Source organism: Lentzea sp. NPDC036949, from assembly GCF_055608075.1.
Window position 1 is genome coordinate 1 of sequence record NZ_JBVJRA010000026.1, and the last position, 50780, is coordinate 50780.

77 protein-coding genes and 1 tRNA gene (1 of these 78 running past the window's edge) are annotated in these 50780 nt (G+C 69.7%); 58 read left to right on the forward strand and 20 right to left on the reverse strand.

Annotated features, from left to right (window positions below; genetic code table 11):
* Window positions 1-138: 138 nt before the first annotated feature.
* The 44 genes from ACZ7CD_RS38270 to ACZ7CD_RS38485 all read left to right on the forward strand — a co-directional run bounded on the left by ACZ7CD_RS38270 (window position 139) and on the right by ACZ7CD_RS38485 (window position 30783).
* Complete coding sequence (locus ACZ7CD_RS38270) at window positions 139-1401, forward strand: site-specific integrase (protein ID WP_470380808.1); 1263 nt, start codon at window positions 139-141, stop codon at window positions 1399-1401.
* A gap of 268 nt (window positions 1402-1669) precedes the next feature.
* A complete protein-coding gene (locus tag ACZ7CD_RS38275) occupies window positions 1670-1888 on the forward strand; it encodes a hypothetical protein (RefSeq protein WP_470380809.1) in 219 nt (72 codons plus the stop codon).
* Entirely contained in the window at window positions 1872-2555 is a 684-nt protein-coding gene (locus ACZ7CD_RS38280) for a hypothetical protein (RefSeq protein WP_470380810.1), read from the forward strand. The genes ACZ7CD_RS38275 and ACZ7CD_RS38280 overlap by 17 nt, the downstream gene beginning before the upstream one ends.
* Window positions 2552-2800: a hypothetical protein gene (locus ACZ7CD_RS38285; RefSeq protein WP_470380811.1), complete on the forward strand. Its 249-nt coding sequence runs from the start codon at window positions 2552-2554 to the stop codon at window positions 2798-2800. Before ACZ7CD_RS38280 ends, ACZ7CD_RS38285 begins: the two co-directional genes overlap by 4 nt.
* A 12-nt stretch (window positions 2801-2812) precedes the next feature.
* The gene (locus ACZ7CD_RS38290; protein ID WP_470380812.1) at window positions 2813-3595 is read left to right on the forward strand and encodes a hypothetical protein; all 783 of its coding nucleotides are present in this window, start codon (window positions 2813-2815) and stop codon (window positions 3593-3595) included.
* The gene (locus ACZ7CD_RS38295) at window positions 3592-3942 is read left to right on the forward strand and encodes a hypothetical protein (protein ID WP_470380813.1); all 351 of its coding nucleotides are present in this window, start codon (window positions 3592-3594) and stop codon (window positions 3940-3942) included. Before ACZ7CD_RS38290 ends, ACZ7CD_RS38295 begins: the two co-directional genes overlap by 4 nt.
* On the forward strand, window positions 3939-4355 hold the full coding sequence (locus tag ACZ7CD_RS38300; protein ID WP_470380814.1) for a hypothetical protein: 417 nt from the start codon (window positions 3939-3941) through the stop codon (window positions 4353-4355). Before ACZ7CD_RS38295 ends, ACZ7CD_RS38300 begins: the two co-directional genes overlap by 4 nt.
* A gap of 4 nt (window positions 4356-4359) precedes the next feature.
* Window positions 4360-4755 (forward strand): hypothetical protein, encoded by a 396-nt coding sequence (locus ACZ7CD_RS38305; protein WP_470380815.1) that lies wholly within the window; start codon window positions 4360-4362, stop codon window positions 4753-4755.
* A gap of 141 nt (window positions 4756-4896) precedes the next feature.
* Window positions 4897-5112: a hypothetical protein gene (locus tag ACZ7CD_RS38310; RefSeq protein ID WP_470380816.1), complete on the forward strand. Its 216-nt coding sequence runs from the start codon at window positions 4897-4899 to the stop codon at window positions 5110-5112.
* A 150-nt stretch (window positions 5113-5262) separates the two neighbouring features.
* Window positions 5263-5336, forward strand: a tRNA-Met gene (locus ACZ7CD_RS38315).
* Window positions 5337-5498: 162 nt separating this feature from the next.
* Window positions 5499-7043, forward strand: a complete 1545-nt coding sequence (locus ACZ7CD_RS38320) for a hypothetical protein (protein ID WP_470380817.1) — start codon at window positions 5499-5501, stop codon at window positions 7041-7043.
* Window positions 7043-7342: a chitobiase/beta-hexosaminidase C-terminal domain-containing protein gene (locus tag ACZ7CD_RS38325; RefSeq protein ID WP_470380818.1), complete on the forward strand. Its 300-nt coding sequence runs from the start codon at window positions 7043-7045 to the stop codon at window positions 7340-7342. The genes ACZ7CD_RS38320 and ACZ7CD_RS38325 overlap by 1 nt, the downstream gene beginning before the upstream one ends.
* A 13-nt stretch (window positions 7343-7355) precedes the next feature.
* Window positions 7356-8561 (forward strand): hypothetical protein, encoded by a 1206-nt coding sequence (locus ACZ7CD_RS38330; protein ID WP_470380819.1) that lies wholly within the window; start codon window positions 7356-7358, stop codon window positions 8559-8561.
* 10 nt (window positions 8562-8571) lie between these two features.
* Entirely contained in the window at window positions 8572-8847 is a 276-nt protein-coding gene (locus ACZ7CD_RS38335) for a hypothetical protein (RefSeq protein ID WP_470380820.1), read from the forward strand.
* On the forward strand, window positions 8847-9080 hold the full coding sequence (locus tag ACZ7CD_RS38340; RefSeq protein ID WP_470380821.1) for a hypothetical protein: 234 nt from the start codon (window positions 8847-8849) through the stop codon (window positions 9078-9080). Before ACZ7CD_RS38335 ends, ACZ7CD_RS38340 begins: the two co-directional genes overlap by 1 nt.
* A 157-nt stretch (window positions 9081-9237) precedes the next feature.
* A complete protein-coding gene (locus ACZ7CD_RS38345) occupies window positions 9238-9588 on the forward strand; it encodes a hypothetical protein (protein WP_470380822.1) in 351 nt (116 codons plus the stop codon).
* 290 nt (window positions 9589-9878) lie between these two features.
* Window positions 9879-10082, forward strand: coding sequence for a hypothetical protein (locus ACZ7CD_RS38350; RefSeq protein WP_470380823.1), 204 nt, complete (start codon window positions 9879-9881; stop codon window positions 10080-10082).
* Window positions 10082-10702, forward strand: coding sequence for a hypothetical protein (locus tag ACZ7CD_RS38355; protein WP_470380824.1), 621 nt, complete (start codon window positions 10082-10084; stop codon window positions 10700-10702). Before ACZ7CD_RS38350 ends, ACZ7CD_RS38355 begins: the two co-directional genes overlap by 1 nt.
* Before the next feature lie 5 nt (window positions 10703-10707).
* Window positions 10708-12384, forward strand: a complete 1677-nt coding sequence (locus ACZ7CD_RS38360; protein ID WP_470380825.1) for a Terminase — start codon at window positions 10708-10710, stop codon at window positions 12382-12384.
* Between the two features lie 15 nt (window positions 12385-12399).
* Complete coding sequence (locus ACZ7CD_RS38365) at window positions 12400-13875, forward strand: phage portal protein (RefSeq protein ID WP_470380826.1); 1476 nt, start codon at window positions 12400-12402, stop codon at window positions 13873-13875.
* 47 nt (window positions 13876-13922) lie between these two features.
* Complete coding sequence (locus tag ACZ7CD_RS38370; protein ID WP_470380827.1) at window positions 13923-14678, forward strand: hypothetical protein; 756 nt, start codon at window positions 13923-13925, stop codon at window positions 14676-14678.
* A gap of 49 nt (window positions 14679-14727) precedes the next feature.
* On the forward strand, window positions 14728-15330 hold the full coding sequence (locus ACZ7CD_RS38375) for a hypothetical protein (protein ID WP_470380828.1): 603 nt from the start codon (window positions 14728-14730) through the stop codon (window positions 15328-15330).
* Between the two features lie 47 nt (window positions 15331-15377).
* A complete protein-coding gene (locus ACZ7CD_RS38380) occupies window positions 15378-16334 on the forward strand; it encodes a phage major capsid protein (RefSeq protein ID WP_470380829.1) in 957 nt (318 codons plus the stop codon).
* A gap of 19 nt (window positions 16335-16353) precedes the next feature.
* Window positions 16354-16755 carry a hypothetical protein gene (locus ACZ7CD_RS38385; RefSeq protein ID WP_470380830.1) on the forward strand — a complete coding sequence of 134 codons (402 nt, stop codon included), beginning with the start codon at window positions 16354-16356 and terminating at the stop codon, window positions 16753-16755.
* Between the two features lie 17 nt (window positions 16756-16772).
* A complete protein-coding gene (locus ACZ7CD_RS38390; RefSeq protein ID WP_470380831.1) occupies window positions 16773-17063 on the forward strand; it encodes a hypothetical protein in 291 nt (96 codons plus the stop codon).
* Between the two features lie 19 nt (window positions 17064-17082).
* On the forward strand, window positions 17083-17541 hold the full coding sequence (locus tag ACZ7CD_RS38395) for a Gp19/Gp15/Gp42 family protein (protein WP_470380832.1): 459 nt from the start codon (window positions 17083-17085) through the stop codon (window positions 17539-17541).
* Window positions 17538-17897 carry a hypothetical protein gene (locus ACZ7CD_RS38400; RefSeq protein ID WP_470380833.1) on the forward strand — a complete coding sequence of 120 codons (360 nt, stop codon included), beginning with the start codon at window positions 17538-17540 and terminating at the stop codon, window positions 17895-17897. Before ACZ7CD_RS38395 ends, ACZ7CD_RS38400 begins: the two co-directional genes overlap by 4 nt.
* Window positions 17897-18199 (forward strand): hypothetical protein, encoded by a 303-nt coding sequence (locus ACZ7CD_RS38405; RefSeq protein ID WP_470380834.1) that lies wholly within the window; start codon window positions 17897-17899, stop codon window positions 18197-18199. Before ACZ7CD_RS38400 ends, ACZ7CD_RS38405 begins: the two co-directional genes overlap by 1 nt.
* Window positions 18196-18609, forward strand: a complete 414-nt coding sequence (locus ACZ7CD_RS38410; protein WP_470380835.1) for a phage tail termination protein — start codon at window positions 18196-18198, stop codon at window positions 18607-18609. The genes ACZ7CD_RS38405 and ACZ7CD_RS38410 overlap by 4 nt, the downstream gene beginning before the upstream one ends.
* Window positions 18610-18678: 69 nt before the next feature.
* Window positions 18679-19341, forward strand: coding sequence for a phage tail tube protein (locus tag ACZ7CD_RS38415; protein WP_470380836.1), 663 nt, complete (start codon window positions 18679-18681; stop codon window positions 19339-19341).
* Between the two features lie 79 nt (window positions 19342-19420).
* Window positions 19421-19630, forward strand: coding sequence for a hypothetical protein (locus ACZ7CD_RS38420; protein ID WP_470380837.1), 210 nt, complete (start codon window positions 19421-19423; stop codon window positions 19628-19630).
* Window positions 19631-19675: 45 nt separating this feature from the next.
* Window positions 19676-19984: a hypothetical protein gene (locus tag ACZ7CD_RS38425; RefSeq protein ID WP_470380838.1), complete on the forward strand. Its 309-nt coding sequence runs from the start codon at window positions 19676-19678 to the stop codon at window positions 19982-19984.
* Window positions 19985-20091: 107 nt separating this feature from the next.
* Entirely contained in the window at window positions 20092-20415 is a 324-nt protein-coding gene (locus ACZ7CD_RS38430; protein ID WP_470380839.1) for a hypothetical protein, read from the forward strand.
* Window positions 20416-20421: 6 nt separating this feature from the next.
* A complete protein-coding gene (locus ACZ7CD_RS38435) occupies window positions 20422-24132 on the forward strand; it encodes a transglycosylase SLT domain-containing protein (RefSeq protein WP_470380840.1) in 3711 nt (1236 codons plus the stop codon).
* A 3-nt stretch (window positions 24133-24135) separates the two neighbouring features.
* Window positions 24136-24870 carry a hypothetical protein gene (locus tag ACZ7CD_RS38440; protein WP_470380841.1) on the forward strand — a complete coding sequence of 245 codons (735 nt, stop codon included), beginning with the start codon at window positions 24136-24138 and terminating at the stop codon, window positions 24868-24870.
* Between the two features lie 9 nt (window positions 24871-24879).
* Window positions 24880-26307, forward strand: coding sequence for a hypothetical protein (locus ACZ7CD_RS38445; RefSeq protein WP_470380842.1), 1428 nt, complete (start codon window positions 24880-24882; stop codon window positions 26305-26307).
* Window positions 26307-27413 (forward strand): DUF5047 domain-containing protein, encoded by a 1107-nt coding sequence (locus ACZ7CD_RS38450; RefSeq protein WP_470380843.1) that lies wholly within the window; start codon window positions 26307-26309, stop codon window positions 27411-27413. Before ACZ7CD_RS38445 ends, ACZ7CD_RS38450 begins: the two co-directional genes overlap by 1 nt.
* Before the next feature lie 10 nt (window positions 27414-27423).
* The gene (locus ACZ7CD_RS38455) at window positions 27424-27648 is read left to right on the forward strand and encodes a hypothetical protein (protein WP_470380844.1); all 225 of its coding nucleotides are present in this window, start codon (window positions 27424-27426) and stop codon (window positions 27646-27648) included.
* 12 nt (window positions 27649-27660) lie between these two features.
* A complete protein-coding gene (locus ACZ7CD_RS38460; protein WP_470380845.1) occupies window positions 27661-27963 on the forward strand; it encodes a hypothetical protein in 303 nt (100 codons plus the stop codon).
* Window positions 27964-28013: 50 nt separating this feature from the next.
* Window positions 28014-28445 (forward strand): hypothetical protein, encoded by a 432-nt coding sequence (locus ACZ7CD_RS38465; protein ID WP_470380846.1) that lies wholly within the window; start codon window positions 28014-28016, stop codon window positions 28443-28445.
* Window positions 28442-28735: a hypothetical protein gene (locus ACZ7CD_RS38470; RefSeq protein ID WP_470380847.1), complete on the forward strand. Its 294-nt coding sequence runs from the start codon at window positions 28442-28444 to the stop codon at window positions 28733-28735. The genes ACZ7CD_RS38465 and ACZ7CD_RS38470 overlap by 4 nt, the downstream gene beginning before the upstream one ends.
* A 15-nt stretch (window positions 28736-28750) precedes the next feature.
* Complete coding sequence (locus ACZ7CD_RS38475) at window positions 28751-29431, forward strand: GH25 family lysozyme (protein ID WP_470380848.1); 681 nt, start codon at window positions 28751-28753, stop codon at window positions 29429-29431.
* Between the two features lie 8 nt (window positions 29432-29439).
* Window positions 29440-30414 (forward strand): N-acetylmuramoyl-L-alanine amidase, encoded by a 975-nt coding sequence (locus tag ACZ7CD_RS38480; RefSeq protein WP_470380849.1) that lies wholly within the window; start codon window positions 29440-29442, stop codon window positions 30412-30414.
* Between the two features lie 3 nt (window positions 30415-30417).
* Entirely contained in the window at window positions 30418-30783 is a 366-nt protein-coding gene (locus tag ACZ7CD_RS38485; RefSeq protein ID WP_470380850.1) for a hypothetical protein, read from the forward strand.
* Window positions 30784-30873: 90 nt separating this feature from the next.
* On the opposite strand, the gene ACZ7CD_RS38490 is transcribed toward ACZ7CD_RS38485, so the two are convergent.
* From ACZ7CD_RS38490 to ACZ7CD_RS38505, 4 genes are all read right to left on the reverse strand, one after another.
* Window positions 30874-31434, reverse strand: a complete 561-nt coding sequence (locus tag ACZ7CD_RS38490; protein WP_470380851.1) for a hypothetical protein — start codon at window positions 31432-31434, stop codon at window positions 30874-30876.
* A gap of 147 nt (window positions 31435-31581) precedes the next feature.
* Window positions 31582-32187 carry a hypothetical protein gene (locus tag ACZ7CD_RS38495; protein WP_470380852.1) on the reverse strand — a complete coding sequence of 202 codons (606 nt, stop codon included), beginning with the start codon at window positions 32185-32187 and terminating at the stop codon, window positions 31582-31584.
* A gap of 32 nt (window positions 32188-32219) precedes the next feature.
* Window positions 32220-32627, reverse strand: coding sequence for a helix-turn-helix domain-containing protein (locus ACZ7CD_RS38500; RefSeq protein WP_470380853.1), 408 nt, complete (start codon window positions 32625-32627; stop codon window positions 32220-32222).
* 67 nt (window positions 32628-32694) lie between these two features.
* Window positions 32695-33531, reverse strand: coding sequence for a hypothetical protein (locus ACZ7CD_RS38505; protein ID WP_470380854.1), 837 nt, complete (start codon window positions 33529-33531; stop codon window positions 32695-32697).
* A gap of 272 nt (window positions 33532-33803) precedes the next feature.
* Here ACZ7CD_RS38505 and ACZ7CD_RS38510 point away from each other — a divergent pair, with 272 nt between their 5' ends.
* From ACZ7CD_RS38510 to ACZ7CD_RS38525, 4 genes are all read left to right on the forward strand, one after another.
* Entirely contained in the window at window positions 33804-34520 is a 717-nt protein-coding gene (locus tag ACZ7CD_RS38510) for a GntR family transcriptional regulator (protein WP_470380855.1), read from the forward strand.
* A 217-nt stretch (window positions 34521-34737) separates the two neighbouring features.
* A complete protein-coding gene (locus ACZ7CD_RS38515; RefSeq protein ID WP_470380856.1) occupies window positions 34738-34917 on the forward strand; it encodes a MerR family transcriptional regulator in 180 nt (59 codons plus the stop codon).
* Between the two features lie 118 nt (window positions 34918-35035).
* Entirely contained in the window at window positions 35036-35350 is a 315-nt protein-coding gene (locus ACZ7CD_RS38520; RefSeq protein ID WP_470380857.1) for a hypothetical protein, read from the forward strand.
* Window positions 35347-35919 carry a hypothetical protein gene (locus ACZ7CD_RS38525; RefSeq protein ID WP_470380858.1) on the forward strand — a complete coding sequence of 191 codons (573 nt, stop codon included), beginning with the start codon at window positions 35347-35349 and terminating at the stop codon, window positions 35917-35919. The genes ACZ7CD_RS38520 and ACZ7CD_RS38525 overlap by 4 nt, the downstream gene beginning before the upstream one ends.
* A 53-nt stretch (window positions 35920-35972) precedes the next feature.
* Here ACZ7CD_RS38525 and ACZ7CD_RS38530 read toward each other — a convergent pair whose 3' ends face one another.
* A complete protein-coding gene (locus ACZ7CD_RS38530) occupies window positions 35973-36239 on the reverse strand; it encodes a hypothetical protein (protein WP_470380859.1) in 267 nt (88 codons plus the stop codon).
* A gap of 46 nt (window positions 36240-36285) precedes the next feature.
* Here ACZ7CD_RS38530 and ACZ7CD_RS38535 point away from each other — a divergent pair, with 46 nt between their 5' ends.
* The 6 genes from ACZ7CD_RS38535 (at window position 36286) to ACZ7CD_RS38560 (ending at window position 42328) form a co-directional block, all read left to right on the forward strand.
* A complete protein-coding gene (locus tag ACZ7CD_RS38535; protein ID WP_470380860.1) occupies window positions 36286-36789 on the forward strand; it encodes a hypothetical protein in 504 nt (167 codons plus the stop codon).
* Between the two features lie 29 nt (window positions 36790-36818).
* A complete protein-coding gene (locus ACZ7CD_RS38540) occupies window positions 36819-37721 on the forward strand; it encodes a hypothetical protein (RefSeq protein ID WP_470380861.1) in 903 nt (300 codons plus the stop codon).
* Between the two features lie 128 nt (window positions 37722-37849).
* Window positions 37850-39376 (forward strand): hypothetical protein, encoded by a 1527-nt coding sequence (locus ACZ7CD_RS38545; RefSeq protein ID WP_470380862.1) that lies wholly within the window; start codon window positions 37850-37852, stop codon window positions 39374-39376.
* An 80-nt stretch (window positions 39377-39456) separates the two neighbouring features.
* Window positions 39457-41640, forward strand: coding sequence for a hypothetical protein (locus ACZ7CD_RS38550; RefSeq protein WP_470380863.1), 2184 nt, complete (start codon window positions 39457-39459; stop codon window positions 41638-41640).
* 119 nt (window positions 41641-41759) lie between these two features.
* Window positions 41760-42008, forward strand: a complete 249-nt coding sequence (locus tag ACZ7CD_RS38555; RefSeq protein WP_470380864.1) for a hypothetical protein — start codon at window positions 41760-41762, stop codon at window positions 42006-42008.
* Window positions 42005-42328 (forward strand): hypothetical protein, encoded by a 324-nt coding sequence (locus ACZ7CD_RS38560; protein WP_470380865.1) that lies wholly within the window; start codon window positions 42005-42007, stop codon window positions 42326-42328. The genes ACZ7CD_RS38555 and ACZ7CD_RS38560 overlap by 4 nt, the downstream gene beginning before the upstream one ends.
* 166 nt (window positions 42329-42494) lie before the next feature.
* Here the strand turns inward: ACZ7CD_RS38560 and ACZ7CD_RS38565 are convergent, their stop codons facing one another.
* A complete protein-coding gene (locus ACZ7CD_RS38565; RefSeq protein WP_470380866.1) occupies window positions 42495-42674 on the reverse strand; it encodes a hypothetical protein in 180 nt (59 codons plus the stop codon).
* Between the two features lie 116 nt (window positions 42675-42790).
* Between ACZ7CD_RS38565 and ACZ7CD_RS38570 the strand changes: the two genes are divergently transcribed.
* The 4 genes from ACZ7CD_RS38570 to ACZ7CD_RS38585 all read left to right on the forward strand — a co-directional run bounded on the left by ACZ7CD_RS38570 (window position 42791) and on the right by ACZ7CD_RS38585 (window position 45236).
* Window positions 42791-43066, forward strand: a complete 276-nt coding sequence (locus ACZ7CD_RS38570) for a hypothetical protein (RefSeq protein WP_470380867.1) — start codon at window positions 42791-42793, stop codon at window positions 43064-43066.
* Between the two features lie 228 nt (window positions 43067-43294).
* Window positions 43295-43507: a hypothetical protein gene (locus ACZ7CD_RS38575; RefSeq protein ID WP_470380868.1), complete on the forward strand. Its 213-nt coding sequence runs from the start codon at window positions 43295-43297 to the stop codon at window positions 43505-43507.
* 80 nt (window positions 43508-43587) lie between these two features.
* The gene (locus ACZ7CD_RS38580) at window positions 43588-44196 is read left to right on the forward strand and encodes a hypothetical protein (RefSeq protein ID WP_470380869.1); all 609 of its coding nucleotides are present in this window, start codon (window positions 43588-43590) and stop codon (window positions 44194-44196) included.
* Window positions 44193-45236 (forward strand): helix-turn-helix domain-containing protein, encoded by a 1044-nt coding sequence (locus ACZ7CD_RS38585; RefSeq protein WP_470380870.1) that lies wholly within the window; start codon window positions 44193-44195, stop codon window positions 45234-45236. Before ACZ7CD_RS38580 ends, ACZ7CD_RS38585 begins: the two co-directional genes overlap by 4 nt.
* 74 nt (window positions 45237-45310) lie before the next feature.
* On the opposite strand, the gene ACZ7CD_RS38590 is transcribed toward ACZ7CD_RS38585, so the two are convergent.
* The 14 genes from ACZ7CD_RS38590 to ACZ7CD_RS38655 form a co-directional block, all read right to left on the reverse strand.
* Window positions 45311-45484, reverse strand: a complete 174-nt coding sequence (locus tag ACZ7CD_RS38590) for a hypothetical protein (RefSeq protein ID WP_470380871.1) — start codon at window positions 45482-45484, stop codon at window positions 45311-45313.
* 49 nt (window positions 45485-45533) lie between these two features.
* Window positions 45534-45761, reverse strand: coding sequence for a hypothetical protein (locus ACZ7CD_RS38595; protein WP_470380872.1), 228 nt, complete (start codon window positions 45759-45761; stop codon window positions 45534-45536).
* 30 nt (window positions 45762-45791) lie between these two features.
* A complete protein-coding gene (locus tag ACZ7CD_RS38600; protein WP_470380873.1) occupies window positions 45792-46067 on the reverse strand; it encodes a hypothetical protein in 276 nt (91 codons plus the stop codon).
* Between the two features lie 170 nt (window positions 46068-46237).
* Window positions 46238-46435: a hypothetical protein gene (locus ACZ7CD_RS38605; protein WP_470380874.1), complete on the reverse strand. Its 198-nt coding sequence runs from the start codon at window positions 46433-46435 to the stop codon at window positions 46238-46240.
* On the reverse strand, window positions 46435-46800 hold the full coding sequence (locus ACZ7CD_RS38610; protein ID WP_470380875.1) for a DUF4326 domain-containing protein: 366 nt from the start codon (window positions 46798-46800) through the stop codon (window positions 46435-46437). Before ACZ7CD_RS38610 ends, ACZ7CD_RS38605 begins: the two co-directional genes overlap by 1 nt.
* Entirely contained in the window at window positions 46800-47276 is a 477-nt protein-coding gene (locus ACZ7CD_RS38615; RefSeq protein ID WP_470380876.1) for a hypothetical protein, read from the reverse strand. The genes ACZ7CD_RS38610 and ACZ7CD_RS38615 overlap by 1 nt, the downstream gene beginning before the upstream one ends.
* Window positions 47273-47572, reverse strand: a complete 300-nt coding sequence (locus tag ACZ7CD_RS38620) for a hypothetical protein (protein ID WP_470380877.1) — start codon at window positions 47570-47572, stop codon at window positions 47273-47275. Before ACZ7CD_RS38620 ends, ACZ7CD_RS38615 begins: the two co-directional genes overlap by 4 nt.
* On the reverse strand, window positions 47562-47786 hold the full coding sequence (locus tag ACZ7CD_RS38625; RefSeq protein ID WP_470380878.1) for a hypothetical protein: 225 nt from the start codon (window positions 47784-47786) through the stop codon (window positions 47562-47564). The genes ACZ7CD_RS38620 and ACZ7CD_RS38625 overlap by 11 nt, the downstream gene beginning before the upstream one ends.
* A complete protein-coding gene (locus ACZ7CD_RS38630) occupies window positions 47783-48508 on the reverse strand; it encodes a hypothetical protein (protein WP_470380879.1) in 726 nt (241 codons plus the stop codon). Before ACZ7CD_RS38630 ends, ACZ7CD_RS38625 begins: the two co-directional genes overlap by 4 nt.
* Window positions 48505-48732, reverse strand: a complete 228-nt coding sequence (locus ACZ7CD_RS38635; protein WP_470380880.1) for a hypothetical protein — start codon at window positions 48730-48732, stop codon at window positions 48505-48507. Before ACZ7CD_RS38635 ends, ACZ7CD_RS38630 begins: the two co-directional genes overlap by 4 nt.
* Window positions 48729-48998 (reverse strand): hypothetical protein, encoded by a 270-nt coding sequence (locus ACZ7CD_RS38640; RefSeq protein WP_470380881.1) that lies wholly within the window; start codon window positions 48996-48998, stop codon window positions 48729-48731. The genes ACZ7CD_RS38635 and ACZ7CD_RS38640 overlap by 4 nt, the downstream gene beginning before the upstream one ends.
* A complete protein-coding gene (locus ACZ7CD_RS38645; protein ID WP_470380882.1) occupies window positions 48995-49660 on the reverse strand; it encodes a hypothetical protein in 666 nt (221 codons plus the stop codon). Before ACZ7CD_RS38645 ends, ACZ7CD_RS38640 begins: the two co-directional genes overlap by 4 nt.
* 85 nt (window positions 49661-49745) lie before the next feature.
* Window positions 49746-50222 carry an HNH endonuclease gene (locus ACZ7CD_RS38650; protein ID WP_470380883.1) on the reverse strand — a complete coding sequence of 159 codons (477 nt, stop codon included), beginning with the start codon at window positions 50220-50222 and terminating at the stop codon, window positions 49746-49748.
* Window positions 50222-50780: the final stretch of a DNA cytosine methyltransferase gene (locus tag ACZ7CD_RS38655; RefSeq protein WP_470380884.1), read on the reverse strand. It continues 782 nt past the right edge of the window; only the last 559 of its 1341 coding nucleotides appear in the window; its start codon lies beyond the right edge, outside the window; its stop codon occupies window positions 50222-50224. The genes ACZ7CD_RS38650 and ACZ7CD_RS38655 overlap by 1 nt, the downstream gene beginning before the upstream one ends.

Sequence of the window (50780 nt, forward strand, 5' to 3'; positions counted from 1 at the left end):
ACCTGGGGGGTCTCCATGGACAAGTACCCAGCTGATCACTAATGCCCAGCTCAGAGGGCTACCTTCACCTCCCCCGAAGCGCTATGGTTGATCCAAACCGACGTTTTGCGCCGACGAAATCCCCAAAGGAGGCCCGCCATGGGACGGACCCCCCTTGAACCCGGCACCCACGGCAAGGTCGGGACCAAGCGACTCAGCCCGGACCTGTGGAAGGCGTGGGCCCGGTTCCGCGACCTCGACGGCGCCGCCCCCCGAGTGATCGAGCGCACCGCTCCGTCCGAGAGGGAAGCCGTCGCCGCGCTGGAAGCGGTCTTCCACCAGATGCGCGGCGGTGGCACCTCCGTCGCCACAATCACCGCCAACAGTCGTCTGCACGAGGCAGCGGAGGTCTTCCTCGAGCGCGCCCGACTCAAGCGCAAGCGCACGACCTACGACTGCTACCGCCGGCTGATCAGGAACGAGATCGTCCCCGCCATCGGCGGGCTGCGGGGCGTCGAGGCCACCGTGCCGCGGCTGCAGCTGTACATGGACTCCCTGGAGACGCAGCCCCGTCTCGGGATCGGCGAGCCGCTGTCCCCGAACTCGCGTCGCAACCTGCGTAAGTGCTTGCGCGGCATCATGCAGGTCTACGTCCGGTGCGGCGCGCTCGACCGGAACCCGTGCAGCGAGCTGGACCCCATCGAGGGCGGCACCAAGAAGCCGCCGCGCGCCTACGACGCCGCCGAGGTCCGCGAGTTCCTGCGTCGTGTCGACGCTGACGAGTTCGCCCGGCGATCGCTGCTCAACGTGCTAGTCCGGCTGCAGTTCTACGTCGGCTGCCGCATCGGCGAAGTGCTGGCAATCCGGTGGATCGACCTGAACCTCACTGCGGCGCCCGTGAAGGTCGTGGACCCGGTGCTCGGCGCGAAGGTGATCCCGCCGTACACGGTGTGGATCAACGGCAACATCGTCCGGTTCTTCGGCGAGGGCCTGCAGCGCAGCGACCTCAAGACGACAGGGTCTCAGGCGCTGGTCGGACTCCCACCGTCGCTGGTCACGCTGCTGCTGTTCATCGCCACACCGGACATGGACCCGTACGAGCCGGTGTTCATCTCGCGGCGCGCGGGCTGGCAGTGCCCGAACAACATCAGCAGCGCGATCCGGCGGCTGCGTGAGCGCATCAGCCGCGACTACGACTCCGATGCGCTGTCCGAGTTCGACTTCAGCGACTTCACCAGCCACATCGGCCGCAAGTCCTACGGCACCGCCCTGGACGCCTCCGGGCAGTCGGCCCGTCAGATCGCCGACGCCCTGCGCAAGGTCAGCGTCACCGACACCCTGAACACCTATATGGGCCGCAAGGTGGTGAACCCCGACGCCGCACTCCTGATCGAGAACTACTTCGCCTCCGTCGACGACTGAGCGAACGGCGGCACGTGAAGGCCTCCGTGTTCGGCTACGGCTGAACGCGGAGGCCTTTCGTCTGGGCGGGAGCTCCACAGCTCACCCTCCACTTCGAACTGTCGTTGCATCCAGTGCGCTTGTTTCGCATGCGGCAACAGGGTTTCGCGTCCACTGGCGCGTGCGGTAACGAACCACTATCGCCCCGCGGCGCGTGGAATGCGCACACATCCGAACCCGATCTACCCTGCGATCAACACCACGCCTCAACCGCCGCAGGAGGCCGCTCGTGTCATCGCTCGACCCCCAGTCGCCAGGACTGCGCAGAGCCGTCGCGCACCACATGGAAACCCGCCGCGCGGACATCCTCCGCAAGGCCGCCGACGAACTCGAACTCGAAGGCCACACCCGCAGACTCACCGGCGGCACACCCACCTGGGCCGACGCCGTCGAGTACCTCCGCGGGCTCGCCCTAGGCGAAGAAGGCTGCGATGACACCCACCGCTGACACGAACCGCGACTTCATCGCCCAGCTCGACGCCGCGATCGGCTGCCAGCAGTGCGGGGGACCACTCGGCGACAGCCCGTCAAGCGACTTCTGCAGCGAGGGCTGCCAGGAACGCTGGCACGCCGCCCACACCTCTGCGCTTGTGGGCTACGTCGAGCCATGGGACCTCGTCTTCGACGCGGTCGGAAGCAGGATCCGCCCGTTCGCTCCCGACCCTGCCGCGCTCGCCCGCTACCGCCGCCGCTACGCCCTTGGCGTTACCCCGGACGGCGAGGTCGTCGGGCAGCAAGGTCACGTTGTCGGCCACGTCGCCGCGCGTGCCCACGCCGACCGCTTCGATTGGATCGAGCGGCACCTGAACCTCAGGTTAGCTGGATGGCAGGCCGAGATCCTGCGCGGCCAGTACGAGGTCTGGACGGCTACCCTTCGCCGCCAGACCGAGCAGGTGGCCCGCGCGATGAACACGCTCGCTCCGATCATGGACGAGATGATCCGCATCGCCGCCAGGCCAGTGGCCGCGCTGCAGCCGCTGGCCGAGAACCTCGCGCCACCGAAGCCGCCAACCGACCCGCGCGAGCGCGCCCTGTGGCTGCGCCGCAACCGCAACACCGGCCCGGCCGCCTCGGCGCGTGCACCGCGCACGATCAACCCGAGGCGGGGCCGATGACCGAGCCCGTCACCGAGGTTCTCCCGCCCGAGCCCGACGAGGACGACGACGGCCCTGCGGGTGTCTACGTCTCGTCCAACGTCTCTGGTCGGGACGGCGCGACCTTCAACGCCAGCCTGGTCCTGCTCGATCCTGGCGCCGACGACATCGCAGACGCCCTGCTCAGGACCGCTCTGGCAGCAGCGCAGATGCACGGTCCAGACGCCTGGATCGCGCTGCAGCAACGCCTCAAGCACTCGCCGTAGGAGGGACGCACGATGAGCACACCCGACGACGTCAGCCTCCTGTGCCGGCGTGGCCGCCGCTGCACGGACGCCCGTCGCACCCGCACCACCGCAGAGGACGGCACCACCACGACCTCACGTGTCCCGGCGTGGGCAACCGCCCCGAACGGCCTGTGCCGCATGGACACCACCCTCGCGTACCGGGCGATCCAGCAGCTGCCCGCGGACTACTGGGAGCTGTCGGTGCTGCTGGGCAAGACCGCCCGCCCGCTCGGTACCTACGCCTCCAGCTCCCGCGAGCTCGCCGTGCCGATCCGCCTCAACGTCGAAGCGTTGCAGGCCGCGATCGTCGTCGAGCTCGACCTGTGGGCCGCCCCGGTCGCCGAGCACTCGGGCATGACCTACGCGGAGACCGGGCGCCCGTCGCACCGGGTGCGGTACGCGTCCGGGTGGATCACCGGCCGGTGGCCGCTGCTGCTCTCGGTGCCGGTAATCGACGTGCTGCGCGTGGACTCCACTGACGAACACCTCTCCGGCCGCGCCGGCTTCGCGTCCAGCGAGGAAGACGGTGTCGACGGGGCCCTGCACCTGCTGCACCTGCACGACCAGGTCACCGCCCTCGCTGGCCGCACCCACCGCGCGCACCGCATGTGGTCCCCATGCCCCCAGTGCTCCCGGCTCTCCCTCGAACGCCAGGAGGGCTCCGGGCACGTGGACTGCACGCTCTGCGGGCACCGCATGCCCCTCGACGAGTACGAGCAGCACGCCAGCGTGCTGGCAGCGGCGTACGGCGACGAAGCGGCAGCCGTCGCATGAACGCGCTCATGCGTCTCATCGAGGAGGCGATCGCGACCGAGGAGGCGATGGCAGACGGCCCGGAGTGGCGTCGGGGCCATCCGGATTCCTGCATGTGGCCAGGCGACATGCCCGGCTACTGCGACTGCGGCAGCGCCGATCGTGTGCACCGCCGCTGCGCGGCTGACCGGGTCGTGCTTCAGCAGCACCGCCCCGTTGAGGACACCGGGCTGGTCTGCGGCATCTGTGTCGAGCCCGGCTACATCGGCCTCGAACACCGCAACGACTGGCCCACCGTGCCGTGGCCCTGCCCGACTTTGACCGCTCTCGCTCACGCCTACGGCATCAAGACGGAGGGTCGCGGATGAGCAGCCGCTTCAGCTACCTGTGCCTCAGCCACGAACCGGCGATCGAGTCGGACCTCTACCACGAAGAACGGCACAGCGAACCGCGTGACCTTGACGCCGCGCTGGCGCTCCTGCCTGCGCGGCGCGCACATCACCCGGGGTGCGATCTCGTCTTCGCCCGCTACTCCGGTGGCCTGGTCGAGTTGATCTGCCCGCCGTCGAGGACGCCCGATGATCACGGCACGCGACACCCGTACCACCCAAACGGTCCGACCAAGACCGCGGCTGCGTGGCTGCGCCTGCTCTGGGCAGCGAACGCGCAGCCCGAACCACGCGACCCGGCCCTGGAGAGCGCCATCGACGCTCTCGCCCGTACCTGTTGGCCGCCGAGCCGCGTAGCCCGCATCGGTCGCATCCTGGGCATCCAGGACTGAACCCATGATCAAACCCCGCCGTCGCCCGTGGCCGTTCCCTGGCGACACCGCGCTCGACCGTGCTCGCCGCTGCGCCTACGAGTACCGCAGCGCCTTGATCAAGGTCGCCCCGCAGCTAGTCGCCCAGATCGACGAGAAGCTCACGGAGCTCGGCGAGCCGTGGGTTGCGCCGCAGGTCGAGCAGATCGAACTGGACGCCGAGCACCGCCTGCGGGACCTCAGCGAGAAGCTCGGTGGCATCCCCACCGAGAGCGTGATCCGCCAGTGGCGCACACGCGGACATCTGCCGGACCGGCGCGATGACGCAGGACACCCGGTCAACACGGCCCGAGACGTGCTCAACTACCAAGCCCAGAAGCGCAAGAGCCGAGCCGAGCGCGCCGCCCACCGCAGCGCGTGACCTCGGCTTACCCTGGTCGAACCTGGCGGTGCTTGACACCGCAACCTGTGACAGTTCATGATCCGACCCAACCACACGTATGCCCAAAGCCCCGGACTCGCTGCCCGCGACCGGGGCTTTCGGCTGTCCGAGGGAGGCCGCATGGTCACCGCGAAGGTCAAGTGCACGGCCGCCGAACCGCAGCCCGACGGCCAGGTCGCGGTCACGATCGGCCCGGACTACGACGACGGCCGCAACAAGGAGTGGGCGAAGTACACGCCCGGCCTCAACCTGACCATGACCGTGAAGGAAGAGGTGGCCGGCCACTTCGAGGTCGGCCGCACCTACACGCTGCAGTTCGTGCCGAGCGAGGACTGACAGCCGCAGATTTCCACTAGGACCGCCGCCGCCCTCCGGGGCTGGTCAGGAGTGCCGTACGACGAGGCAGGTAAGCGCGGTCCAGCTCGACCCCACAGAGCGACCAGGGGTCGAGTGGCGGCGGGGATAAGGGGCCCGCGGCTGCCGCATCGCGCCGTAGAGCAGTTCGGTAGCTCGCTGGGCTCATATCCCAGAGGTCGCGGGTTCGACTCCCGCCGGCGCCACTACGACCCGCCCAAGACTCCCGACGTGCGGACGCCCCCAGGCTCCGGCGCGCCACGTCGGGCCCATCCTCCTTCGGTGGAGGGACGGGGACGCTGCGGTCCCGCTCAGCGGCGGCAACGCGGGACCGCAGCAACACCACACCAGCACGAGGGGAGCAGTACGTGCCTCTCCCTCCTGGTGTCACGACCCGCACCTACTCGGGCACGATCGTCGGCCTGGACGGCACGAATGCCACGGGCACGCTGGACTTCCGGCACGCGACGCCGATCTACGACACGGCGAACAACACCGTGGTCGGCCCGAAGAAACCGATCACCGCCCAGGTGACCAACGGGACGTTCACCACCGAACTGCCAGTCACGACCGGTGCCTACGTGGTCACCATCGACACCGACGCCCTGCGCGACGTCTACGTCCTGCCCATCCCCGCCGGTGCTGGTCCGATCAAGTTCGCCGACACCTACCCGGCCGCCGCCGCACCCACCCTCGCGTCGGTGTACGTACTGCGCTCCACGTTCGACCTGCTCGTGGACCGGGTCGCCGACCTGGAGGACATCGGCGGCGGCGTGGCCGCACCCGACGCGACGACCATGACCAAGGGCCTGGTCCGGCTCGCCGGCGACTTCGGCGGCACTGCGGACGCGCCGACCGTGCCCGCGCTCGCCTCGAAGTACGTGAAACCCGGCGGTGGCATCCCGGCCACCGACCTCGCCGCCGCGGTGCAGGCCCTGCTCACCCTCGCGGGCACCGCCGTCCAGCCTGCCCAGCTCCCGGACTCCCCGGACGACATCGGCGCGGCCGCGCTCGTGCACATGCACACCGCCGCGCAGATCACCGACCTGATCGCCGCGGTCGACGCACGGGTGCAGCTCATCGTCGACGCCGCCCCCTCGGCGCTCGACACGCTCAACGAGCTCGCCGCGGCCCTGAACGACGACCCGGACTTCGCGGCCACGATGACCACGGCGCTGGCGGGCAAGCAGCCGCTGGACGCGGACCTCACTGCGTTCGCCGCACTCGCCCCCGCTGACGGTTCGCTGTTGCAGCGCATCGGCGGTACCTGGGCGGCCCGCACGCTGGCCGGCTTGAAGACAGACCTTGCGCTCAACCTAGTCGACAACACCAGCGACGCCACGAAGCCGGTCAGCACCGCCCAGCAGGCCGCCCTCGACCTCAAGGCCCCGCTGACCGCCACCAACGACCTCGACACCCGCGTGGATGCGCTCGAAGCCGCGGGCAGCGGTGCGCTGTTCCAGATCGTCGAGGCCCGCATCACCTCCGGCAACGTGACGTTCCCGAACACGGCGGCAGCATGGGCCAAACCCGGTGACGCGACCGGGCTACCGGTGGACTTCCGTCTGACCCTGCCGAACTGCCAGGCAGGCGACTGGGTGGAGATCGGCATCCGCGGCATGCGCTCCGACACCACCTCGGCGTTCGTTGACCTCGCCGTGCAGGTCGGCTCGTCGATCGTCCGCTACCTCACGACCGGCACCAGCAGCCCGCCGTTCGAGGGGGACCTCGCCTGGTACCCCGGCACCGGGTTCCGCCCCCAGAGCGCCCCAGCCGGGTTCGTCGTTACGCCCGCCGACCTCGACGGCAGCCAGGTCCGGTTCGTGCTTGCCAACCGCAGCGCCGGCGCAGGCACCTTGTACGCCAGCAGCCAGTACCCGTTCTGGTGGTCCGCCAAGAGGTGGAGGCAGTAGTGGCCACACACACGATCGCCGCCGATGAGCAGGGCGTCCACAACGTCGTGCTGACCGCGAACACGGTCGACATCGTCGAGTTCGCCGACGACGTCACCCAGGTCGCGATCACGAACATGACCGGCACAGCGGCCGTGTACTTCACCGTCGACGGCACCGACCCGACCGTGGCCGGCAAGAAGACCCGTCTGGTCCCGGCGGCGATCGCTCAGGTCGAGATCGAACCGACGACCAGCGGACCCACCGTCGTGAAGGTCATCAGCCCTGGCACGCCGACCGTGAGCGTTGCTCGCAGCTGAGAGGAGCCGCATCATGCGCTGCGTCGTCCTCGGAGCCCCGGTCGACCACGAAACCCGCGCGAAGGTCGACACGCTCATGACGAGCTTGCCGGCCAGTCAGGAGCAGACCGCCGCGGCACTGGCCGCTCAGCGGACCCTGCTCGACCAGAAGCTCGCCGAGGCCGGTGGGCAGATCACCCGCCTGCAGGACCTTGCCTCCTCGGTCACGAACGTCCGGCAGGTCGCCGACGAGGTCCACGCCGAACTCGCCCGCCGCATCACCGCGGTCAACGACGCCGTGACCAACGCCCGCCAGGAGCTCGACGCCATCGCGCAGCGGGCGCAGCAGGCACTCGACACGGCCCGTGTCGCGGAGGACACCGGCGCCTACGCGGCCGAACGAGCCGACACCGCGGTCACGGCCTCCGATCAGGCGCGACAGGCCGCGAACGCCACACAGGCGACCGTCCAGGAGGCCGCAGCAGCCGCCACAGGCGCAGCGACCCAGGCCGCGAACGCCGCCAGCGACGCATCGACCGCCCGTACCGCCTCCCACAACGCGCAGCAGGCCGCCGAGGCTGCCGCCGCGCTGGCGGACAGCGCGGCCACGAGCGCCGCGACCTCACGCACGCTCACGGACACCGCCGCCCAGCAAGCGGCCAGCGCCCGCACTGCCGCCGGCACCGCCCAGACGGCGGCTACGAGCGCCAGCACCGCCGCAACCACGGCCCAGGCCGCCGCCGAGCAGGCCCGGACAACCGCGGCGTCCGCGGTAACGACGGCGAACGACGCGAAGACCGCAGCCCAGGCCGCCACCACCACGGCCAACACGGCGGCCGCGACCGCCGGCAACGCGGTTACCGCGGCGAACACCGCGTCCAGCACCGCCACCACCGCGAAGACCACCGCGGACGACACCACGGCCGCTCTCACCGCGGCCCGTGATCGCATCACCGTGCTGGAGACCCGCAAGACCTACGTCGACTACCAGCAGGTCCCGGTGTCTGGGTCGCTGGCGCAGGGCGCGACGAAGGACTTCGTCGTCACCTGGCCGGTCGCGCTGCCGAACGTTACGTACGAGGTGGAGATCGTGTCGGCCACGGACAGCATCTACAACAAGATCGCCCTGGCCACGGTCGTCTCCCGCTCGGCCACGTCCGCGACGGTCCGTCTCCGCGCGATCAGCGCCGTCACGCTCACCGGCACCGTCACGTTCGCCGCCGCCATCACCACCGCCTGAGGGGAACCCCATGCCCGTCCGTGAAGTGCAGGCCACCTACGAGCACGTGCAGTGGACCGGCGACAACGCCGACGACGTCGCCAACAAGCTGAGCGCCTACTACGGCACCCCATTCGACACCGAGCAGCTCGACGACGGCGCCCTGCGCGTCACCAGCGGCGCCTACAGCGACGTCATCCCCGCCGACCACGTCTACCTCATGGGCCCCAACTACGGGCCCCTGCGCACCGGCCAGTCCGCAGTCGTCGACCCCGGCACCTTCGCCGCCAAGTACACCGACGCCTGATGGATCACGAGCTCGCAGGCATCACGGTCACCCAGTTCCGCCAGGCCCTGCGCGACGCCGCCGATCGCATCCTCGTCGTCCAGCCCGCATCACTGCGCGAGCCCACCGTGCTGTGGCTCCGCAGCATCGAGGCCCAGGCAGCAAGCTGGGCAAGCCTCCTGGGGCGACCGAGCGTCGCAGCCTGGAACGCAGCGCAGGCCATCCTCAACGAACACGCGCACCGCGCGGGGTGAGGCTGATGAGCGACTTCGTGGTCCCTCACGCCTCCGACGCGATGTGCAGGCGCTGCCACTCCCGATGGGTCAGAGGCAAGAGCATCAGGCGCAGGCCCTGCGCCAACGGACTGCAGGCGGCCATCAACATCAAGGTCCACGGGGCCGAACAGCGGCCATGAGCGGTGGATGGCAGGGCAGCAGCAGACGTGACCAGCTCCCCGCGAACTGGCGCACCGAGATCCGCCCCGCAGTCCTACAACGCGACGGCCACACCTGCACGTGGCTGGAGACCCACGACGACGGCGGCTTCCCGACCTACATGCTCGGCGCCTACCAGCCACGCGAACGCTGCAACGAGCGAGGCAACGACGTCGACCACGTCGGCGACCCACACGACCACCGCCCCGACAACGCCCGCACCCTGTGCTCCTGGCACCACAACCAGCGCAGCAGCAGACAGGGCAACGCAGCACAACGCCGGCCGAGTACACGCCGACCCCGCGACCCACACCCCGGACTACTCTGACCTGCGGAAACGCACATCGTGTCCGATGGATCGCGATAGAAACTCACTGCGGGTCAACGAATTTCGTTAGCAGCTAAGCGAATTCATTCTTTTTCGACGCGGCCAATGCCGGACGGGGGGATCCCCCCTCTCCCGCACCCCTTCCCTGCCGGGGAGTTGCTGGGCCTCGCGGTGTGTACGGGTTGGGGGTTTTGCCGCGTACACGCTAACGAGTCTATTTTCCCTGCTCAGAGGGCTTCTGAGCGAACTGCGGCAACCCGGAACGGGGCGTCGCGCATCCCGAAACGGGAGTGATCAAGATGGCTCGTGTCTACATCGTCGACACCAACAAGTTCGGGATCGAGCGCGGTCCGATCGTGGTCGTTGACTGCGACCCTGGCACCGGTGGCGTGTTCAACATCGCGCAGGCTGAGGAGCAGGCGAAGAAGCTGAAGGACCAGGCCGAGGCGGCTGCTGTGGTGGTGCAGCTCGGCGAAACGTTCTGGGTGTTCTGATGGGTATCCGGACGCAGATGTCGGGCCCGGCGCCGAAGGACGCGTCGCAGCGGATCCGGCGCAACAAGCAGCCTGGCGCGATCCAGCTTCCCGCAGCCGGCCGGTCTGGCGCGGCGCCAAAGTTTCCGCTCGGCCCGGACCTCAACACCAAGGCCGCGCTCCAGGTGGCGGAGTCCAAGTTGGACGAGCTGGAGTGGAAGCGCGAGGAGGGCAAGAAGGTCGCCGAGGCGGTGATGACCCGCGCCGAGGAGAAGGTCGCTCGTCTGCGAATGGTCGTTGCGGTGCAGCGGGAGTCCGAGCTGGAGCTGTGGACGAAGCTGTGGGCCACGCCGCAGGCGGTCGAATGGGAAGCGCTCGGCTGGCTGGACGAGGTCGCGCTGTACACCCGCTGGATGGTGCTGGCGGCCAGCGGTGACCTCGCGGCCGGCAAGGAGGCTCGGCAGTACGCGGACCGGCTCGGGTTGACGCCGTTGGCGATGGCCCGGTTGCGCTGGGAGATCGCGTTCGACGCTGGCCAGCAGCCCGGCACGCCGACGCCGCCGACCTCGCCGCCGCCGGGTAAGGGCAAGGCGACGGTGACGGCGATCGACGACCGTCGCTCCAGGGTCGCGGCCGGGTAGAACCGATGCCCCGCACGCTGGTGCGGGCACCGCAGCACGACCGCACCCGGTCTCTCGGGTGGCTCGCGGTCGCGTGGATGGAGCACTTCGTCGTCCACGGCCGCGGTGACGCCGCGGGCATGGCCGTCCGGCACGGCGACGAGCTGACCGGGTTCGTCGTCGACTGCTACGCCCTGGACGAGCCGGGGAAGCTGCTCTACGACTCGGCGTTCTACAGCCGGCCGAAGGGCTGCGACAAGTCCGGGCTCGGCGCCAGGTTCGCACTGTTCGAGGCGTTCGGCCCGTGCCGGTTCGCCGGGTACGCGCAGGGCGGCGAGGTCTACGAAGACCCGTGGGGACTCGGGTTCCGGTACGAGTACCAGCCCGGCGAGCCGATGGGCCGCCACGTCGTCCAGCCGATGATCCGCGTGCTGGCCACCGAAGAGGGCCAGACGGGCAACGTTTACGACTCGATCTACTACAACCTCACCGACGAGGACGCCCTGCTGTCGCAGGTCGGCGCAGACGCCGGTCTCACGAGGACGTTCCTGCCCGGCGGCGGTGAGATCCGGCCCTCGACCGCCAGTTCGGCGTCGAAGGACGGTGGCCTGGAGACCTTCGTGGTCTTCGACGAGACGCACCTGTACAACACGCCGGAGCTGCGACGGATGTACCGGACGGTCACCCGGAACCTGCGCAAGCGGAAGAAGACCGCGGGCACGTGGTTCCTTGAGACCACGACGATGTTCGCGCCCGGTGAGGAGTCGGTCGCCGAGGCCACCTACGAGCTCGCCGAGGCGATCACGCAGAAGCGGGCGCGGCGGCAGAAGCTGCTGTACGACCACCGCTGGGGCGAGTGCGAGGACCTGTCCCGCGAGGAGTCGCTCAAGGCGGCGATCCTCGAAGCGTTCGGTGAGGCGATCGAGTGGAACGACGTTGACAGCATCGTCGACGAGTTCTACGACCCACGGAACGAGCCCGAGGACAGCCGCCGGTACTTCCTCAACGCGCGCACCTCGGCGGGCGATGCGTGGATGGCCGCCGAGAAGTGGGCGGCGTGCGCGGCGCCCGGCACGGTAGTGCCGGACCGGACGCGCATCACGCTCGGGTTCGACGGCTCGATCCGTGACGACTCGACCGCCCTGGTCGGTTGCGTGGTTGCGACCGGGCACCTGTTCCTGCTGGAGCAGGCGGACGGGCTGCCGACGGTGTGGGAGAAGCCGTCGGGGCCGCAGGGCAAGGACTGGCAGGTCGACCGGGACGCTGTGGACGCCGCGGTGGCTGCGGCGATGTCCCGCTTCGAGGTCGTCGGGTGCTACGCGGACCCGGCGCACTGGCAGGACTACCTGGACCGGTGGCAGGCCGCTTACGGGGCGCGGATGCGGATCAAGGCGACCCGTGAGCGGCCGCTGGAGTGGTGGACGAACCGGCCGACGTTCATGGTGCGTGCGCTGGAGCGGCTGCACGAGGCGATCGCAGCCAAGGCGGCCACGCACGACGGCAGTTCGGTGCTGACTCAGCACGTGCTCAACGCACGCCGGCGGATCGCCGGGAAGGTCGGTGTGGTGATCGGCAAGGAGCACGCCAAGAGCAGCCGGAAGATCGATGCGGCGATGGCGGCGACGCTCGCCTACGAGTGCCGCGCGGACGCGGTGGCCAAGGGCCTGCACAAGCAACGGAAGCGCATGACGGGCGCGTTCTGACGAGGGGGTGGCCTGTTGGCCGAGGCCACCGATCTCACGCCGCTGGAGTGGTTGGCGCGGCTCGGGAAGAAGCTCATCGACCGGCAGGACGCGATCGCCTACTGGCGCCGCTATTACGAGGGCGACCACGACCTGCCCGCCGGGCCGAACCAGCACAAGGAGGCGTTCCGGCGCTTCCAGGAGATGTCACGCACGAACCTGTGTCGCCTGTGCGTGGAGTCATCGGTGCACCGCACGGTCGCGATCGGGTTCAGGGACCGAAAGTGGAACGGCGGCACCGACATCGACCCGGTGTGGAAGCTGTGGCAGCAAGCGAAGCTGGACGCCCGCCAGTTCGGGATCTGGCGCAAGGCCTACAGCCGCAGCGCCGCGTTCGTGATCGTCGGCGTCGATCCGCGCAACACGAAGAAGCCGCGGGTGACGATCGAGGGCCCGGAGAACGTGATCGTGGAGTGTGACCCGGCCGACCCTTCGCGCCGGATCGCGGCCTTGCGGCTGTGGCACGACAGCATCGCCAAACGGTGGATGGCAACCCTGTACCTGCGGGGCATCACCGACGAGGCGCCGGGAACCCGCTACCACTACCGGTCTCGGCGCGAGTCGAAGAACCCGCTGGGCGGGGTGTCGTGGAAGCCGGCGGCGTGGGAGGAGCGCGCCGAAGCAGGCAGGACCTTGCCCGGTGTGCCCGTGCTGCCGTTCCTCAACGGCGACGAAGGCGAAGAGCCAGTGGCCGAGCACGACTCAGGCATCGACGACCAGAACCGGCTCAACCTCACGCTGCTCAACCGTCTCTCCAGCGAGCGGTACGCCGCGTTCAGGCAGACGCTGCTGCTGAACTTCACCATCGACACCGACCCGGTGACCGGCGAGAAGATCGCGCCGTGGAAGCCGGGTGTGACCCAGATCGGCACCATCCCGCCGCCCGAGGCAGGAGATCCTGAGGTCAAGGTCGTGCAGCTGCAGCAGACCGCCACGTCGGACATGCTGCGCGGCGTCGAGTCCGACATGCGGGCGTTCGCCGCGGTCACCTTGACGCCGGTCTACTACCTGCCCGGCGACTTCTCCAACATCGGTGGTGACGCGGTCGCGGCGCTGGATGCGGGACACAACGCGAAGATCCGGCAGCGCATGGCCACCTGGGGTGAAGGACTCGAGGAGCTCAACCAGTACCTGGCGCTCGCGGTCGGCTTGGAGGGCTCGGACGGCAAGCCTCGTGACTTGTCGGAGTCGGAGATCGTCTGGGCGCGGCCGGAGAACTTCGTGCCGTCCCAGGTGGGCGACTACCTGGTGAAGATGAAGGATGCCGGGATTCCGCTGCCGATGTCGGTGGAGGAGGTCGGCTGGTCGCCGCAGCGTGTTTCGCAGTTGCGCAGCGAACGGGCCGCTGAGATGGCGCTGATGAGCCTCGCGGCACCCACCACGCAGGGCACGACCTCTGGGCGGCGGGTGCCAGCGGCTGAGTTTCAGGCGCCGGGCGAGCTGGTGGAGTAGTGGAGCCCGAGCGGTTCGCACAGCTACGGCGGGGGATGTCGAAGCGCGTGATCGCGACCCTGGTGAGGTTGTTCCTCGGCCTCGGATCGTGGCGGGACGCGGACGCTGACCGGTTCGTCGCGCAGGCGGTGCCTCTGGTGCAGGGCAGCCAGCGGGCACTCGCGGCGCTGACGGCGATCTTCATCGCCGAGCAGGCCAGCTCAGGACTTGGCCGAACCGTCGCACCTCCGGGCGTGCCGGACTCCGAAGTGCTTGACCTGCGCGTGGGCGTCGACACGGAGACGGTGTACCGCCGGCCATTCGTCGAGACATACACGGCGTTGTCGCAGGGCAAGACGATGACCGACGCTCTGCGGCTTGGACGCGTGCGGCTGGCCGAGATCGCCGAGATGGACCTGCAGCAGACGCACGCACGTGCGTCGCGCGCGGTGCTGAACGCCCTGTCGGATGCCGATCAGCCGCGGTTCTGGCGGCGAGTGCTGTCCGGCCTGGAGAACTGCGCGATGTGCGTGGTCGCCTCCACCCAGCGGTACCGGGTCAGTGACCTGAACCCGATCCACCCCGGCTGCGACTGCTTCGTCGAGGGCGTCTGGGGCGCCGATCCCGGTCAGGTGATCGCGCCTGAGCTGCTGGAGAACGTGCACGCCGCCGTGCTCGCGCTCACCGGCCAGGAAGACCGCGGCGCACGCGAGCCGGACTACCGGCAGCTGATGGTGCAGATGACGGCCGAGCACGGCGAGCTCGGCCCGCTGCTGGTGCGGCCCCGGGACCGCTTCACCGGTCCCGACGAGCTGACCACCTGAACCTCCGTGCCCGGAACGGGCGCGGCCCATCCCGAAACGGGAGAGATCCATGAGCACTGACGCTGGTACTGGCACGTCCGGAGACAGCGGGCCGCCCGGCAGCACCACGACCTCCGACACGGGACAGAGCGGTTCGGGAACCGGAACAGCCACCACCGCCACCGCGTCAACGGACGACTGGGGCGCCGCCGAGTGGAAGGCCTTCGTCGACGAGGTCGGCATGTCGCCGGCCGAGGTGAAGAAGAAGCTCGGCCACGCCAGGACCTGGGAGAAGCGCGCCACCGACAACGTCGAAGCGGCCAAGCAGCTCCCGACGCTGCAGCAGCAGCTCGACCAGATGCGGCAAGAGCTGTCCGAGCGGGATGTCCGCGACGTCGAGCGCAACGGCCGCATGGCCATGACCCAGGTCCGCTCCGCGCTCGCCGAGGCCGGCGTGCGCGCGGACGACGTGAAAGACCTGCTGGCCGAAATCGCCCCCGAGCGGCTGCTCAAGGACGGCGAACCGAACGACGAGGCGATCAACCGCGTCGTCGGCGCCCTGTGCCGCACCGCCGGCCGCCCCACCGCAGACCCCGACCAGGGGCATGGCGGTGCGAGCGGCGCAACCGACATGAACTCGCTGTTCCGGCAGAAGCTGCGGGACCGGCGCTGACACGGCTTCCCCGGTAGGGGATCTGCCGCAAAGAGAGGGTGAATCCCTTGCCGTACAACAACATCACTTCGCGCGCCGACAGTGAGGCCCTGATCCCCGAGGACGTGTCCCGGGAGATGCTGGGCAAGGCACGCGAGGACTCGGCGGTGCTGAACCTGTTCCGCCCCGTCAACGTGCCGCGCAAGTCCGTGCGGTTCCCGATCCTCTCGGCCCTGCCGGTCGCCTACTGGGTGAACGGCGACACCGGTCTCAAGCAGACCACCGAGATGGCCTGGGCGAACAAGTTCCTGACGGTCGAGGAGATCGCCACGATCCTCCCGATCCCGGAGAACGTCGCCGACGACATCGAGATCAACGTGTGGGACGAGGCCGAGCCCTACCTGCGTGAGGCGGTTGCCCGGCTGCTGGACCAGACGGTGTTCTTCGGCACCAACGCGCCGAGCTCGTTCCCCACGGCCGTGTTCCCCGCGGCGGTGGCGGCGGGCAACGTCGTCACCGAGGGCACCGCGACGGCCGCGCAGGGCGGCTACATGGGCGACCTGGACAACCTCCTCGCCACCGTCGAGGAGGACGGCTTCAACGTCACCGGCTTCGTCGCCGACCTCACCGCCAAGCGCAAGCTCCGCGCGGCCCGCGACACCCAGGGCCGCAAGCTCGACGTCGGCCGCGTCAGCGGTGACCTGGCGACCATCGACGGCGCCCCGGTCGAGTACGCGATGGCGAACCTGTGGCCGACCGGCGGCGGCGCGGGCACCAACGTGCGCATGCTCGCCGGCGACTGGCGCAACCAGTTCGTCGTCGGTGTGCGGCAGGACATCACGTTCAAGCTGCTCACCGAGGCGGTCATCCAGGACAACACGGGCGCGATCGTGTTCAACCTGGCGCAGCAGGACATGGTGGCCATGCGCCTGAAGTTCCGGGTGGGCTGGCAGGTCGCGAACACGATCAACAACCAGAACCCGAACTCGGCGACCCGGTACCCGGCCGCCGCGATGATCTACTGATCGGAAGGGCTGAACGATCATGAGCGCACCCCTGACCAGGATCATCGAGGCCGACGTCCCCGCGGTGTCCACGGCCGGCAACACCGAAGAGTCCGTGATCGGACAGGCGCCGTTCGACTGCACCGTCACGGCCGTCGAGTACGTGCCCGAGGCAGCGGTCACCGGCGCGGCCACCAATAACCGCGCGTTCTCGCTCGTCAACAAGGGCCAGGCCGGTTCCGCGTCCACCGTGGTCGCCTCGCTGGCCATGGACAACGGCGTGAACGCCACCGCCTACAACGAGCGCGCCGTCACGCTGTCGGGCACCGCCGCGAACCTCGACCTCACGGCCGGCGACACCCTGCAGTGGCGGTCGGTGCCCAACGGCACCGGCATCACCGACCCCGGCGGTGTCGTGCGCGTCACCGTGTCCCGTCGCTGAGAACGGAGCTGAAGCAGATGGTGACCAGGAAGAACGCTGAGACGTTCACGACCGAAGGCCGCGAGGCCGTCGAGGTCGAACACGTGGTGGTGCCGCCCGACCAGGGCCAGGAGCACGGGTTCATCGGCGCGGTGCGGGCCGACAAGGACCGCGACGCGCACACCGTGACCGGTGTGACGAGCGCCGCGGAGGCCACGGCGGCCGAGACCAAGTCGTCGTCCAGTCCGAAGACGGCCAGCGCCTCCCGGACGTCGACGAAGTCCTCCGACACGAAGTCGGGCAGCACGACCACCACGCCGAACAGCTGAGCAACACGCGGAGGTCATCGTGTCCACGTACGCGTCCGTCGATGATCTCCGCGCCAGCTACTTCGAAGGCGACATCCCGCAGGCGCTCGACCCGAAGCTCGAGGTGAAGCTCGCGGAAGCAGAGCGGCTCATCGCCACACGGCTGCCGGGTAAGGACATCGCCGCGCACATCGCCGCCGGCCGGGCCACGTTCGAGGATGTCCGGCAGGTGCTGTGCAACATGGTGCTGCGGATCGTGCGCAACCCGACCGGGGCGAGCACCCAGTCGGCGGGCCCGTTCAGCATGACGATGGACCGGCAGGTCGCCGCGGGCCGGCTGCTGCTGACCCGCGACGACCGGCAGTTGCTCGGTCTGCAGACCGGGGCGGCATCGGTCGAGATGGTCGACGATGCGCTGCCGCACCTCGCGCGCAGCCCGCATCGGCCATGGCCCGTGCCGCGATCCAACCGCGCGGACTGCGACGAGGACTACTGGTGACCGCCGGGTTCGCGCACGGCATCACCGTGCAGGTCAGCGACCCCGGCGAAGACGACTGGGGTGACAAGACCAGCGCGGGCACGCCACGCAGCATCTCCGGTTGCGTGTTCTACCCGCGGTCCTCGACCGAGTCCGAGGACAATCGCAACACCGTCATCGTCGGCGGGGTGCTGCTCGCCCCGTTCGGCACCCAGATCGACCCCAGTTCGGTCGTGACGCTCCCGGAACACCCGATGGTGCCTCCCAGCCTGTGGGGGACGCACTGGCGCGTAGAAGGCCAACCAGGAGGCTGGGCGTCGCCGTTCACGGGCTGGCGGCCGGGCGCCGAGGTTGCGCTGGAGAGGGTGACCGGCTGATGGAGTACCAACCTGACCGTAAGGGCCTGCTTCCGCTGCTGCGCTCGGACAGGATGCGCGACATCTGCCTGGCCAACGCCGAAGCAGGAGCAGCCTGGGTGCGTGCGAACGCACCGGCCGACACCGGTGCGTACATCAACGGCATCAAGGTGTCCGCAGGCACGTCCGACCGCGACGGTCGTGTGCTGGCCTACATCGAGGCGACCGACCCGAAGTCGGCGGCCATCGAGTGGGGCAACAAGCGTGCGCGGCCGTATCACCTGCTGCGGTCGGCCATCGATGTGATCGGCGGCGAGGGGTGACCGTCGAACTGGCGTCGTTCTCGGACGTCGAAGAGGTCGTCATGGCGCTGATCGAGCGGGAACCGGCGCTCGGCGACGCGGTGCAGACCACCCCGGCGAACATGACCGGAAAGGTCGTGATCCGGGTGCTGCGGGTCGGTGGCGGTGATGACGGTGTCACCGACCGGGCGCTCGTGGACGTCACCGTGTTCGCGCCTAGCTACGCGCAGGCGCGCGAGGTTGCCGAGCGGGTGCGGCAGCGGATGCTCGCCGCGGGCAACACCAGAGTTCCCACCGCGTCGCGGCCCGGCGGGGTGCTGATCGACCGGTGCGGCACCGCGACCGGCCCGCAGGAAATCCCCTACGACAACCCTGATCTGCGGCGGAAGCCCGCGACCTACCAGGTCGAGCTGCGTCGGCCGCGGTCTTAACCACCCAGCCACCTGTTCCTGTGGGCCCGTCGGGGCCTGCTTCCGCACGCCTCGACACGGAGGTTCCTGATGACCGCGACCACGTTCGACGCGCTCCGCGAGGCGCAGACCGCGCTGATCCGCAAGGCCCTCGCGGGCGCCCTGTTCCTGGCGCCGATGAGCTCCACCCTGCCGACGTCGCTCACCACCGGCGCCTCGTCCGCGCTCAACACGCTGCCTGCGGGCTACGGGGACGTCGGCCTGATCTCGAAGGAGAACTCGCTGTCCTGGAGCAGGGACATCGAGACCAACGAGACGACGTCCTGGGGCTTCGCGGACCCCACCCGCCGCGACATCGTCTCCGACGTCAGCGGCCTCGCGTTCACCGCGCAGGAGACCAAGCTCCAGACGTTGGAGCTGTACAACAACGTCGACCTGTCGGCGGTCACCCCGGACGCGACCACCGGTGAGGTGCAGTTCGCTCAGCCGCTGCGCCCGGCGACCCGGTACTACCGAGCGCTCGCGATCGGCGTGGACGGCGACGGCACCGACGCCATCTTCATCGCCCGGTCGATGCCGCGGGCCATGGTGTCCAACCGCGGTGAGCAGGTGTGGTCCGACGGCGCCGAGATCGCCTACCAGATGACCCTCACCGCCACCCCGGACACCACGGCGGGCTACTCGATCCGCCACTACTTCGGCGGGCCGGGCTGGAAGGCCCTGCTCGACGAGATGGGCTTCCCGACCTCGTGAGCCGCGGGGCGTGCCGGCGCGCCTGGGTGGTCGCCGGCACGCCCCGCACCTGACGTGACCACCCGGAACGGAGACCGTCATGGCCACCAGCAGCCCCGAGTTCGCCCCGGTCGAGCTCGCCGCCCCGAACGGTGCGAAGCACACCGCGACCACGGCAACCGAGTTCAACAACCTCGTCTACGGCCAGGGCTACAAGCCCGCGCAGCCGAAGAAGAACTCACCGGAAGCGGTCGCCGCACGCACCGCCGAAGCGTCCGGCGCCGACGACAAGGCCGCCGCGAAGAAGTAGCGGCCCAGCACCACCCACCACCCAGAAACCACCTAGGAGCAGCACGTGAAGACCTACCGCTACGACGAGTACTTGGCCGACGCGCAGGTGGAGCCGTTCCGGTTGCAGGTGAGCGACGAGGAGACCCTTGAGATCCCCGCGCCGTCCGGGAATACGGTGCTGGCGTTGGAGGAGGCTGACACCGCGCGGGAGCGGCTGATGCTGCTGTGCGGTGACCAGTACAAGCGGGTGATGGAACTGATCGGGGAGAAACCACCGCTGGTGCTGCGCCGCCTGTCACACGACATGGCCCGGCACTTCGCGGTCGACCCGAGCGCGGCACCGGTGGGGGGTACCGGGGCCTCGTCGAGCTGATCGATCGCTACGGCGAGGCCATCGAGTACGACCTGTTCGACGAACTGGGCCTAGACCTGCTGGACTGGTTCCGCGCCCAACGCCCGTGGTCGCAGCTGCTGCGGCTGGTGAAGCACCTGCCGAAGTACTCCCGGTACTGGGTCGCTCGCGCCGAGGACGATGAGCTCGCCGAGATGCTGCTGCGGCAGAAGGCACCGGCCGGCCCGCCGCGACTGGAGTCGTGGGGCCCGCACGACGAGCTGATCGCCGCCATCCGTGAAGAGGGCGCGCTCACCCGGTACACGATCAAGGCGACCACGCCCGGCATCAAGCCGCAGCCTCAGCAACCCCAGCCGCTCCCGCGTCCTGTCGCGGCGCTCCAGCGTGCCGAGCGGCGTGATGACCAGCGCAAGTATGACTTCATCGTGAACCAGGTGCTGCCCGGGAGGTGACCTCCCGTGACCTTTCCTGGCCGCTATCAGGCTGGCACCGCGTTCGTCCCGATCGTCCCGTCGTTGCGTGGTTTCCAGAAGGCGGTGAAGTCCGAGCTGGCGGCGTTCAACGCCAAGCTCGTCGTGCCGGTCGACCTCGACGTGGACTGGGCTCCGCTGAAGGCAGTTGAGGCTGACCTGCGGCGTCTGGCCGGTCAGTCCGCCGATGTGCGAGTAGACGCCAACACGGTGGCGGCTTCGTCGGAGCTGCGAGCGGTCTCCTCGGAAGTCGCGAGGCTGGACGGTCAAACCGCCCAGGTCAACGTCAACGCCGATGCCAACGGCGCGATCAGCGGCCTCAACGGCGTGTTCTCCGCTGGCATGAGGCTCGGTGCGCTCGTCCCGGTGATCACTGGTGTCGGTGCCGCACTGGCTGGCCTCGGCGGTGCGGCCGTCGTAGGCATCGGTGCGCTCGGTGTCGCCGCCCTTGCGCTCAACGGTGTCGGCGGCGCGTACAGCGCCCTCGGGGACGCCGAGAAGGCCGCCGGTGACGATGCGGTGGCCTCGGCGAAGCAGCAGGCGTCCGCCGCGGCTGCGGTGGCGTCGGCTACCCGGTCGCTGGCCAACACGCGTGCGCAGGCCGCGGACGCGCAGATCCGCGCCGAGCAGCGGGTCGCCCAGGCCGAGACGTCGCTGGTGCGCGCCCAGCGGGACGCGCTGCGCGCCCAGCAGGCCCTCAACGACGCCCGCCGCGAAGCCCAGCGGGCGCTGGAGGACCTGGCGTTCCGGGTGGAGGACGGGGCGCTGGCACAGCGGCAGGCCGTGCTCGATCTCGCCGACGCCGAACAGGCCCTCGCGGCGGTGCGGTCCGACCCGAGCTCGTCAGCGCGTCAGCAGGAAGAGGCGCTGATCGCCTACCAGCGGGCCGCGAACCAGCTGGAACGCCTCCGCGTGGACAACCGGCGACTGGCCACGGACAAGGCCGCCGCAGACGCCGCCGGTGTCGAGGGCTCCGAGCAGGTCGTGCGCGCGCAGGACCAGGTGCAGAACGCCACCGAACGCGTCGCTTCCGCCCAGCAGGGCCTCGCCGACGCGGTGCGTGAGCAGGCAGCCCAGCAGCGGCAGGCCGCGTACAGCATCGAGCAGGCCCAGTCCGCGTTGCAGCAGGCCCTGGCAGGCACCGCCGACGTCGGTTCGGCCAGCGCGCGGAAGGTCCGGGACGCGTTCGCCGAGCTGTCCCCGGTCCAGGCCGAGTTCACGCAGTTCCTGTTCAGCCTGCGGCCCCTGTTCGACGGGTTGAAGACCGCGGCGGCGGACGGGTTCCTGCGGCCGCTGCAGGCCGGGCTGCAGGCGCTCGTGCCGGTGATGCCGGTGATCGAGAAGGTCGTCGGCCAGCTCGCCGGCGCGCTGGGCGGGCTTGCTCAGCAGGCCCTCGAAGCCCTGGCGTCCCCGTACTGGGTCGAGTTCTTCACGATGCTCGGCGACACCGCGGGCCCGCTCATGCAGGACTTCGGGCAGACCCTCGGGCAAGTCGCCAGGCTGTTCGGGGACCTGACCAAAGCGATCCTGCCGGTCGCCCCGATCGCGCTCGACGTCATCGGCACGCTCGCCGAGGGGATCAGCATCCTCGCGCCGTCGCTGGGCGAGGTCGCCCGCGTGCTGACGCAGGGCCTGCTAACCGGGTTGCAGGCACTGCTGCCGGCGCTTGAACCGCTCGGGCAGGCACTGGTCGCGCTGGCGGCACCGGTCGGTGAGCTCGCCGACCAGTTGGGTCAGGTCCTCGCCGAGGCGTTGATCGCGCTCGTCCCGATCGTCACCGAGCTGGCACCCCCGCTGACCGACCTCATCGCCCTGGTCGGATCAGCACTGCTCGACGCGGTCAAGGCGCTCGCCCCGGTCATCGCCGACCTCGCGCCCGTGCTGGGTCAGGTCGCCGCGGTGCTCGTCGGCGCACTGGGCCGGGCGCTGGAGACCGTGCTGCCCTACCTCGACGACATCGCCCTCGTCGTCGGCAAGGCCGTGATCGGCGCCGTCGAGGCGCTGCTGCCGATCCTGCCCGACCTGACCACCGCGTGGCTGGAAGTGCTCGACGCGGTCGTGCCGCTGATCCCGTCGCTGCTGCGGCTCGCTGAGTCGCTGCTGCCGACGCTGCTCGATCTGCTGCCCGTGCTCGCGCCCGTGATCACGGCCATGGCGAGGGCGTTCGCCGAGATCATGCCGGAGTTGGTGCCGGTCGTGACCAAGCTGGCTGACGGCCTGCTGCCGGTGATCGAAGCGCTCTCGCCGTCCGTGGTGACGATGGCCGACATCTTCGCCCGCACCTTCGACGACCTGTTCATGGGCATCATCGTGCCGCTGCTGCGAGACGTGGTGCTGCCCACCATCCAAGGCTTCGCCGACGTGCTGACCTGGTTGTGGCGCAACGTCGCCGTTCCCGTGTTCGAAGGCATCGGCGCCGTCGTCACATGGGCGTGGGAGGACGTACTCAGGCCGACGTTCGACACCATGAAGGCCGGCCTGGACCAGCTGGCGGACGCCTTCGAGACGGCCGTCGACTACATCGGTCTCGTCTGGGACGAGCTGAAGAAGGCAGCAGCAGTCCCGATCAACTTCGTCATCGAGCAGGTCTACAACCAAGGCATCAAGCGCGTGTGGGACAACCTCGCCGAGTTGCTTCCCAACGTCGATCCGCTGCCAAAGGCGGAACGAATCGCGTTCGCAGGCGGCGGCGTCCTCGGCGGCTATGCGCCGGGTGTGGACATGATCCCGGCATTGCTGTCGCCCGGTGAGGCTGTGCTCGTTCCCGAGCTGGTGCGGGCGCTCGGGCCTGCGAACATCCTCGCAGCGAACGCCGCTGCCTCAGGTGGCCGGCCTGCCACCCTTGCTGGCTTTAACGACGGCGGCATGTCCCGCTTCGCTGGCGGCGGCCTGGTCGACACGGTGCTCGGATTCGTCGGTGGCCTCGGTGAAGATGTCGCGGCGTTGTTCCGAGATCCCATCGGCTGGATCAAGGCGCGCATCGGCTTCCCAGAGACGCCGTGGATCGACATGGCGGCCACGCTGCCGTCCAAGCTCATCAGCGAGGCAGTCGACTACTTGACCAGCCAGCTCAATCCGTTCACCTCAGGTGGCGGCGGGGCAGCAGGCGTACCCGCGTCCAGTGAGCAGCTCAACGCGTGGGTGCGGGCCGCGATGGCGTTCGCAGGTGTGGATGCCTCCTGGTTCCCCGGCCTCGTCACGCTGATCATGCGCGAGTCCGGCGGCAACCCGGCCGCCCGCAACGACTGGGACATCAACGCCCAGCGCGGCATCCCCTCGCAGGGCCTCATGCAGACGATCCCGCCCACGTTCCGCGCCTACCGGGACCCGCGGCTGCCCGACAACATCCTCGACCCGATCGCGAACATCGTCGCGGGCATCAACTACATCCGCGCCCGGTACGGGTCGATCTTCAACGTCCAGCAGGCCAACGCTTCCGCCCCGCCGATGGGCTACGACGAAGGCGGCTACCTGCCACCCGGCTACACGACGGTCTACAACGGCACCGGCAAGCCCGAGCCGGTCTTCACCGACGCCCAGTTCAAGGGCATCCAGCGCGCCGGCTCCTTGGCCGGGCTGTCCCTCGTCGGCGCTGTCGTCGAAGTGCGCGACGACGGCCTCATGCACTTCGTCGACGGCCGCATCGAAGCCGCTCACGACGCCTTGGGCTCAGCCCTCGAATACGGAAGAAGGGGTTAGCCCATGCCCTCAATTCGGGCCCCTCGCGACTACTTCTTCGGGTCGCTCTCGTCGGCTGCGGCCATCTCGGACACGACGCTGGTGTCCGCGAAGTTCGCCTCGCTGCCCGGCAGTCTGTACACAACGGACTACGTGCTTCCGTTGACGTTGCACGATCCGGCAGCCGATGTGGACGAGATCGTGTGGGTGGTGGGACACACCGCCGCGAGCACGTCGGTGACGGTGCAGCGCGCCAAGGAGGGCACCACGGCGCGCGGTTGGGCGGCCACCACGCCGATGCTGTGCGCGCCGACGCAACGCGACGGCCTGATCGTCAGCACCCGCGCTGCCCTGCCAGCAGACGCACACGGCGGGCAACGCGCGATCCTGACCGACGAGGCCGGGCTGGTGGTGCAGCGGACCCTCACACAGGGCTGGCAGGCCGACGTCGGTGTCGCCGCACCGTCCGACTTCGGGCGCACGTTCGCGGGCGGTGCGATCCCCGCCGGGGCGGTCATGCTGGCCCGCAGCGACCACCACACGCTCACCACCGACGGCGCAGGCCAGGTCACCGCCACCTACAAGGCCCCGTTCCCCAACGCCTCCGTGAGCGCGGTGGGCAACTCGGGGCAGGCCATCGTCTACCCGGCCGCGATGACCGCGAGCACCGTGACGTTCCAAGCCATCTCGGCCACGACCGGTGCGGCCGCACCGTCCGGCCTGTCGGTGAGCCTCTGGTACGTCGCCTTCGGCTACTAGGGGGTCGGCATGGGTTGGGCCAGGTCCCCGTACGCGGCAGCCCCATGGGCGGCCAGCGAGATCCCCGCACCGGCATCGAGCGTGCCGCTGCCTCCGCCGATCCCCGACGCCAGCACCAACTTCACCTACCGCGCCCAGCAAGGCGCAGGACCGTGGGCGCTGCGCTCGTGGGCCGGGGCGATGCCGCTGGTGGCGTTCCCCGGCGGCGGGATCTCCGTGGCCCCCGACCACGACGCCGGGGTGATGCGCGTGTGGGCGTGGTGGCCCGACGCACCGCAACTCCAGCTGATCCGGATCACCGCCGACGGCACACGCACGCCGGTGCGAGGCGGCTACCCGCTCAACGTGGCCAGCGCGACCCGCCGCAACCGAGCCACCAACCCCAGCCTCGAAGCCGGCTTGAACGGGTACGTGCCCGGCAGCGGGACACCGACGCTGACGCAGATCGCCCGTGCCGATGACCCGTCCGCCGGGGTGTTCGCGTTGCGCGCCACGGTCGCCGGTGCCGGAACCAACGAGGTGACCGTGCCGCACGCGCTGACCGTGGGGCAGGTGACCGTCGGTCTGGACCTGCGGCTGTCGGTCCTGGCCAGCGGGGTGACGATCAGCCTGGGCTGGAACACTTCGTCCGGCACTCCGCTGACCGCGACCTCGGTCGCGTTGACCGCCAGCCAGGTGTCCGCCTCGGTGAACCAGTACACCCGCCACACCGTCGTGCTGTCCCCGCCGGTGACCGCGGCGCAGGTCGGCAGCCTGAAGGTCACCGCGACGGGGATGCCCGCCGGCGGACAGCTGGACCTCGACCGGATCTCCGCCGAGACCGCGATCACCGACGGCTCCTACTTCGACGGCGCCACCCTGGGCGGTGCCTGGTCGGGGACCACACACCTGTCAGCGTCGCTGCTCGCCCCCGTGCAGGTCGTGACCGACGGCGAATGCCCGCTGGACGCCGACGTCATCTACCAGGTGTACAACCCCGGCCTGGCCAACGGTGGCAGCGTCAGCGCTCCCACCGCAGTGCTCGAATCGCAGGGCCGGACGTGGCTGACGCATCCGGGGTGGAGCGCCACGCCGATGATGGTGGACCTGCGGGCGAAGCCGGTGTTGAGCCGCCGCATCCAGCAGGGCGTGTTCCGGCCGATCGGACGCCGGTACGCGGTGACCGTGTCCGCCGCGCAACGCGACGCCCCCGCCGGCACGCTGGCGTTCAACGCGATTTCCTACGCCGAACGGGACGCGCTGCTGACCCTGTTCGACGACGCCTCACCGGTGCTGCTGCGCACCCCGCCCGATTACGGCTACACCCGCGAAGGCATGTGGGTGTCGCTGGGAGACCTCGACGAAGACCCCGAGGGTCGCAAGGCCTGGCAGGACGCGGTCCTGCTGACCGCGTCGTTCGTCGAAGTCGAAGCACCTGATCCGGCGCTGGTGGCGTGATGTGGCCGCTGTCCACACCGGCGCAGCTCGCGATCGTGCAGTCGTACACCATGCGTGTGCGGGCGACCGCGTACGGCCCGTACGGCACGGTGGAGATCCCGGTCGGTGGCGGCAGCGTCGTGTCCGACGCGAAGTCGCAGGTGCGGCGCACAGCCTCACTGACAACGGATCTGTCGCAGTGGCCGCGTGACCCGCGGGCGGTGCTGGGCCCGTACGGCACCGAGGTCCAGGTGGAGTACGGCATCGTGCTGCCCGGCGGCGGTGTGGAGTGGGTGCCGTTGATCCGCGGGCTGCTGACCGAAGCGACACGGCAACTGCCGGTGAACACCGACGCGACGATGACGCTGGCGCTGGTGGACCGGTCGGTGCGGGTGGCTGAGGACCGTTTCCTGGCGCCGACGCAGACGGTCACCGGAGCGCTGGTGACCACGGAGATCCGGCGGCTGGTCCAGGAAACCCTGGGCACCTCTGTGGCCGTGGTCGACCGGACCGGTAGCAGCCAGGTGGCACCGGTGATGGACATCGAACGCGAACGATGGGCTGACGGTGTCGAGCGGCTCGCGGACTCCATCGCCGCCGAGGTGTTCTTCGACCCGGTCGGGGCCGGGGTGATCCGGTCACAGCCGACGTTGTCGGACACGGTGGCGTGGGTGGTGTCCAGCGGTGACGCCGGAACTCTGCTGACTCGCGGCGACAAGCTGGTCCGGTCCGGGTTCTACAACGGCGTGGTGGCCTCCGGCCAGCGCACCGACGGCACAGCACCGGTGAGCGCGACCGTGTGGGACACCGACCCGGCCAGCCCGACCTACTACCTGGGCCCGTTCGGTCGCCGGCCGCGTTTCTACACGTCGTCGCAGCTCACGACCGTGCCGCAGTGCACGGCGGCAGCGACCGCGCTGCTGGCGCGGGTGAAGGGCGCGAACGCGCAGATCACCCTCACCACGCTGGTGAACCCCGCGCTGGAAGCCGGGGACGTGGTCCTGCTGCGGGATCGAGTCGACGGCTCCACGCAGCTGCACATCCTCGACCGGGTGGCGGTGCCGCTGTCGCCGACCGAGGCGCAGCCCTTGGAGACCCGGTCACTGGACCTGCCCGCCGAGTCGTAGGAGGTGGCGCATGGGTCGCCCCGAAGACGCGCTCAACGACCGGTTCATGCGGCTGGTGGCATCGCTGCGCCGGGTCGGCACGGTCGAAGGCACGTCCGGCAACAAGGTGTTCGTGCGGGTGCAGGGCTCGCTGCTGCTGCTGCCCCGTCTGGAGAGCTACACCCCGGTCAACGGCCACGTGGTGATCGTGCAGGGCCCTGAACCGTACATCGTGCTCGGCCGCCCGGCACCGTGACGAGGAGGACTGATGACGTTCGCTGACCAGGCGTACCTGGCACAGCACCCCGGTTTCCGGGACCGAGTGCGGGTCGCGATGGTGAAAACCGCGGTCGCGGTGGGCGCGGAGGCGGGAGACGCCTCGGACACCAGCAGGTTGCGCAGGGCGCATTCGGCGAACGTGCTGCAGGACCAGCAGTCCTGGGCGGAGCGGTACGCGTGGGCCGTGGCCACGAACGCCGCGGTGAACTTCGACTCCCCGGACAGCGACATCGAGTTCACCGTGAACTCGATGTTCAACGCCCTGGCCGGCGCACCGCCCAGCCAGAGCTAGTTCATCGGTCATCACCTGGTGGCCGCATTCAGCGCGGGGGTCCAGCAAACGTGATCATCGACGGTGAGCTGTACGAGAAGCATGAGGCGCACCGCGACGCCTACAAGATCCTGATCATCTTCGCGTGTGTCGCCTACAGCGCGATCGCGCTGCCGTTCTACGGCCGGCTGGGGTCACCGTCGCTCAAGGAGTTCCCGTTCCCGATCGCGTTCGCGTTCCTGGTGCTACTCGCCGTCTTCGGTGCCATCGTCCTGGTCGCCATCGCCCGTCGGCAGGACCGGCTCGAAGCCCACGGGCACCTCGGTTTGGCTGGGTTGTGGACGTGCTTCGGGATCATGGGTGTGTCGACTTCAGGTGGCCGGGCGACCGCGTTCGCACTGTTCCTGTTCGCGTTCTCGATCGCCGCAGTGTGGTCGTGGTGGCAGCGCATCGGCCGCCCGTGGCGGGACGTCCGCAGAGCTCGCAAGGCGGGTGAGCGATGACGCCACTGGAAATCGCCGCGATCGCGGTACCCGCCGTGTCCGCGCTCACCGCGGCCGGCGCGATCTTCAACGACCGCCGCAAGGGCCGTCTGTCCGCACACGAACACCAGCGGGTCTACATCGACGACCAGCAGGCCGACATCATCGCCCTGCGCCGCGACCTCGCCGTGCTGTGGACCTGGGCGGTCAAGCAGATCCGCAAGGCAGCCGAGGCTGGCATCGAGCTGGACCCGCTGCCGTCGGAGCCGCCGCAGTCCAAGCACTCCCAGAGCCAGGACAACACCCACTAGCTCAAGGAGGTCGCCGTGGCAGCGCTGGATGTGGTGAAGGGCCGGGACATCTCCAGCTGGCAGGGCCCGCACGACTGGGCCGGGGAGAGCGCCGCGGTCGAGTTCGTCGTGCTGCGCCTGTTCGAGTGGCGTCCGGTGGGCTGGGGCATCGACTCCCAGCTCGACCGCAACGTCCGGCTGGGCGCCCAGCACGGCCGGGTCCTCGGCGGCTACCACCGTGTCGACCCCACCAGGTGGACGCCCGCGACCGAGGCGCGGCGGATGGTGGGGTTGCTGGACCTGTACGGGCTGATGTCGCCCGGCCGGCTACGGCCCGCGGTGGACATCGAGACCACCGGCAACGTCATCGCCGACAGCCGCGTGGACTGGCCGGTCTGGACCCGCGGGTTCTTCGCCGCCTGGCGGGAGCTCACCGCTGTGCCGTTGCGGGTCTACACCTCCGGCTCCTGGTTCACCTCGCTGCTCGGCGGCGTCAACGACTGGCCGTCGTGGGTGGACTGCTGGGTCGGCCACACCACCGAGTGGTCCACGCCCACCCGGAACCTGCCGCCCGACGAGTGGGCCGGCCGGACACAGCACACCCTCGGCGGCCGCGCGGTGCTGCACCAGTACGCGAAACCACCGGCCGCCACCACCGACCTCGACTGCATCATGCCCGGCAAGACCTGGGCGGACGCGGTCCTGACTGCCGCGTGAGGTGAGACATGGGCTTCACCCTGCTCGACCGCCCCAACCGCTACGGGAACCACTTCTACCCGTCCCGCAACGAGCCGCTGCTCGCGATCGTCGTGCACATCACCGCCGGCGCCGAAGACCTCGACGCGCTCGCGGACCTGAGCGCGGAGAACGTCGCCGGCTACGCGGGCACCACCGACCGGGACGTGTCATGGCACACCGGCAGCGACACCGACTCCTGGGTTGACCTGCTGCCCAGCAACTACACCGCCTGGCACGCCACCTCCTACAACAGCTGCACGCACGGGCACGAGATCAGCAAGCGGCACACCGACTGGCGCAGCATGTCCGAGACCTGGGTGTCCCGGACGCTGCGGATGGCCGCGCTCGGACCGAACGGCGACGGCGGACTCCGCGCGATCGCCCGCGCCAACAACATCCCCATCCGCAAGGCCACCCGCGCCGAGCTCGACGAGCAGCGCGCGAACTACCGCGCCGGCCGCCCGTGGAAGCCGGTCGGGTTCATCGGCCACACCGAGGTCCAGCCCAACGACCGCACCGACCCCGGCAAGGTCGGCTCGCTCGACACCTTCCCGTGGACTCGTTTCCTCGGGCTCATGAACGGAGAGGACGACGACATGGGATGGAACGACCCGCTCACCAGCCACACCGGCTACACCGCGCCGGCCAAGGACTGGGTGATCATGAGCAACGCGAAGGCCGACGAGGCGATGCAGTCCGCGCAGCGCACCGAGGCGATGGTCGCGGCGATGAGCGACAAGCTCAACAGCGGCCAGGCCGAACTCCTCGCCGCCGTCAAGGCCAGCCAGAACGCGGGCGCGCCGACCGACTACGAGCGCCTCGGCAAGAGCATCGCGGCGAACCTCCCGGCACCGACCGGCGGCATGACCGCCGAGGACCTCGAGCGCGAGGTGATGCAGCTGTTCGGCCGCGTCTACAACCTGCCGGGGCAGCCGGCGCGCTCGCCCGGATCGGAGGTCTGACCGATGCGCACCATCTTCGGCCGCGAGCCCGCGGTGTTCTTCGAGATGCTCGTCGCCGTCGCCCTAGGCGTCCTGCTCACGTTCCCGATCGAGCCGACGGTGCTCGGCTACGCCAACGCCGCCGTCGTCGCCGTGGGCGGGTTCCTCACTGCCGCGTTCGTCTCCGCTGAGCGGGCGCTGCCCGCGCTGGTCGGTGTCATCAAGGCCGCGTTCGCGCTCGTGCTCGGCCTCGGTGTCGCGCTGCCCGTGAACCTGGAGACCGGCATCATCGCCGTCGTGTCCGCGCTCGGGGCGTTCTACGTCCGCCAGCAGGTCGACGCGCCCGTCCCGAAGGTGGTCGCGGCCAGTCCGCTTCGCCGCGCCGCCTGACCCTCTCGCCTGCCGCACTTCCGCCTGGCAGGACAACGCCCCCGCACCCTGGCCACACGGCCGGGTGCGGGGGCGTTCTGTCGTTCCAGGTCAGGGCAGCGGGCCCTTGAACGCGATGCGCGACTGCGTGGGCTGCTGGTCGATGTTCGCGTACACCTCAAGCGTCAGGTCTCCGGTGGCATCCGAGGCGACTTCCAGTGGGCGGCGGATCTGGCCGCTCTCGCCCGGAAGGAACTTGCTGGCCCCGCCCTCGTCCTCGTAGGTGTCGACCTTCTGCTGGGCGATCCTGGCCCAGACGGCAACGGTGGCCTGACCGGAGGCGTTGTTGGTGACGGTGATCGGGAGCACGATGAACTTCCGTGCCGGGTCCGGTTTGCCGTTGACGGCGATCACCGGCTTCGTGCTGGGAACCGGGGCGTCGATCTTGAGGAGCACGCCGTTGGAGGTCACCGTCTCGCCCCACGTGTGGATCTTCATCGGCGCTGACGAGGCCGTCGGTGGTGAGCTTGGCGGCGTGGCAGCCGGCGGGGGGACGGACGGCGCGCTCGAGCACGCGGCGGTCAGCAGCAGCAGGGCGGCGAGGGGAACAGCGAAGCGCATACCCGCACTGTCGCCGAACCCCTCGCGCTGCGTTACCGCCGCAGGACTCATGACCTGTTTCTGACCAGAAACACGAAGACCTGCCTGAGTCGAATTCCGCGCACCCTTGCTGCAGCACGACAACGCCCCTCCCGCGTGCTCCCCAGCAACAGCTGGGTCGAGCAGCGGGAGGGGCGTTGTCGTCGTGCCCGGAGAACGTCAGCCGATCGGCCACACCCAGCCGCGGTTCGTGCCCTGCGACGCCGGTGCTGACGCGACCGAGGTCACCGACTCCGGCACGGTGAACTCCAGGTGTCCCGAGTACTTCGCGTTCGGCAGGATCGTGTTCGGGATCGCGCCGTCGAGGTCCTTGCACAGGCCCGGCTTGGCGTCGTGCACGAAGCCGTCCGGGCTGATGCCCTTCATCGACCAGGCGTTGAAGATCATGGGGGCGTAGAAGCTCTGGTCCTCGTTCAACGCGCCCGTGGCCATCGACACGTACAGCACCACCGTCTTGCGACCTGCCTCGGCGGGCGTGCCGTACTGGCCGCACTTCGGGTTCAGCTCGATGCGGTCCACCACGAACCTGATCGCGCACGAGTCGATGCCCGTGGTGCAGTTCAGGCCGCCCTGCTCGCCGACCTTCTTCGGGAGGAACCCCTGCGGCGTCAGACTGGGGCTCGGGGCCGCGGTCGATGTGGACGTCGGGGCCGGGCTGGCACTCGGACTCGGAGCAGCCGAAGTCGGTGACGACGCGGGCGGGGTGTTGCCGGCACAGCCGGTGGCCAGAGCAGCGAGCAAGATGGCGGCGGGAACGAGACGCATGACCGGGCTGTCGCACCACACCCCGGTCGGTGTTACACAGGGTCACTCGAATTGGTCACAGAAGTGGACGCGTCCGATCCGTTGTTCTCGTCGGTCGAACTCCTCAGGCCGTCTACCAGGACCTCGATCGCACGTTGCTGCTCCGGCGTGAGGCTGCGGATCTTCCGCACCAGTGCCTCCTCGAACGGCTCCATCGGCATGTACTGCTCCGGCCTGTAGCCAGCGATCCCCAGCGCTTCGGAGACCGGGATGCCCAGCGCGCGGGCAACCTTCGAGATGACCTCCGGGCTGGGGCGCTTCAGCGGGCGCCCATCCCGGCGCCGGCCGTTCTCCAGTTGCCAGTACGCCTCTGGGCTGATCGCGACCCGGCTGGCGACTGACCGCTCCGACTCCTTGCCCCGCGCGTTGCGCAGGTGCTTTCCCAGCGGCCACTCGTGCACGGCATCAGTCACAAGCAGGTCTCCACATCCACCATCACGCGGACTCCTTCGGTTCCTGGGTGAACACTTACGACGCTGCCAGCTCCAGCGGGTGGCAACGCGGGCACCGCACCGACGTGCCATCAGCCAGCCACACCACCCGAGCCGTGACCGGGTCGCTGTCGTACTTCGCGTCGCACTGCCCGCAGCGCACTGGCACCGAGGACTGCACCGCGGCGAGCGGCACGCGGACCTCGGCCAGCATCGCACCCAGGTCCCCGTTCTCGTGGCAGCGACGCAGCCACGCAGACGGCACCTTCACGTGCGGGTGGTCACGGCGGACCTTCTCCACGAGGAGGTTCATCTCCTCCTCGGACGCGCCAAGTTCGTCGGCGAGCGTGCTGCTGCCCTCGCGCGGAGGAGGAGTCTTCTTCTCCTGAAGATCCGTCTCCTTATAGCCCTCCTGAGTACCCGGCGACGGCTGGACCGGCGCCGGAAAATCAGGCGCTGGTTCCGACCTGCGACTTCGCGTCTTGGCCACAGACGGCTTTCCAGGCGCTGGGTCTGACCTGCGAATTGTGGACTGCGGCTCGGGGTACAGGCGGTAGATGATGGGGCCGAAGGAGCCGTCGCCGTTGCGGGTTCGTCGGCGCACGAGGTAGCCGGCGGTCTCCAGCTCGTTCATGATCCGCCGGACCTTGTCCCGACCAGCTGGTCCCGCGTTCACGACGTAGGCCACGTCGAAGCGGAAGCTCGGGTCGTGGCTAGCCATCCAGGCGGCCACGGCCCGAGCTTCCCAGCTCAGGCGCTGATCGCGGATGAAGTCACGCGGGAAGCGGAACCAGCTCGTCTCTGCCCACTCGGGCGCGAGTTCTGTGTAGCTGCCTTGGTCGGCGCGGGGGGAGTGATCTGGCTTGTGGCTCACGGCGTGGACCCCTCCCCACTCTTTGCACATCTCTCATGCGTTGCATAGCCTTCACAACGAGCCTTACTGGTTTGAGCGATAAAGTCGTAAGCAACTAGAGATGCGAAAGTGGGCGGTGACCTGCGATGACAGCCGAGTGGATCAGCATCTCGACGCTCAACCTGAACCCACGTGCTAGGGGCACTCCATACCCCTGGACCGCCGAGGCAGCCGCAGACTGGCGACTGCGATTCGAGCTCACGGCATGACCGCGTCACGATCGGGGGACCACCGTGGCCACCAGGCCTAACGAGCGGCAGCGCCAAGACGCGATCGCGGCTGAGATCCGCACGCAGATCATGAACGGGGATCTGGCCCCGGGAGTGCGCCTGCCCAACAACAGCGAGTTGTCGGTCCAGTTCGCGGTCGCCGGGACCACGATCCAGGCCGCCTTGAAAATCCTCAAGGACGAGGGGTTCCTGGTGGGCAAGAAGGGGCAGGGCGTCTTCGTGCGCCCAGGACAACCCTTCGTGGTGGACGTCGCGAACTACTTCGAGCCCTCGCCGCGGCAGTACTCGTACGACCTTCTCCAGGTCGCTGAGGTCGCCGCGCCAGTCCAGATCGCCCGTGCGCTTCAAGTCCCTGAGGGCAGCAGTGTGGTGCTCCGGCAGCGGCTGCTGCTGCACGATGGCACGCCGGTCGAGCTGTCGAACTCGTACTACCCGGCCGACCTTGCGCGTGATACTCCGCTTGCCGCCGCGCGCAAGATCCGTGGCGGTGCGCCCGCAGTGCTCTCCGGTCTCGGCTTTCCGCAGCGCTCGCTCACCGACGAGGTCTCGACCAGGTCTCCCACGACAGAGGAGCTTGAGATCCTGCAGCTCCCCAGCTCCACGTCCATCCTGCAGCAGTTCCGGACGGTCTTCTCCGACGAGCAGCGTGCGGTTGAAGCATCGGTGCTGGTGAAGGGCGGGCACCTCTACGTGCTGCGGTACTCGCAACAGATCCACTGACGTCACCTGCCCTCTTCAGGCGGCCCTCAGCTTCGGCTGGGGGCCGCCTTTTTGCGTGTTGAGCTTGAGGGTTGCAACCTTAAGCGTCTAAGCCTTAAGCTGACAACCATCCGCTTCACACTTTGCATGGTGATCGCGTTCCGCACAGGACAGCTAGGAGGGCTCAGTGACTGGGCAGACTGTCGGGCTCGCTGAGCCCTTTCACACCGTCGCCGACATGGTGAAACAGCTGGGACTCAGCCACGCCACTGTGTGTCGACGCATCGAGAACGGCCAGTTCCCCGGGGCCTACAAGGACGGCCAGAAGTGGCGGATCCCCGAGTCCGCGCGGGTGTTCTACCTCAGGAGCATCGGCGCGCTGCCGGCCAACGACCCGGCCGCCACCAACCCCGCCTGAACGCGAAACGGCCCCGGCGGTGCTGCGAACACCGAACCGGGGCCAATGTCTCGCCACCAAGGAGAGAACCGTGTCCCAGTCTGCCACCTTCAACAGCTTCCGTCACCTGGACGGGTGTATGCGCAGCACCGACCCGACGCCGTGCCACCTGCTCAAGCTCGGCACCTGCCGTGCCGAGCACGTCCTCGGCGACATCGGCTTCACCCCCAACGGCGACAACGCCGCGGTGGTGCTGGTCCGCGAGCTCAACGCCACCACCGGCCTTCACACCTACCTGGCGGTCGAGTACACCGAGGCCGGGGACAACCTGTCGTTCACCGTCCAGCTCAGCCAGGGCCGCCACCTCGCCACCCTTCTCACCGCCGGCGCGGACCTGTACGAGCTGCACCGCGCCGACGACGCCCGCCTGTACTCCGCGCAGGTGACCGCATGACCCTCACCGCCCACGTGCGCTTCACCAGCGACGGCACGAAGCACATCGCCTGGACCACCGGCCAGGGCCGATCCGAGCGGTGGCGAGTGTCGTGGCTGCCCGACGAGCACCTGACCCAGTCGCAGGCCGAGGCGGCGATGGAGATCGCCGAGCTGGTCGGCACCGGCTGGACGGGCACCTCGCAGCGCATCACCGACCTGCCCGGCTGGGCCGCCGAGCTCAACCTCGATCCGAAGGTCGCGGTCACGCTGGTCGCCGACCGCCGCTCCTGGGGCTGCGCCGTCCGGTACGCCGATCTGCCTTGGCAGCACAAGTCGCTGCTGCTCCTGCTCGGCACGTACTTCGACCAGGCCGGCGTGTATCGCCGCCCCGCGGTCGCCGAGCTCGTGAAGTCCACGCAGCTGGCCGAGCAGCACATCGTCGACCTGCTCATCGAGCTGGAGCGCGACTGCTGGTTCGGCTGGCACCCGGTCACCGGGGCCACCTGCAACACCCCGCAGGACGACCGGCTGCTGCAGCTCGACCCCGTCCCGGTTGGCAAGACCGGCGTCGACGGCGACGCGATCTGACCCGCAGACCACCACCGCACCCGCGCAGGAAGGAACCCGTCATGACCGAGACGTCACCCGAGTCCGCTGTCCGCGCCGTCGCCCGTGAAGGCGAGCAGTACATGAACCGTCTCGCCGACCGCCTCGGCGACCTCGGCGACGACGCCCGCAACTGGGCAAAGAAGTACGGCGCCCACGCCGATCACGCGCGGAGCAGCTGACCCCAGCACGGTGGTCGAGACGACCACCACAACCACCACATCTAGGAGCCATGCCATGAAGCCGAAGTACTGCAGGAAGTGCGGCGGGTCCATCTCGTCCGGCTGCTGCGACTGCGTCAACTGACCCCCAGATCACCACCACTGCACCCGAGATAAGGACCCGCCGATGTCAGCACCACCGCCCGACCGGATCACCGAACTCGCCCCCACGTGGGAGACGGTGTCGATCCGCGAGGCCGGCCACGCCGTGGCCGCGGTCCTGCTCGGCATCGGCGTCCACCACGTCCACCTCGACTACACCCTCGACCCGCGCGGCGAATGGCAGGTCACCGGCCGCACCCAGCTCACCACCCGCCCCAACGCCTACAGCACCGTGCTGTACCTGCTCACCGGGCTTGAGGCCATCGCAATCCACACCACCGCCACCACCGGCCGGCCCCTGCCCGAAGTCCGCGGCGAGGTCGAGACCCACCCGGACCACCACGCCGACGCCGCCCTCATCCGCACCAACCTGCCCGCCTCGGGCACCACCCTCGCCAAGGCCGCCGACTGGGCCAACAGCACGCTGCGCCGCCACTGGCTGGCCGTGACCTTCCTCGCCGACGCCCTGCGCACCGAACACCACCTCACCGGCACCGACGTCGCGCCGCTCGTCCGCTTCGAACTCTGAACGCCGTACCGACCAAGGAGACCCCGACCGTGAACACCGCCGCCACCCCCGGCAAGACCCGCACCTCAGGCCGTGCCTGGGCCCTCACCGGGTTCCTACTCGGCTCGCTGGTCTCGGTCGGCGGCAACCTCCAGGCCGCCTGGCTGCCCGCCGACCAGCCCGGCACCCCCGAAACCTGGGCCCCCTCGATCGCCTCCCAGGTCGGCGCCGTCGTTTGGCCGCTGGCGCTCATGGTCTCCGTCGAGGTCCTGTCCCGCATCGCCTGGCCCGACGGCTGGGGTTGGCGCCTCGTCCGCGTCTCCGGCCTCATCGCCGTCGCCGGCGGCTCCGGCGTCATCTCCTACGGCCACATCTACGCCGTCCTTCGGGCGTGGGGATACGGGCCCCTCGGCTCCGCAGTCGGGCCGCTCGTCGTCGACGGCCTGATGCTCATCAGTGGTTTCGCGTTGGTGTCGATCGGGCGGGCCGCCCGCACCGTCGCGCCCGCCGCCCAGCCGCTGCCCGACACGTCGCCCGCGCCCGCTGAACTTCCCGTCCGGCCTGACCCCTCAGTCGGGCGGGACACCGCCGCCTCGGTCACGACCCCCACCCCCGACACCGTGACCGAGGCGGCACCCACCACGTCGCCCGCGCCCGCCGCCCGAGCTGCCCAGGTGACGCGGCCGGGCGTCGCCCGGGCAGCCGCCCGCCCGGCTACCACCCGCCCGCCCAGGCGACAGCCCAAGCCGCCCGCGGGCGACGGCCCGGGCGACGACGAGCTGATCGCCCGAGTGCGTGCCGCCCGCCACCCGCAGACGGGCGAGCTGCCCACCGAGTCGTGGATGCGTAAGCACCTCGGCGTCGGGCAGGGCCGGGCCGCCCGCCTGCGCGAGAAGGCTGCCCGCCCGGAACTGCACACCGTCAGCACGAACGAGGAGGTGGCTGTCGGATGACCTGGCCACCCGAAGGGTCCAAGCCGCCGAGCCCACCTCGACCCATCCCGCAGTCGACCCCGGCACCGCGTCCCTCACGCCCGGTCTCACCAGGTGAGGCCGGAGGTGAGACCAGTGGTGAGACGAAGGTGAAACCGCAGGCCAAGGCCATCAAGCCGCAGCCGCCGCAGTTCTTGCACGAGGGCATCGACCCGCGTCGCGCCCTGCTGATCCTCGGCCTCCCGCTCGCCGCCGGCGCCGTGCTGGTCCTCGTGCTCGTCGGCTCCCCGACCCTGTGGTGGATCGCCAGCAGCCTCACCGCCGCAGGCGTCACCGGTGCTGTCGTGCTGCGCCGGTCGGGCCGGGCGCGGGCAGGTCTTCGCCGTCTGCCCGGTGCCGGGCGGATCGCGGGCGCGGTGCGCCGGGCGGGCAGCGGGCGGATCGCCCGGTCCGGGTTCGGGCGGGCTGTCGGGCGGGCGGTCGCCCGCCGCCCGCTGTCGGGCGGCGGGGCAACCGGGTCACGCTCGGGCGGCACGCTCGGCGCTCGCCCGCGCGGGCTGGGCGGGCGGCTTCGGGCGGCGTTGCCGTCGTGGGCAGGCGGCACCCGCGGGCGACGACCGGGCGCCCGCCCGAGCACGACGGGCGGGCGGTCCGCGGCCCGGCAGCGGGCGCGGGCGGCCATCGCCCGGATGACACCGGGCGGGCGACGCCGGGCAGCCGCCGCGGGCACCGTGCCGGGCGACCGGGCGGCCGGGTTGCGGGCGACGGGCGGCACCACCGGGCGACCGGGCGGGCGGCCCGGTTCGGGCGGTAGGCGGGCGGCAGGCGGCCTGTCCAGCCGGGCGGGCGGCAGCCATGCCGGGCGGGGTCGCACCACGACGAGTCACGCCCACCTCGGCGCCAGCGGGCGGCGACCCGGCTCGGCGGGCGGCGCAGTCGACACGGCTCGCCGCAGTGTCGGTCGCTTCGCCCGCTTCCTCGCCTCCGGCGCCGAACTCGTGGGCGACGTCCTCGCCGACGGCACCGTGGTCGGCAACCGCGACGGCTGCACCACCAGGGTGCGTGGCACCCGCGACCTCACCAAGCCCGGCACCGGCCCGTCCTGGCCCACCCAGGACCCGGACGCCCGCAGCACCGAACCGCCCCCACCGGTGAAGACCTCGATCGAGCCGCAGTGGCCCACCGAGGAACCCGACGAGGAGGTCCCGCCGCCCGCGCCGGCCCCCGAGCCGGAACGACCGCGCCCGGCTCCCACGCCTCGCGTGGAACGGGACGAGCACCGGCCCTCACCCCCGCCTCACCGTGAGGAACACCGCGTTACCAGCACAAACACCAAGCACGGAGGAACGATGAGCGCCACCACGACCAGCTCCAGCAGCACGGCCGCCGACACCTACGTCCAGATGATCGACAACTCCACGCCGGCCAGCTACGCCTCCTCCTGCCAGGAGGCCGCCACCCAGGCCCGCAACGACAGCGCGATGAAGGAAGAGGACGCCAAGCGGCTGCGCCACGAGGCCGAGAACTTCGCCGCCCTGCCCGGCGCCGCCAACCACAAGGCCGCCGCGGACCTGCGCGCCGAAGCCGCCCGCTGCGAGGAAGACGCCCGAGCCCGGCTCGCCTGGGCCGCACGCCTCGACGGCATGGCCAACAACGCCGCCGCCAAGGCCAGCTGACCGGCCTCACCACCGTCTCACCTCTCACCTCTCACCTCACCTCTCACCTCACCTCGACGACCTGCGGAAAGGAGCACGCCGTGCAGGCGAAGTCGTTCTTCACGATCGCGGGCATGCTCGGTGCAGCAGTGGCCGCGACCGTGCTGCACCTCATCGACGCATCCACCGGCTGGACCCTGCTCGGCATACTCCTCACCCTGGCCGTCAGCTCGTGGCTCGCCCACGGCGAGTTCACCCGCGGCGAGGCGTTCTCGCAGATGGAGACCGGTGCGCGGCGGGCCATGTGGCTCGCCGCCACCGCCGCCGCAGCCACCTACTGCGGCTGGGTGCTGTGGGTGCTCGCCGACCCCGGCGCGTGGAAGGCGCACATCTACCGGCTGGGCGGCCTCACCGTGCTGGTGTGGCTGAGCGCGGTCATCTGGGACCGGCGCCTCACCACGTTCACCCCGGCCCCCGTACCGGTGAAACGCGCACCGGCTGAGCTGGAGGTCTACATCCCCGAAGTGCTCCCCGCCACCGGCGACCAGCCCGTGCAGCACCGCGACGGCGCCCGCGAGTTCGAGCTCATCCTCGCTGCCGCGGGCCGGCCGTTCCACGAGGTCAAGGAGGTGCAGCCGATGCAGTTCGGTGCCTCGTTCGTCGTGCGGACGATGACCCCACAGGCCGCCTCGAACGCCGCGACCGCGCTGCTGCAGCAGGAGGCCGCCCGGCGGGCGCACGCTGAGATGACCGCGTTGCCCCAGGTCAAGCCCGTGCAGATCGCGAAGGTCGAGGCGGTGCAGCCCGGTGACGAGGACGCCATCGCCCGCGCCGTCGAGGACGCCTACGACGTCGTCATGGACACCTCGTGGGTGCAGATCGACCCCACTCGCGGTGCCGGCCGTGTCCGGGTCACCGTCACCACCCAGGACGTCCTGGCCCTCGTTCACCCGTACACGCTGGTCAACGAGCCGTTGCCGCACGGCTCCCGCATCGACATCGGCCCCCAGGTCCACGGCGAGCCCATCACCGTTAACCCGCTCGGCCATGGCGCGATCATCGGCAACACCGGCTGCGGCAAGACCGCGTTCTCCGCGGCCTTCGCTGCCGAGGTGATGCGCCTGCCCGGACGCAAGACCGTCATCGGCGTCGAGAAGGTCTACGACTGGGTCGGCCAGCTCCTCGACCCGCTGCTCGGCACCACCCTCCCGATGCCGGTCGAGGCGTTCGTCGGCATGAGCGACTGCCTCATGCTGCTCACCGAGATCATGAACGAGGTGCGGTGGCGCCAGTCCCTGCCGCACAACGACCGGCAGAACCTGCTGCCCTGGTTCGTGTGGATCGAGGAAGCCCCGGCGTTCCTCGCCCGCCGCGACACCCGTGTCACCTTCGACGGCCGCGAGTGGGTCGCCTCCGACCTGCTCGCCTACATCATGCGTTTGGCCAGGTCAGCGGGCATCTTCATCATCCTGATGGCCCAGGAGTGGGACAACGCGATGTTCGGCGACCACGCCGCGTCCATCAAGGCCAACATGAACTACATCGTCATCCTGCGCTCCCAGGACGGCGACGAACGCTCCCGCGCGTTCGGCAAGGGCAGCGCCGGCCTCCCGGACCTGTTCAACCCCGGCGAGTTCTACGTGCGCGGCGACTTCCCGACCATCCGCGGCAAGGGCCGCTACATCCAGGAGGAGGACTCCCGGCTCGCCGTCCTGCACGACGGGCCCCGCATGTCCGAGGTCGCCCTCGCCCGCGCCGAGCTCGCCCAGCGCCTGCCCGAAGGCCGCTGGGCCGCCCCGACCCCGTGGTACGAGGCCAACCGCCCGCAGCGCATGACCCTCGACTACCAGCTCTACCTGCAAGGACGCACGACCATCGCACCGTCAACCAGCACGGGTGCTGCAGCAGTCGCGGCCGCACCGTCGGCCGACGACGAGCTCGACGCCGCACTGCGCCGCGCCGGACTGCTCGAAGTCGAGGGGCCGCCAGCCGAGATCGCGCCGACCGCGCCGCAGCTGCATGTCGTCAACGACACGCCCGCACGCCCCAAGATGCGGGAGTTCATCGTCGACCTCCTGGCCGGCCGCGTCGAGGACGCCCCGAACGGCCACCTCGGCGGCGAACCGGTCGCGTTCAACCGCGCGTCGATCCTCGCCGTGCTCCTGGCCTCCGGCTACGAGACGTCCGAGTCGTCGCTCGACAACGCCCTCTCGGCGCTCGCCCGCAACGGCCGAATCGTGCGCGCCGACGGCCCAGACGGACAGCGCCTCTACACCGCCGCCTAGCTCCTCACCTCACCTCTCACCTCACCACCCGCACACCCGCATGTGTGCAGGTAGAGACGTGTGCGCCGAGGTGAGGTGAGAGGTGAGGTGAGACCCCCGCAACCCACCGAGGAGACACCATGTTCGGACGATCGAAAACCATGCACATCCCCGACGCCAGCGACCAAGCCCTCGCCGCGTTTGAGGCCGGCCAGATCAACGGGCTCGTCGCGTTCTGCGGCCAGCTCATCCGCCGCGGCTGGCTGCGCAACATCGGCGGCGCCAGCTACAACGCCCCGATCTGTGATGGCTGCGCCGAGCTCGACGGCTGGGACCTCGACCCCGCCACCGGGCAGTGGGTGTCGCCGTACACGGAGGTGGGCCAGTGATCACCGCCAAGGCCGCAACGCAGGTCATGTACGGCGCCTCCGACTACGCGGAGCGGTTCTGCTTCAGCGCCAACCTCGGCTGCGACTGCGAGCTCGACCACGACCACGGCCCGATCACCCACGCCATCACTTACGTCCTGCCCAACGGGGCACTGGACAAGGCCGACAACCGCTATATCTTCGGCACGCCCTGGGGCTACGCGGCCGACCTCGCCAACGTCCTGGACCAGCCCACCGAGTTCCCTGACGATCGGCCCCGCATGGTCGTCATCGACCTGAGGACCGGCACCTGGTGCGCCGCCGACGCCTACTTCCACTGACTCACCCGCCTGAAGGAGACCTCAGCTCATGACCATCGCCCGCACCCAGGTGCTCATCGTGACCCGCGGCTACCTGCGCGAGCACCGCGTGCAGTAGGTGTGAGACGTGCAGCAGCCCCCGAGCCGTGGTGCTCGGGGGCTGCTGTCGTTCTGGGATGCGTGCCACTCAGCCCTGCGAGGGCCGCTTGGGTTGCTTGGCGCCGGGTTCTCGGTTGAGCCAGGCGAGGGCGTCGTTGATCCAGGTGGCGCGGTCGGTGTTGAGGGCTTCGGTGTTTGTCTTGGCGGTGGTCCAGCGGTCGTCGGGGACGCGGACGCTGCGGTGCTGGGTGGCGGGCTTGTTGGGCATGTTCCCAGGCTAAACGGTGTACGTACACCATGTCCACCCGGGGGGTTGTGGTGTACGTACACCTCATGCTACGGTGTACGTACACCAGCAAGGGACGCCAGCACCAGGGAGACACCATGAACGCCATCGCCGACGCCATCACCGCCGCCTACCTCGACCTCACCAACGACGAGCAGGACTGGGTCCGCCTCGCCAAGATCCGCCCCCTCGTCCCCGCCACCGACGCCGAGATCACCGCCGCCCTGCTCGACCTGGCCAAGGCCGAGACCATCCACCTGGTCGCCAGCGCCAACCGCAAGGTCCTCACCGCGGACGACCACGCCGCGGCGGTCACCATCGGCGGCGAGGCCAAGCACCTCCTCTGCATCGAGGACGACCACTTCCCCGCCTGACCGGCCGGCAGCCCCTCCGGGGGGCCGCCGGCCTCCCGCCCCCTTGCTGACCAGGGCCTGCCCCGCGTGGTGCGCGCCCACGCGTAGCTCGATCACCAACACGGCCCCCGAACCCAGCCCGGTTCGGGGGCCGTCTGCGTTCAGCCGCACCTCTGCGGGCAGCCGAGCCCGGCCGGCGTGTGCCTACGATGCGGTCCGCCTGCACACCCACCCGCCCTGGGAGGCCTGATGTATGTCGTCCGCGACCGCGCCCGTGGTGGTGTGGCTGTGTCGTGGGGTACCGACCGGGCCCGCCTGGACCGGATCGCCGCGATCGACCCGGATCTGGAGGTGTGGCCGGATCTCAACGGGCCGGCCTACTACTGGTGGGTGGAGCGGGAGGGTATGGCGTGGGTGCACCCGTACGACCTCGACGCCCGCGAGAACGCGGAGATCGTCTGAGTTCCCGGGGTTGTCACGGTTGTGTTTCGCGCTGGTGGGCCGCACTGCGACTCTGGATCATGGGTGGTATATTTTCTGGTATGTTTTCCGCGCCTCATCCGGACGATGTGATCCGGGACCTCGGCGACAAGGTCGTCATCGCGCTCGTCGCCGCCACCCGCGACGCCCGTAAGGAACTCGCCGCGTACCGAGAGACCCGCCCCGGATGGGTGGCCGACCACTCCGAACGTGGTCTCGCCAACTGGATCCACGACCGCATCTGGGCGAACCTGCGCCGCGAGGTCGACGGCATCACCGACGTCACCTTGATCGAGAAGCACGCCACCCGCGAACTGCTGGTCGGCGACCGCTTCCGGGCGCGCATCAAGCGCCACAGCGCCGGTGACCGCATCTCCTCCTACCCGACCAAGAGCGCCATGTCGTTCTGGGGTCAGAGCAACCAGCTCCCCGGCCTGGAAGAGGTGTGCCTGGGATTCGGTTACCGCTGGGAAGCCGAGGAACGTCTCATGGGCGCCACGGTCATCTCCCTGCGCGAGAGCCTGGACGGGCCGCCGATCTGGGCCGTGGTCGTCGACACCGCCCAGGCCAGTGGCGCCACCGTCATCACCACCAGCCCGATCGACCCGTCGCTGCCGCAGATCAACCTGTCCTCGGAGATCGACCGCACCCGCACCGAGGAAACGTCGTGAACGACTTCGGGCAGGTCCTCGAGACGTTGCGTCGTGCACGCGGCATGACGCAAGAAGACCTGCGCGTGGAGGTCGGCCTCACCCAGGCCAGCTTGTCCCGCTACGAGACCGGGCAGCGCACCCCTGACGACGAGACCATCAAGCGCCTCGCGCACGCCCTCGGCGTCACCCCGCGGTTCCTGACCCGCGACCACACCGTCCGCGGCGCGCTCGCCGTCGACGCGCACATGCGCCGCCAGCGCACCGCCAAGGCCTCCCTGTGGCGTCTCCTCGAGGCGCGGCTCAACAAGTACCGCCTGCACATGTCCGCCCTGTTCGAGGAGGTGTCGCTGCGCTCGGAAACCACGGTGCCCACCTTCGACCCCATCGACACCAGCCCGGCCGAGGCGGCGTTGATGGTGCGCGCGCAGTGGCGGATGCCGATCGGGCCCGTCCGCAACCTGGTGCGCTGGCTGGAGGCCGCCGGCTGCATCGTGCTGGAAGAGGACTTCTCCACCGGCCGCATCGACGGCATGTGCCAGTGGGTCTACGACCACCCGGTACTGCTGCTCAACAGCGCCGCCCCGACGTGCCGCAAGCGGTTCAGCCTCGCCCACGAGCTCGGCCACCTCGTCCTGCACAACGGCATCGCCACCGAGGACCAGGAACGCGAAGCCGACGAGTTCGCCTCCGAGTTCCTCATGCCCAGCCACGTCATCCGCCCCGACCTCAGACCTGCCACGCTCGGCCGGTTAAAAGATCTCAAGCAGGTGTGGGGTGTGTCGATGCAAGCACTGGCCCGCAAAGCACTCGACCTGGGCATGATGAGCACCGCCGAGCATGCGGCGTTCTACAAGGCGCTCAACGCCCGCGGCTGGAAGACCAACGAACCCGGCAGCGATCTACTCGCCCCGGAACACCCGCAGCTGATCGCCGCCATCGGGCAGACGATGCGCTCCAAGGGCCTCAGCGATCACGACATCGCGGACCTGGCCGGCTTCGAAGACGGCGACGCCGACAACCCGCTGCTCACGCCCGGACGACGACTGCACGCCGTCTGACCCGCAGACGACAGCGGCCCCGGACCACATCGGTCCGGGGCCGCTCTGCTGTTCCACCTGCCGTGGGTGCCCTGCTACCGCTCGATCGTCGACTGCCCTTTTCGGCGCCGGAACTCCTTCTCGGTGATCGGCTCATCGAACGACTTGCCATCCGTACGCCACCCATCGGGCGACAAGATCAAGATGCCCTTTTCCTGCGCCCACTCGGCAGGCGTTTTGAGAACCGGTGCTGCTGACTCGTTGGACACTTCTTCTCCTTGTCGATAGGGGCGACGCCACCACTCTGCCGCCTACCAGCTACGCCTCGACGCGCTCCCACCATGGTGGCACCAGGTCCTCGACCACCATGATGCTGCACTGGTACCGCCCGTCCCCGCGCTGCTGCCACACCTGCCCATCCGGGAACACCAGGTGCCGGCCGCCGAGTTGCGGCACCCCGTCCTGCCCGGTCTCGCGATAGACCACGGCCTGCGTCTCGTCGAGCTCGGCGGGCAAGGCGTCGAGCAGTGTCCACTTCGTTGTCACGTCGCGCATCCTCTCACCGGGCCGAGCGAGCTACAGGACGGTGGTGAGCACGGCGGCGACGCCGAGCCACGCCCAGTGCCAGGACTGGTCCAGCGCGTACGCCCCGGTCCCCAGGGACGGGTTGTCGTCCCGGCCGACCCGCGGTGCACCGAGCGCGTAGAACTCCGCCTTGCCCAGCCGTGCCGTCAGCCAGGCGAGGGTGTACCGGCGGTCCGCCCAGTAGTGCGTGACCGCGGACACCAGCTGGCCAGCGGCGAAGCCCCACCAGGTGATGTCGAGGTCGAACGCCAGCCACAGGGCGAGCACGGCGGCCCGATGTGACTGCGGTGTACGAGGCGACGTGCTTCGCGCACGCGATCCTGCCTGCCCTGTCGCGGTGGCCCTTGGTGTTGGCCTGGTGGCTGTTCTGCACCCAGTGATCCGCGAAGTTGTGCGCAATCAGCAGCGCGACCGCGATCCCAGCGAAGGTGCCGATGTCAGGCATCCCGTTTCCCCTCCTCCGCGCGCAGGTCGAGCATGTCGAGGAGCTCGGCGAGATCCTTGGCGTCACGGGCGTGGTTGCCTGCCAGGGCCCTCACCGCCGCCCGTCGCTCCGTGACCCGGTACTCGTCTTCGACGCGGCCGATGTGCGTGCCCGCGCGGGAGAAGCCGTCGAACAGGACTTCGTTGCCCATCACGCCACCTCCGGGTTCGCGATGCGCAGCAGCACGTCGGCGTGGCAGGCCTGCCCGATGGGGCACCAGCAGACGAGGTCCTTACCGCCGAGTTCGGCGCGGATCTCCTCGATGCTCAACGGTCGCCGGTGCTCGTTCCAGCCGGAGAGCGGAACATGTCGGTCGCCGTTGACCCACCGCTCGAAGTAGGCGGTCGCCATCTTCACGTTGGCGACGGTCGTCTGCACCAGGACGCCGAAGCTGCGGCGGCTGACGACCGCGCCTGCGACGTACGGGTTGCCCCACCGAGAGGGGCGGCCGACGTACACCGCCCCCTCGGGCATCCGCCAGCCCTTCGTCCGGCGGCGCTGGATTCGCTGCGGCATCACGCCACCTCCACGGCGATGCCGTAGCCGGCGCGACGCAGCAGCGGCACCAGCTCGGCGAGTGTCACCCGCGCCACGCAGTCGAACTCCGGGGCCGCCTTGCCCGCCAGCAGCACCGCGAACGTACGGCCGGTGACGTGCACCCACCACTTCCCGACGTCCGCCGTGCCGCGGCGACGCTGCACCAGCAACCCGTGATCCGCCCCGGCGGCCTGGCGCTGCTGCTCGGTCTCGACCATCCACGCCGGGATGTCGGAGCGGGCCACGTCCTTCACCTGGAACACGAGGCCTGGCACGCCGGTGATGTCGCCGGCGTCGGCTACGGTGCGGTCGTGGGCGGTGAACCCGGAGCGTACGGAGCGTTCGGCGCCGGGGAAGCCGTTGTCGCGCAGCCACCGGCAGACGGCGCGTTCGGCGTCGTGGCCCTTACGACGGTTCGAGCTTCCGCGCTGGGATGCGGTCTTGGTCTCGCTCATCGGTCGGCGCTCCCTTCGTTTCCGGCGGTCTGCGGGGCGTCGCGGTTGATCTGCTCAATCAGCGCGTCCAGGTAGGCGCGTTTCTGGGGCGTCATCCGCGAGCACGTGTCGGCAACCAGAACGCGTAGGACCGCGCACGCTGCGACCCGCGAAGCCGGTTCGGTGTGGTCCTCGCCCGGTGTGTGTGGCGTGAGCGCCATGGCCGCCTCGTGGACGACGCGACGTGCGAGGTGGGCTAGGTCCTGCCGTTCGCGAGCGAGCCTGGCAGGAGCCTCCTGGGCGGGCTCAGGCATCATCGGTGGGCTCCTTGTCCGCGGGGGTGCTGGTGTGAAGCCGGTCGCCGCCGTCGCACCACGGCGACCTCTGGCCCGGCCGGGTCTTCCGCTCGACCCGGTGCGGTGCGCGCAACCCGGTCGTCTTGTTCACGACGATGTCCGGGCGGCCGCAGTGGTTGCAGGTGACGCTCGCCGGGGTGGCGGCGCGCACGGCGGACCAGTCGATGGCCTTCACGACAGCACCTCGGTCACAACCATGAGCCCGTTGATCTCCGACCACGGGTAGTCCCGGTCGTTGCCCTCGGGAGGCAGCGCACGCCACCGGCCCCACGGCGTGCGCTTGAAGGTGACGTCGTTCTCCGCCATGACCATCGCGACGGACTCATCCGGCGCAGGCGACCCGACAGGCCACACACGAGGAGTCGTGGCCGGTGCGCTGTCGTCTTCTTCGGCCACCGCGCGGAGCGGGCGGAGGGTGTCCGCCTCGTGCTGGTCCCGCCAGTCCTCTGCCTCCTGCTGCGGCACGCACCGGTGCTCACCGCACGTCGTGCACTTCGCGTGCATGCCACCGCCCGGGCAGAAGCCGTGCATGCGAACCTCGTGCCGCACGGCGTCGGCCTGCCGGTAGCCCTCCAGAGCGGTGCGGGCCGCGGCGAGCCGGGACGCCAGTCGATCGCGCTCCAGCTTGATGTCCGCCACGATCTCGATCGCTTCGAGGTAGTCGGCCGAACCCGCTCTTCCGAGGACACCGTTCAGCGCGCCTTGGCGGATGGCGTTGTTCTCGCGGAGCTGGTCGATCTGCGGTTGCACCACGGTCAGCACGGCGTCGGCGGCCGCGTTGAGGCTCACCATCACGTCGTCGCCGTGCCCGCCGTCGTGCGAGCAGTCCAGCAGGGCGCGGGCGATGCGCTGCCGCAGCGGCAACGGCAGCGGCAGCTTGATGATCGGCTCAGTCACGACACGGCTCCCTTCTCGCTGAGGAATGGCGGAAACGAATCGCTCCACACACCAAGGCCAACCGCAACGGTCAGCAGGACGAGAGCGGTGAGGATGCAGAGGAACGCGCGGCGCAGATGCGGGCCGTCCTGGCCACCAGCAAGGATGATCAGCACGCCCCTCATGGAGACGGCCACCGTTCCCGCGGCGAACAGCACGGTTCCTGTCAGCAGCAGGTACTTCACGATCCCTCCCGGTAGGCGCGGTTCGACGGCCTGATGGCCAGGTATCCATTGGCCCCGGCCAGGGTGGTGTCCATGACCCCGTGCACCCGCACCCGGTAGGTGTCGCCGTTGCGGTGCGGGGTCTCCAGCACACCGGGCTCAACCTCAACGGTGCGCAGGGCATGCCGGACGGCGATCTCGGCGCCGTGCTGCGCGTCGGTCCGGTCGACACCGTGCGCCTCGACAAACACGGTCACAGCCACCTCGTACTTCTTCCGGGCCTTCACGATGCGCTCTTGAGAGGAGAGCAGGGCATGCACCAGTCCTGTCCTGGCAACGCGAAACCGTCCTTGCACATCCCCGCGCATGGCCGCTTCCCGGGCGTGTACTCCATCAGTTCACGCACGACGGTCACCTCCATCGCGCCTTCATCTGACGCCTCACAGGGGTGCATCAGCCACTGGATATCCAGGCCGTCATCGGCGACGCGCTCGAACCACGCCCACATCAGGTTCACCGTGGCGGCCATGACCGGGTCACTCAAGGCGACGCGGCCGAGACAGTGCACCGCCGCCAGCACCCGGCGGGTCGGCCCACCGAGAGCCACAGCGTCACCGTCCTCGCCGATGTGGGCAACCGGGACTCCGTAGTAGCGGTCCATCGCCGCAGCCACTTCGTCCTCGGACATCACCGGCGATCGGGGCGGCTGGATCGGCTCCCATGGGGAGGTCGTGATGGTGCGGTGTACCAGCTCGCCCTGCAGGGCGCCGATGGGCGGGTCGTTCAGCCACGACTCGGCCCCGGCACGGGAGCCGTCGCGTACGTATTTCACGCCGCCCTGTTCCAGTGTCCAGCGGACGCCGTACTCGGTGCGCTCGCGGGCCTCGTTCTCCATGACGACCGGTCCGTCGTCGAGGTCGGGCAGGTTACTCATGGCGGTGTCCTCCATGGACGGTAGGGATCAGGCGGCGCGCACGGTGGCGCGGCGGAGCAGCGGGGCGACGATGGCCGCAGCGAGCAGAGGCGGGCTGGGGTCACGGGACATGGCGCCAGGTGTTCCGTCGCACGACGTTTGAGACCGTCATCCTGCCGACGTTGAAGGCAGCGGCGATGTCCTTCTGCATCTCGCCAGCGGCGGCTCGGCGACGGATCTCGATCACGCTCACGTCATCCAGAAGGGCGTTTCTGTTGCCAACGCCAGCACGGTCACGCGAGGCAAGCGCCTGGAAGCACGGCCTTGAGCAAGTACGGCTCCGCTGACGCTTCGTCGGCGCCGGTTCGTAGTGCTCGCCGCACACCTCGCAGACCTTCTCGCGATCGTGCTTGTCGTTGTGATGTCGGGCGTGCTCCGCTGGCGTCATCAACTGGAGGTTCTCGAGCCGGTTGTCCAGCTTGTCGTGGTTGATGTGGTGGACGATGTAGCCATCAGGGATCGATCCGTGCGCCTGTTCCCAGATGAGTCGGTGTTCACTCACGGTTCGGCCGTGCACCGTCTTCTTCCTGTAGCGCATCAGGCCTCCTGTTCGGCTGGCGAGATGAACTGGGCCAAGATCGCGGCCGCGAGTCGAGGCGGGACGGCGTTGCCCACAGCCTGGTATTGCTGGGATCGGGTGCCTTGCCATGGGTAGTCCGGCGGGAAGCTCTGCAGCACGGCGGCTTCCTGCACGGTGACGCGGCGGGTCTCGGTCGCGGTGACGACGTCGACGGCGTTGGTGCGGCCGCCGAAGAACAGGGTTCCGGCCGGCTCGCAGGCTCGCCGCTCGCAGGCTCGCCGCTCGCAGGCGTTGGCCTGGTTGCCGTTGCGCAACGACCACCGCAGATTGCCGTTGTCGTGCGACGCGAGCACCGTCAACGACGGCTCCCCGGCCGTACGCGACCCGCCATTGTTCTGCCGTTCGAACTGACCCGCGACGACCGCGGCGAGCTCGGCGCGGTTCTTGGCGTTACCGAACACCTCCGCCCCGCCCGTCTCCACCCCGCCGGAGGTGATGGTCCAGGCCGGTCGTTCCGGCAGCCCCCAGCCCAGCGCATCAGCCATCGACACCGGCGGCGGCAGCGGATCGCCGAAC

Bases quoted from the DNA above. Each gene is read 5' to 3' on its own strand.
- ACZ7CD_RS38270 (WP_470380808.1), top strand. From the start codon at position 139: ATGGGACGGACCCCCCTTGAACCCGGCACCCACGGCAAGGTCGGGACC.
- ACZ7CD_RS38280 (WP_470380810.1), top strand. From the start codon at position 1,872: ATGACACCCACCGCTGACACGAACCGCGACTTCATCGCCCAGCTCGAC.
- ACZ7CD_RS38285 (WP_470380811.1), top strand. From the start codon at position 2,552: ATGACCGAGCCCGTCACCGAGGTTCTCCCGCCCGAGCCCGACGAGGAC.
- ACZ7CD_RS38290 (WP_470380812.1), top strand. From the start codon at position 2,813: ATGAGCACACCCGACGACGTCAGCCTCCTGTGCCGGCGTGGCCGCCGC.
- ACZ7CD_RS38295 (WP_470380813.1), top strand. From the start codon at position 3,592: ATGAACGCGCTCATGCGTCTCATCGAGGAGGCGATCGCGACCGAGGAG.
- ACZ7CD_RS38300 (WP_470380814.1), top strand. From the start codon at position 3,939: ATGAGCAGCCGCTTCAGCTACCTGTGCCTCAGCCACGAACCGGCGATC.
- ACZ7CD_RS38305 (WP_470380815.1), top strand. From the start codon at position 4,360: ATGATCAAACCCCGCCGTCGCCCGTGGCCGTTCCCTGGCGACACCGCG.
- ACZ7CD_RS38310 (WP_470380816.1), top strand. From the start codon at position 4,897: ATGGTCACCGCGAAGGTCAAGTGCACGGCCGCCGAACCGCAGCCCGAC.
- ACZ7CD_RS38330 (WP_470380819.1), top strand. From the start codon at position 7,356: ATGCGCTGCGTCGTCCTCGGAGCCCCGGTCGACCACGAAACCCGCGCG.
- ACZ7CD_RS38335 (WP_470380820.1), top strand. From the start codon at position 8,572: ATGCCCGTCCGTGAAGTGCAGGCCACCTACGAGCACGTGCAGTGGACC.
- ACZ7CD_RS38340 (WP_470380821.1), top strand. From the start codon at position 8,847: ATGGATCACGAGCTCGCAGGCATCACGGTCACCCAGTTCCGCCAGGCC.
- ACZ7CD_RS38345 (WP_470380822.1), top strand. From the start codon at position 9,238: ATGAGCGGTGGATGGCAGGGCAGCAGCAGACGTGACCAGCTCCCCGCG.
- ACZ7CD_RS38355 (WP_470380824.1), top strand. From the start codon at position 10,082: ATGGGTATCCGGACGCAGATGTCGGGCCCGGCGCCGAAGGACGCGTCG.
- ACZ7CD_RS38360 (WP_470380825.1), top strand. From the start codon at position 10,708: ATGCCCCGCACGCTGGTGCGGGCACCGCAGCACGACCGCACCCGGTCT.
- ACZ7CD_RS38375 (WP_470380828.1), top strand. From the start codon at position 14,728: ATGAGCACTGACGCTGGTACTGGCACGTCCGGAGACAGCGGGCCGCCC.
- ACZ7CD_RS38385 (WP_470380830.1), top strand. From the start codon at position 16,354: ATGAGCGCACCCCTGACCAGGATCATCGAGGCCGACGTCCCCGCGGTG.
- ACZ7CD_RS38390 (WP_470380831.1), top strand. From the start codon at position 16,773: ATGGTGACCAGGAAGAACGCTGAGACGTTCACGACCGAAGGCCGCGAG.
- ACZ7CD_RS38405 (WP_470380834.1), top strand. From the start codon at position 17,897: ATGGAGTACCAACCTGACCGTAAGGGCCTGCTTCCGCTGCTGCGCTCG.
- ACZ7CD_RS38415 (WP_470380836.1), top strand. From the start codon at position 18,679: ATGACCGCGACCACGTTCGACGCGCTCCGCGAGGCGCAGACCGCGCTG.
- ACZ7CD_RS38420 (WP_470380837.1), top strand. From the start codon at position 19,421: ATGGCCACCAGCAGCCCCGAGTTCGCCCCGGTCGAGCTCGCCGCCCCG.
- ACZ7CD_RS38440 (WP_470380841.1), top strand. From the start codon at position 24,136: ATGCCCTCAATTCGGGCCCCTCGCGACTACTTCTTCGGGTCGCTCTCG.
- ACZ7CD_RS38445 (WP_470380842.1), top strand. From the start codon at position 24,880: ATGGGTTGGGCCAGGTCCCCGTACGCGGCAGCCCCATGGGCGGCCAGC.
- ACZ7CD_RS38450 (WP_470380843.1), top strand. From the start codon at position 26,307: ATGTGGCCGCTGTCCACACCGGCGCAGCTCGCGATCGTGCAGTCGTAC.
- ACZ7CD_RS38455 (WP_470380844.1), top strand. From the start codon at position 27,424: ATGGGTCGCCCCGAAGACGCGCTCAACGACCGGTTCATGCGGCTGGTG.
- ACZ7CD_RS38460 (WP_470380845.1), top strand. From the start codon at position 27,661: ATGACGTTCGCTGACCAGGCGTACCTGGCACAGCACCCCGGTTTCCGG.
- ACZ7CD_RS38470 (WP_470380847.1), top strand. From the start codon at position 28,442: ATGACGCCACTGGAAATCGCCGCGATCGCGGTACCCGCCGTGTCCGCG.
- ACZ7CD_RS38480 (WP_470380849.1), top strand. From the start codon at position 29,440: ATGGGCTTCACCCTGCTCGACCGCCCCAACCGCTACGGGAACCACTTC.
- ACZ7CD_RS38485 (WP_470380850.1), top strand. From the start codon at position 30,418: ATGCGCACCATCTTCGGCCGCGAGCCCGCGGTGTTCTTCGAGATGCTC.
- ACZ7CD_RS38490 (WP_470380851.1), bottom strand. From the start codon at position 31,434: ATGAGTCCTGCGGCGGTAACGCAGCGCGAGGGGTTCGGCGACAGTGCG.
- ACZ7CD_RS38495 (WP_470380852.1), bottom strand. From the start codon at position 32,187: ATGCGTCTCGTTCCCGCCGCCATCTTGCTCGCTGCTCTGGCCACCGGC.
- ACZ7CD_RS38515 (WP_470380856.1), top strand. From the start codon at position 34,738: ATGGTGAAACAGCTGGGACTCAGCCACGCCACTGTGTGTCGACGCATC.
- ACZ7CD_RS38520 (WP_470380857.1), top strand. From the start codon at position 35,036: ATGCGCAGCACCGACCCGACGCCGTGCCACCTGCTCAAGCTCGGCACC.
- ACZ7CD_RS38525 (WP_470380858.1), top strand. From the start codon at position 35,347: ATGACCCTCACCGCCCACGTGCGCTTCACCAGCGACGGCACGAAGCAC.
- ACZ7CD_RS38535 (WP_470380860.1), top strand. From the start codon at position 36,286: ATGTCAGCACCACCGCCCGACCGGATCACCGAACTCGCCCCCACGTGG.
- ACZ7CD_RS38555 (WP_470380864.1), top strand. From the start codon at position 41,760: ATGTTCGGACGATCGAAAACCATGCACATCCCCGACGCCAGCGACCAA.
- ACZ7CD_RS38565 (WP_470380866.1), bottom strand. From the start codon at position 42,674: ATGCCCAACAAGCCCGCCACCCAGCACCGCAGCGTCCGCGTCCCCGAC.
- ACZ7CD_RS38570 (WP_470380867.1), top strand. From the start codon at position 42,791: ATGAACGCCATCGCCGACGCCATCACCGCCGCCTACCTCGACCTCACC.
- ACZ7CD_RS38575 (WP_470380868.1), top strand. From the start codon at position 43,295: ATGTATGTCGTCCGCGACCGCGCCCGTGGTGGTGTGGCTGTGTCGTGG.
- ACZ7CD_RS38580 (WP_470380869.1), top strand. From the start codon at position 43,588: ATGTTTTCCGCGCCTCATCCGGACGATGTGATCCGGGACCTCGGCGAC.
- ACZ7CD_RS38605 (WP_470380874.1), bottom strand. From the start codon at position 46,435: ATGGGCAACGAAGTCCTGTTCGACGGCTTCTCCCGCGCGGGCACGCAC.
- ACZ7CD_RS38610 (WP_470380875.1), bottom strand. From the start codon at position 46,800: ATGCCGCAGCGAATCCAGCGCCGCCGGACGAAGGGCTGGCGGATGCCC.
- ACZ7CD_RS38615 (WP_470380876.1), bottom strand. From the start codon at position 47,276: ATGAGCGAGACCAAGACCGCATCCCAGCGCGGAAGCTCGAACCGTCGT.
- ACZ7CD_RS38620 (WP_470380877.1), bottom strand. From the start codon at position 47,572: ATGATGCCTGAGCCCGCCCAGGAGGCTCCTGCCAGGCTCGCTCGCGAA.
- ACZ7CD_RS38645 (WP_470380882.1), bottom strand. From the start codon at position 49,660: ATGGAGGACACCGCCATGAGTAACCTGCCCGACCTCGACGACGGACCG.
- ACZ7CD_RS38650 (WP_470380883.1), bottom strand. From the start codon at position 50,222: ATGCGCTACAGGAAGAAGACGGTGCACGGCCGAACCGTGAGTGAACAC.